Origin of the sequence: Aquitalea palustris (assembly GCF_003693445.1) — a bacterium.
Taxonomy (GTDB): domain Bacteria; phylum Pseudomonadota; class Gammaproteobacteria; order Burkholderiales; family Chromobacteriaceae; genus Aquitalea; species Aquitalea palustris.
The window spans coordinates 1-44,355 of the sequence record NZ_RFAR01000068.1 but is presented as its reverse complement, the minus strand read 5'-3'; the positions used below and the strand labels follow the sequence as shown (position 1 = coordinate 44,355).

General features: G+C 61.5%; 37 protein-coding genes and 2 tRNA genes. 24 read left to right on the top strand and 15 right to left on the bottom strand.

Going from position 1 to position 44,355, the window contains the following annotated elements; genetic code table 11:
- Both EAY64_RS15650 and EAY64_RS15645 read left to right on the top strand, forming a co-directional pair.
- On the top strand, positions 1 to 401 hold a 401-nt coding region (locus EAY64_RS15650), incomplete at its 5' end, for a methyl-accepting chemotaxis protein (protein WP_233566498.1).
- A 75-nt stretch (positions 402 to 476) separates the two neighbouring features.
- A complete protein-coding gene (locus EAY64_RS15645; RefSeq protein ID WP_103525674.1) occupies positions 477 to 2,123 on the top strand; it encodes a tetratricopeptide repeat protein in 1,647 nt (548 codons plus the stop codon).
- Here EAY64_RS15645 and EAY64_RS15640 read toward each other — a convergent pair.
- From EAY64_RS15640 to EAY64_RS15610, 7 genes are all read right to left on the bottom strand, one after another.
- On the bottom strand, positions 2,120 to 3,517 hold the full coding sequence (locus tag EAY64_RS15640) for an FAD-binding oxidoreductase (RefSeq protein ID WP_103525673.1): 1,398 nt from the start codon (positions 3,515 to 3,517) through the stop codon (positions 2,120 to 2,122). The genes EAY64_RS15645 and EAY64_RS15640 overlap by 4 nt on opposite strands.
- Position 3,518: 1 nt before the next feature.
- Complete coding sequence (locus EAY64_RS15635; protein ID WP_103525672.1) at positions 3,519 to 4,031, bottom strand: cupin domain-containing protein; 513 nt, start codon at positions 4,029 to 4,031, stop codon at positions 3,519 to 3,521.
- A 20-nt stretch (positions 4,032 to 4,051) separates the two neighbouring features.
- Positions 4,052 to 4,675 carry a glutathione S-transferase family protein gene (locus tag EAY64_RS15630; protein WP_103525671.1) on the bottom strand — a complete coding sequence of 208 codons (624 nt, stop codon included), beginning with the start codon at positions 4,673 to 4,675 and terminating at the stop codon, positions 4,052 to 4,054.
- Complete coding sequence (locus EAY64_RS15625) at positions 4,672 to 6,264, bottom strand: sodium:solute symporter family transporter (protein ID WP_103525670.1); 1,593 nt, start codon at positions 6,262 to 6,264, stop codon at positions 4,672 to 4,674. Before EAY64_RS15625 ends, EAY64_RS15630 begins: the two co-directional genes overlap by 4 nt.
- On the bottom strand, positions 6,261 to 6,476 hold the full coding sequence (locus tag EAY64_RS15620; RefSeq protein ID WP_103525669.1) for a DUF485 domain-containing protein: 216 nt from the start codon (positions 6,474 to 6,476) through the stop codon (positions 6,261 to 6,263). The genes EAY64_RS15625 and EAY64_RS15620 overlap by 4 nt, the downstream gene beginning before the upstream one ends.
- A gap of 75 nt (positions 6,477 to 6,551) precedes the next feature.
- Complete coding sequence (locus EAY64_RS15615) at positions 6,552 to 7,907, bottom strand: aldehyde dehydrogenase family protein (RefSeq protein ID WP_103525668.1); 1,356 nt, start codon at positions 7,905 to 7,907, stop codon at positions 6,552 to 6,554.
- Positions 7,908 to 8,247: 340 nt separating this feature from the next.
- Entirely contained in the window at positions 8,248 to 9,039 is a 792-nt protein-coding gene (locus EAY64_RS15610; protein ID WP_103525667.1) for a LuxR C-terminal-related transcriptional regulator, read from the bottom strand.
- A 1,017-nt stretch (positions 9,040 to 10,056) separates the two neighbouring features.
- Here EAY64_RS15610 and EAY64_RS15605 point away from each other — a divergent pair.
- Positions 10,057 to 11,022 (top strand): LysR family transcriptional regulator, encoded by a 966-nt coding sequence (locus EAY64_RS15605; protein ID WP_103525666.1) that lies wholly within the window; start codon positions 10,057 to 10,059, stop codon positions 11,020 to 11,022.
- A 70-nt stretch (positions 11,023 to 11,092) separates the two neighbouring features.
- Here EAY64_RS15605 and ubiT read toward each other — a convergent pair whose 3' ends face one another.
- The 4 genes from ubiT to EAY64_RS15585 all read right to left on the bottom strand — a co-directional run bounded on the left by ubiT (position 11,093) and on the right by EAY64_RS15585 (position 14,026).
- Positions 11,093 to 11,527 (bottom strand): ubiquinone anaerobic biosynthesis accessory factor UbiT, encoded by a 435-nt coding sequence (ubiT, locus tag EAY64_RS15600; RefSeq protein WP_103525665.1) that lies wholly within the window; start codon positions 11,525 to 11,527, stop codon positions 11,093 to 11,095.
- Complete coding sequence (locus EAY64_RS15595; protein WP_103525664.1) at positions 11,514 to 12,443, bottom strand: U32 family peptidase; 930 nt, start codon at positions 12,441 to 12,443, stop codon at positions 11,514 to 11,516. Before EAY64_RS15595 ends, ubiT begins: the two co-directional genes overlap by 14 nt.
- 55 nt (positions 12,444 to 12,498) lie before the next feature.
- Positions 12,499 to 13,515, bottom strand: coding sequence for a ubiquinone anaerobic biosynthesis protein UbiU (gene ubiU, locus EAY64_RS15590; RefSeq protein ID WP_103525663.1), 1,017 nt, complete (start codon positions 13,513 to 13,515; stop codon positions 12,499 to 12,501).
- A gap of 127 nt (positions 13,516 to 13,642) precedes the next feature.
- On the bottom strand, positions 13,643 to 14,026 hold the full coding sequence (locus EAY64_RS15585) for a SirB2 family protein (RefSeq protein ID WP_103525662.1): 384 nt from the start codon (positions 14,024 to 14,026) through the stop codon (positions 13,643 to 13,645).
- Between the two features lie 93 nt (positions 14,027 to 14,119).
- Here EAY64_RS15585 and recC point away from each other — a divergent pair, with 93 nt between their 5' ends.
- From recC to EAY64_RS15530, 11 genes are all read left to right on the top strand, one after another.
- Entirely contained in the window at positions 14,120 to 17,314 is a 3,195-nt protein-coding gene (recC, locus tag EAY64_RS15580; protein ID WP_103525661.1) for an exodeoxyribonuclease V subunit gamma, read from the top strand.
- Complete coding sequence (gene recB, locus EAY64_RS15575) at positions 17,311 to 20,874, top strand: exodeoxyribonuclease V subunit beta (protein ID WP_103525660.1); 3,564 nt, start codon at positions 17,311 to 17,313, stop codon at positions 20,872 to 20,874. The genes recC and recB overlap by 4 nt, the downstream gene beginning before the upstream one ends.
- 215 nt (positions 20,875 to 21,089) lie before the next feature.
- Positions 21,090 to 22,574, top strand: coding sequence for a polyphosphate:AMP phosphotransferase (gene pap / locus EAY64_RS15570; protein ID WP_103525659.1), 1,485 nt, complete (start codon positions 21,090 to 21,092; stop codon positions 22,572 to 22,574).
- The gene (locus EAY64_RS15565) at positions 22,567 to 23,295 is read left to right on the top strand and encodes a substrate-binding periplasmic protein (protein ID WP_158604708.1); all 729 of its coding nucleotides are present in this window, start codon (positions 22,567 to 22,569) and stop codon (positions 23,293 to 23,295) included. Before pap ends, EAY64_RS15565 begins: the two co-directional genes overlap by 8 nt.
- Positions 23,292 to 25,016, top strand: coding sequence for an exodeoxyribonuclease V subunit alpha (recD, locus tag EAY64_RS15560; protein WP_103525657.1), 1,725 nt, complete (start codon positions 23,292 to 23,294; stop codon positions 25,014 to 25,016). The genes EAY64_RS15565 and recD overlap by 4 nt, the downstream gene beginning before the upstream one ends.
- A 125-nt stretch (positions 25,017 to 25,141) precedes the next feature.
- Positions 25,142 to 26,023 carry an NUDIX hydrolase gene (locus EAY64_RS15555; RefSeq protein WP_103525656.1) on the top strand — a complete coding sequence of 294 codons (882 nt, stop codon included), beginning with the start codon at positions 25,142 to 25,144 and terminating at the stop codon, positions 26,021 to 26,023.
- Between the two features lie 111 nt (positions 26,024 to 26,134).
- Positions 26,135 to 26,326, top strand: coding sequence for a hypothetical protein (locus tag EAY64_RS15550; protein WP_103525655.1), 192 nt, complete (start codon positions 26,135 to 26,137; stop codon positions 26,324 to 26,326).
- A gap of 347 nt (positions 26,327 to 26,673) precedes the next feature.
- Complete coding sequence (locus EAY64_RS15545; RefSeq protein WP_103525654.1) at positions 26,674 to 30,312, top strand: ATP-binding protein; 3,639 nt, start codon at positions 26,674 to 26,676, stop codon at positions 30,310 to 30,312.
- A 202-nt stretch (positions 30,313 to 30,514) separates the two neighbouring features.
- Entirely contained in the window at positions 30,515 to 30,985 is a 471-nt protein-coding gene (gene bfr, locus EAY64_RS15540; RefSeq protein ID WP_103525653.1) for a bacterioferritin, read from the top strand.
- A gap of 9 nt (positions 30,986 to 30,994) precedes the next feature.
- Complete coding sequence (bfr, locus tag EAY64_RS15535; protein ID WP_103525652.1) at positions 30,995 to 31,468, top strand: bacterioferritin; 474 nt, start codon at positions 30,995 to 30,997, stop codon at positions 31,466 to 31,468.
- A gap of 302 nt (positions 31,469 to 31,770) precedes the next feature.
- Positions 31,771 to 32,523: a DnaJ domain-containing protein gene (locus EAY64_RS15530; protein WP_103525651.1), complete on the top strand. Its 753-nt coding sequence runs from the start codon at positions 31,771 to 31,773 to the stop codon at positions 32,521 to 32,523.
- Between the two features lie 234 nt (positions 32,524 to 32,757).
- Here the strand turns inward: EAY64_RS15530 and EAY64_RS15525 are convergent.
- Positions 32,758 to 32,834, bottom strand: a tRNA-Arg gene (locus EAY64_RS15525).
- 157 nt (positions 32,835 to 32,991) lie between these two features.
- On the opposite strand from EAY64_RS15525, the gene EAY64_RS15520 reads away from it, so the two are divergent.
- Positions 32,992 to 33,708, top strand: a complete 717-nt coding sequence (locus EAY64_RS15520) for a c-type cytochrome (RefSeq protein WP_233179010.1) — start codon at positions 32,992 to 32,994, stop codon at positions 33,706 to 33,708.
- Positions 33,709 to 33,780: 72 nt separating this feature from the next.
- On the opposite strand, the gene EAY64_RS15515 is transcribed toward EAY64_RS15520, so the two are convergent.
- A complete protein-coding gene (locus EAY64_RS15515) occupies positions 33,781 to 35,796 on the bottom strand; it encodes a UvrD-helicase domain-containing protein (protein WP_103525649.1) in 2,016 nt (671 codons plus the stop codon).
- A gap of 157 nt (positions 35,797 to 35,953) precedes the next feature.
- On the opposite strand from EAY64_RS15515, the gene EAY64_RS15510 reads away from it, so the two are divergent.
- A complete protein-coding gene (locus EAY64_RS15510; protein ID WP_103525648.1) occupies positions 35,954 to 36,775 on the top strand; it encodes a symmetrical bis(5'-nucleosyl)-tetraphosphatase in 822 nt (273 codons plus the stop codon).
- Here EAY64_RS15510 and EAY64_RS15505 read toward each other — a convergent pair.
- Both EAY64_RS15505 and mutM read right to left on the bottom strand, forming a co-directional pair.
- A complete protein-coding gene (locus EAY64_RS15505; RefSeq protein ID WP_103525647.1) occupies positions 36,702 to 37,532 on the bottom strand; it encodes a lysophospholipid acyltransferase family protein in 831 nt (276 codons plus the stop codon). The two genes, EAY64_RS15510 and EAY64_RS15505, sit on opposite strands and share 74 nt — an antisense overlap.
- A 42-nt stretch (positions 37,533 to 37,574) precedes the next feature.
- On the bottom strand, positions 37,575 to 38,390 hold the full coding sequence (gene mutM, locus EAY64_RS15500; RefSeq protein ID WP_103525646.1) for a bifunctional DNA-formamidopyrimidine glycosylase/DNA-(apurinic or apyrimidinic site) lyase: 816 nt from the start codon (positions 38,388 to 38,390) through the stop codon (positions 37,575 to 37,577).
- Between the two features lie 87 nt (positions 38,391 to 38,477).
- Between mutM and EAY64_RS15495 the strand changes: the two genes are divergently transcribed.
- The 8 genes from EAY64_RS15495 to EAY64_RS15460 all read left to right on the top strand — a co-directional run.
- Complete coding sequence (locus EAY64_RS15495; protein ID WP_226034181.1) at positions 38,478 to 40,232, top strand: tetratricopeptide repeat protein; 1,755 nt, start codon at positions 38,478 to 38,480, stop codon at positions 40,230 to 40,232.
- Complete coding sequence (lolB, locus tag EAY64_RS15490; protein ID WP_103525644.1) at positions 40,229 to 40,780, top strand: lipoprotein insertase outer membrane protein LolB; 552 nt, start codon at positions 40,229 to 40,231, stop codon at positions 40,778 to 40,780. Before EAY64_RS15495 ends, lolB begins: the two co-directional genes overlap by 4 nt.
- A gap of 43 nt (positions 40,781 to 40,823) precedes the next feature.
- Positions 40,824 to 41,675 carry a 4-(cytidine 5'-diphospho)-2-C-methyl-D-erythritol kinase gene (ispE, locus tag EAY64_RS15485; protein WP_103525643.1) on the top strand — a complete coding sequence of 284 codons (852 nt, stop codon included), beginning with the start codon at positions 40,824 to 40,826 and terminating at the stop codon, positions 41,673 to 41,675.
- Positions 41,676 to 41,683: 8 nt separating this feature from the next.
- Positions 41,684 to 41,758: transfer RNA gene (locus EAY64_RS15480), tRNA-Gln, on the top strand.
- Between the two features lie 88 nt (positions 41,759 to 41,846).
- Complete coding sequence (locus EAY64_RS15475) at positions 41,847 to 42,830, top strand: ribose-phosphate pyrophosphokinase (protein WP_045846690.1); 984 nt, start codon at positions 41,847 to 41,849, stop codon at positions 42,828 to 42,830.
- A gap of 60 nt (positions 42,831 to 42,890) precedes the next feature.
- Complete coding sequence (locus tag EAY64_RS15470) at positions 42,891 to 43,451, top strand: 50S ribosomal protein L25/general stress protein Ctc (protein WP_103525642.1); 561 nt, start codon at positions 42,891 to 42,893, stop codon at positions 43,449 to 43,451.
- Positions 43,452 to 43,525: 74 nt separating this feature from the next.
- On the top strand, positions 43,526 to 44,110 hold the full coding sequence (pth, locus tag EAY64_RS15465; RefSeq protein ID WP_199105804.1) for an aminoacyl-tRNA hydrolase: 585 nt from the start codon (positions 43,526 to 43,528) through the stop codon (positions 44,108 to 44,110).
- A gap of 59 nt (positions 44,111 to 44,169) precedes the next feature.
- A partial coding sequence (locus EAY64_RS15460; protein ID WP_199734468.1) for a GTPase occupies positions 44,170 to 44,355 on the top strand: 186 nt, incomplete at its 3' end.

The following is a 44,355-nucleotide window of genomic DNA, read 5'->3' as shown; positions in this document are numbered from 1 at the left end:
TGGCCGACGAAGTGCGCAAGCTGGCCGAGCGCACGGCCCAGGCTACGGTGCAGATTGCCGGCATGGTGACCGCCATTCGCAGCGAAACCGGCAAGGCGGTGGGCGATGTGCAGCAGACGGTGACCGTGGTGAACGATGGTGTGCTGCTCACCCAGCAGGCGGTGGCCACCATCCAGTCCATCCGCCATTCCATGCTGGAAGTGGTGAGCAAGATGTCGGAGATTTCCCACTCCACCCAGGAACAGCACAATGCCAGCACGCTGATTGCCCAAAGCTCGGAGCAGATCAACAGCCGGGTGCTGGAAAACGACAGCCTGCTGCAGCAGGCCAGCGATACCTTGCAGGGCCTTGCCGGCAAGGCTGGGCAGATGAATGGCGAGTTTGCCAAGTTCCGGCTGTAAGCCGCTAAAATGCACTAGCGCAGCCGCCTACGGGCGGCTTTTTACCATCTGTTCCCATGCACGGAGGGCTGTTTGATGATGCTGTCGCCACTGGCCCTGCGTGCTGCAACCCTGCTGGCCGAGCAGAATCTGCCCGCAGCCTTGCTGGCCGCACAGGATTGCCTGCAGGCCGAGCCGGATAATGCGCCGATGTGGAATCTGCTGGGCGTCTGTGCGGCCAGGCTGGGGCAGGGCGAGCTGGCCCGCCAATGCTGGCAGCAGGCGCTGCAACTGGATGCGGCAGTGGCCGACGCCCATTACAACCTGGGTTGCCTGAATGAGGACGGCGGCGACACGGCCCAGGCCGTGCTGCATTACCAGGCGGAATTGGCGCGCAACCCGCGACACCAGGACAGCCTGTACCGCCTGGCGCGGCGTTATCAGCAAGATGGCCGCACGCAGCAGGAGGAAGCCTGTTGGCGTCGTTTGTTGCGCTTGCGGCCCGATCATGTGGTGGCGCTGCACGATCTGCTGCTGCTGTACCAGCGACAGCGGCGATGGCTGGCGGCTGCGGAGCTGTTGCAGCGGGCATTGCATTTGCCCCTGTTGACGAGAGCAGAGGCGGTGGCACTGGCGGCGGCTTGTCTGCAACAAGGCATGGCCAGGGAGGCCATGCGTTTGCTGCAGCAATATGTGCCGCTTGCCCAGGCGGATGCCTACCAGGCATCCATCTGGGGACTGGCCTGCAGCGAGCTGCGGCAGGCCGAGCGTGCCGAAGCCGCCTGGCAGCAGGCGGTAGCGCTCCAGCCGCAACAGCCACGCTATATGCAGAATCTGGGCTATTTGCTGCTGGCGCAGGGGCGCTGGCATGAAGGCTGGCAGGCACAGGAAGCCCGCCTGCTGCGCCCGCCGGTTGAGTTGGGCGTGCCATGTCTTGCTTCGCCGCGCTGGCAGGGCGAGTCCTTGGCCGGGCGGCATCTGCTGGTATGGCTGGAACAGGGGCTGGGCGATGCCCTGCAGTTTTGCCGCTATCTGCCCTTGTTGCAGGCTGCGCGTCTGACCGTGGTGTGCCGGCCGGAGCTGATGCGTCTGTTGCACAGCATGGCGCTGAGCTGTCCGGTGCAATTCCTGCCGCTCACCAGTCTGGACATGGCCTTGCCGGCCCATGATTGCCATGTGTTTTCCATGAGTTTGCCGCTGCTGTTGCAGCCTGATCCGGCGCGCACGCCGCCAGCACGATTTGTCCTGCCACCACCGCCCAGGCTGCCGGCCCCACAGCGCAAGCTGCGGCTGGGCCTGGTATGGCGTGGCCACGCCCGGCATCCCTTTGATCATCTCCGTTCGCTGCCGGATGTCCGCTTGCTGGATGCGCTCTTGCAACTGCCGCATATCGAGTGGCTCAGCCTGCAACTGCCGGTGCAGGCCGGTGAGCAGACATGGCTGGGCCAATGGCCGCAGTGGCGGGCCGGCGAGGATGGGCTGGCGGATCTGGCAGATACGGCGGGGCTACTGGCGCAACTGGATGGGCTGGTGACGGTGGATACTGCGCTGGCCCATCTGGCGGGTTGCCTGGGGTTGCCGTGCTGGCTGTTGTTGTCGGCCAGCCATACCGACTGGCGCTGGGGCTGGGAGGGAGAGCATACGTCGTGGTATCCGGCGCTGCGCTTGTATCGTCAGCAGCAGGCGGGCGACTGGCCGGGCCTGCTGGCCCGGCTGGCCGCCGATCTGGCGGCACTGGATTAGTCGCCGCTGCCGGACAACCACTTGCCGGGGTTCATCAGCCCGTGCGGATCCAGCAGCTGTTTGATGCTGCGCATCAGCTGCAGGGCAACCGGGTCCTTGTAGCGTTGCAGCCAGTGGCCCTTGAGCTGGCCCACGCCATGTTCTGCCGCCAGCGTGCCCTGATGGCGATACACCTGGTCGTAGACGATGGCGTTGACACTGTCCTCATCCTCAAACAAATGCGCATTGTCCGGCCGGGTGTAGCTGATGTTGTAATGCAGATTGCCATCGCCGGCATGACCGAAGGCGATGATGCGCACGCCGGGAAAGGCTGCGGTCAGCGCAGTCTCGCATTCTGCCAGGAAGGCCGGAATGGCCGAGCTGGGAACGCCGATATCGTGCTTGATGCTGGCGCCATCGCGCTTCTGGGTTTCCGACATGGCCTCGCGCAGCTGCCATAGCTGCTGCCTGTCGGCCTCGCTATGCGCCAGCACACCGTCGGCAATGTCCTGGGTCGCCAGCCAGTCCACCAGTTTTTGTTGCAGCGCATGGCTGTCGCCGCTGTCGGACAGCTCGGCCAGCACCGCCCACGGCTGGATGAAGGGCAACTGGCCCGGATGGTATTTCTCCAGCAGTTGCTGGCAGGCTTGCGACATGATTTCAAAGGTAGTCAGCCGGTCGCCAAAAGCCTGGCGCAAGGCCGACAGCAGGTCGATGGCCGCCTGGCTGCTGGTCACCCCCAGCAGCGCAGTGGCGTGGGCCGTGGGCAGCGGGAACAACTTGAGCGTGGCGGCAGTAATCAGCCCCAGCTGGCCTTCAGCCCCGATAAACAGCTGCTTTACGTCCAGGCCGCTGGTGTCCTTGCGCAGGGCAGATAGCTGATGCAGCACCTGGCCATCAGGCAGCACCACTTCCAGCCCCAGCGTCAGTTCGCGCATGGTGCCGTAGCGCAGCACGGCCAGCCCGCCGGCATTGGTCGACAGGTTGCCGCCGATCTGGCAGCTGCCTTCGCTGGCCAGCGATAGCGGAAACAGCCGGCCGGCGTCCGCCGCCAGCTGCTGTACCTGGGCCAGCGTCATGCCGGCTTCCACCGTGATGCTGTTGTTGGCGGTATCGAGGGCGCGCAGACGGTTAAGCCGGCCAAGGCCGATTACCAGCTGGCGGCCGGAAGTGTCCGGCGTGGCGGCACCGCAGGTAGAAGTGTTGCCACCCTGTGGCACCACGGCCACCCGCTGCAGCTGGCACAGCTGCAGCAGTGCGGCTACCTCTGCCTTGCTGCCGGGCAGGGCTACCGCCAGTGGCCGGCCCTGATAGCGGCGACGGTAGTCCAGCGTGTAGGGTGCGGTATCCTGCGGCTGGGTCAGCAGATGTGCGGACCCGATGATGGCAGCCACGGCGTCAAGAAACTGGTGCATGTCAGTCATGCTCCTGTTGTGCACGCAGGGCATCCGGCAGGCCATCGTGTCCGCCCTGCAACTGGCCGGGGCAATCATCCCAGTGGCGGGGGCCAAGCGCGCGATTGCGCGCCGGGTGTAGCGGGTAGTGCAGCTGGTTGTCGTCGCGGTCGCGGTCGCCCACGCACAGCAGCCGTACATCGTGTGCGGTGTTGTTGAGGAAACTGTGGGCGATGCCGCTGCCAGCGGGAAAACCCACCGTGTCACCGGGCTGCAGGCGGTGCAGCACACCATCCAGCCAGACATCCGGTTCGCCTTCCAGCACGTAGACGAATTCGTCTTCGGTCTTTTCGGCATGGGGCCAGGAGGTGCGACGGCCCGGCGGCAGCAGTTCGTGATGAATGCCGATGCGCTGCAGGCCAAAAAAGCGGCCCAGCGGCGCGCCGATGGACAGCAACTCGCTGCTGTCCGGATAACTGGCCTTGTCCGGCTGTTGCAGCTCGCGCCAGTGTTTGATGCAGGATGGCCGTTCCATCACGCTTCCCCGTGTTTGCTTCAGTCCGGAATGTCCGCCGCCATCAATTCGTCCGGATGCTGCCAGCCGGGCAGCTGGCTGATGCGCTGCAGCCAGGCCGCCACATGCGGCCAGCCGGCGATGTCCAGCCCGGCATCGCCCAGCCACCACAGATAGGCACTGGCCGACAGATCGGCGATGGTCGGCGTGGCACCGATCAGATAATTGTGCGCGCTCAGGGTGCTGTCCAGCACGGCCAGATCATCGCGCACCCGTTGCTCCAGCCAGGCAGTGACCTCAACCGGCTGCGGGAAAAACTTGCGTGCCAGGCGCAGATTCGGTAGGGATAAACCAATGCGGTTGCTCTCCCAGCACAGCCACTCGCGTACCAGCTGGCCCTCGCCCGGCGCGCCGTCCAGCCGGCCGTAGCTGTCGGCCAGCCATTGCAGGATGGCATTGGACTGGCACAGCGCCGTGCCATCAGCCACCAAGACCGGCACTTCGCCAAAGCGGCTGACAGCGCGGAAGTCTTCGGCGCGTTCGGCACGCGGCAGCGCCAGGTCGACATGAACGTAATCATGGGATACATCGGCCAGCATCAGTGCCAGGCGCACCTTGTAGCTATGGCCGGAGAAACAGTTGCCGTACAGAGTCAGTGTGGTCATGTGGTTTTTCTATTGCGGTGTTGTGCCGGCGGCCAGTCGGTTTGCTGCATGGCTGGCCCGGATGAGACTGGAGCTTGGTTGGCAGTGTCGGCGCGTGGCTGCGCCGCGTCAATGCTGCGTCCCGGCGTCTTGTCGAGGACCGAGGCCAGCCAGGCAGCGGCAAAGGCCAGCGGTATGGAAAACAGCGCCGGGTTGGCATAGGGAAACAGCGGCCGGGCATGGCCGAGCATGCCCACCCACACGGTAGGGCCGGAGATGATCAGCCCCAGCGCCGCCAGCATGCCGCAGCAGCCGCCAGCCAGCGCCCCGCGCGCAGTGAGGCCGCGCCAGTGCAGGGTCAGCAGCAGGACCGGGAAATTGCTGGAGGCGGCGATGGCAAAGGCCAGGCCCACCAGAAAGGCGATATTCAGATTCTGGAACAGGGTGGACAACAGCACGGCAGCCACGCCCAGCAGCAGGGTGGCCAGCCGCGACAGCTGCCATTCCCGCTGCGGATCGGCCTGACCACGGCATAGCCACAAGGCATACAGATCGTGGCTGATGGCACTGGCACCCGCCATGGCCAGCCCGGCCAGCACCGCCAGGATGGTGGCAAAGGCCACGCCGGCAATCAGTGCCTGCAGCCATGGCCCACCCAGTAGCGCGGCCAGATGCAGCGCCGCCATATTGCCGCCACCCAGCAGCTTGCCGGCGGCGTCATGGAATGGGGCAGCAGGCCCTACCAGTACCAGTGCGCCATAGCCGATAAAGATATTCAGCAGGAAAAACAGGCCGACGATGCCGGTAGCCCAGCCCACCGAGTGGCGGGCGGCTCGGCCATCCGCCACAGTGAAAAACCGTAGCAGGATATGCGGCAGCCCCAGCAGGCCCAGGCTGAGCCCCAGGCCCAGTGACAGCGCATCCAGTGGGTCGGAGAGAGACTTGCCTGGCAGCAGCGCCTGACCATGGCTGAGCCGGTCTACCTGGGCAAACAGGGCCGGCGCGCTGTAGCCAAAGCGTTGCAGCACACCGCCGGCCAGCAGCAGCGCGCACAGCAGCATCAGCGCGGCCTTGGTCATCTGCAGCCAGCTGGTGGCCAGCATGCCGCCCAGCCCCACTTGCAGTACCATCAGCAGCACCACCAGCCCGACTGCGGCCAGATAGGGCAGGCCGAACAGCAGCTGCAACAGCTTGCCAGCGCCTACCAGTTGCACGATCAGATAAAACAGCGTGATGGTGAGCGAGCTGATGATGCTCATCAGACGTACCGAGCGCGCGTCAAAACGGCTGGCAACTACCTCGGCCACACTGTAGCGCCCCAGTGCCCGCAGTTTGTCCGCCAGTAGCAGCATCAACAGCGGCCAGCCGGCCAGCGTGCCTACCGCATACACCAGGGAATCGTAGCCCTGCCCCAGATACATGCCGATGGAGCCGAGAAAGGCGGCAGCCGACAGAAAATCTCCCGCCAGTGCCAAGCCATTTTGCCAGGCCGGTAATTGTCCGCCGGCGGTATAGAAGTCATCGGCAGAACGGGTGAGGCGTGCTGCCCGGCGAGTCAGCAGCAGGCTGGCGGCAATGAATAACAGGAAGAAAACCGTGGCCGGACTCATCTGGCGGACTTTCGGTCTTGCGCCCGGATATGCCAGAGAGTGACCGCGAAAAACAGCAGGAACAGCAGCAAGGCCAGCAGGATGGAACGCGGCCAGCCAGCGACACTATCCTGTAGCAAGGGTGGGGCGGTGGCAATCAGACCGAAATAGCCCAGGCAGGCCAGCAAGACCAGCCCGGCGAGAATGGCGGTGGATGACAGAGTAAACTTCATGACAAACGGTGCAGGGCGGCCAGGAGCGGAACAGCCGGCCAGTGTAGCGCATCGCCGCCCTGGCCGCCGTGCTGCTTATTTCTGCCAATAGGTTTTGACGTTGACGAATTCATACAGGCCGAACTCCGACAGCTCGCGCCCATAGCCAGAGGCTTTCACGCCGCCAAAGGGCAGGCGCAAATCCGAGCTGGTGTGGCGGTTGAGAAAGACGCTGCCCACTTCCAGCTGCCGCGCCAGTTCCCAGCCATGGGTGGTGTCTGCGGTATAGATGGAGGCGCCCAGGCCAAACGGCGTGTCATTGGCCAGGCGGATGGCATCGGCCTCGTCACGGGCACGCAGGATGCTGGCCACCGGGCCGAAGACTTCTTCGTGATAGACACGACAGCCGGCATGCACATGATCCAGCACCGTGGCCGGATAGAAGAAGCCGGGTGCCGGAGGCAACTGGCCACCCAGCAGCAGGCTGGCGCCCTGATGACAGGCATCCAGCACCTGTGCATGCAGTGCCTCGCGCAGATCGGCCCGGGTCAGTGGCGACAGCGTGGTGGCCGGGTCGCGCGGGTCGCCCGGGCGCAGTGTGCTGGCAGCAGCAACAAAGGCGGCAACAAATTGCTCGGCGATTTCCGGCACCACGATCATGCGCTTGGCCGCATTACAGCTTTGGCCTGCATCGCGGAAGCGCGAATTGACCGCATCCTGCGCGGCGGCTTCGACATCGGCATCGGCCAGCACGATAAAGGGATTGCTGCCGCCCAGTTCCAGTACGGTCTTCTTCAGATGCTTGCCAGCCAGGCTGGCGATGATGCGCCCGGTATGGGTGGAACCGGTAAAGGCCACGGCGTCGCTGCGGCGGATGGCTTCTTCCACCAGCTCGTGATCGATCCAGGCGATGTCCAGGCAATCCAGCCCGGCGCCGTGCACCAGCTCCAGCAGCAACTGGGTGCATTGCGGTACCGAGGGCGCGGGTTTCACCAGACAGGTATTACCTGCCATCAGCGCCGGTACGGCAAAACGCAGCAGTTGCCAGATCGGGTAGTTCCACGGCATCACCGCCAGTACGCAGCCCAGCGCCTCGAAGGCAACACCGCTCTGGCTGGCCTGGGTGGGAATGGATTGGGGAGCCAGCAGGGTGGGGGCCAACTCGGCGTAATAGCGTATCAGCTGCGCCGACTTGTCGATTTCAGCCAGGCACTCAGCGGTGCGTTTGCCCACCTCCAGTGTCACCAGCGCCGCCAGTTGTTCGCGGTGGGTTTCCAGTTGCACGGCCAATTGCAGCATGCGCTCGGCGCGTTGGGACACGCTCAGGGCCGCCCAGCTGGTCTGGGCACGCTTCAGTCGCTGCAGGGCATCATCAAGCTGGGCCTGGCTCCAGCCAGGACGGGTAAACACCACCTCGGCGGTGGCTGGGTTGCAACTGGTAAAGGCATTCATGGCCGGTAGGCAAAGGAATCAGCAGGAGCAGCGACTGTAACAAATCGCCCCGCCTTGTGACAGGGTTTTGGCTGGAAGAGTCGGGTGATGGCGCACGGAATAGCGGTAGCACGGACGGTGACCGCCCATGCCGCACAGCCAAAAAAAGGCCCCGTGAAGCCGGGGCCGAATGTTTCAGGTGAGTGCATGGGTCAATCAAGAAGAGACTTGCAGATTGAAACTCCGCTGGCAGCGCCGCGCCGCACGGATACGGCGCTGTTGCCATTGGAGCGACGATTGTAGCGGCAAGCTGTTTGTGCCGTTACTGGCTGTAGTGCCTGCTCTGCTATCTTGCCGCCGGCTACATCGTGCCGGCGACCGTGGTCAGCCCCAGTTGCAGGCCGATGACGATGGCGTGGGTGCGGTTGTTGGCATTCAGCTTGCGAATGATGTTGGCAACGTGGAATTTCACCGTCCGTTCACTGATACCCAGAATGGTGGCAATTTCCCAGTTGGTCTTGCCATGGCTCATCCAGTGGAAAATATCGAATTCGCGCTGCGACAGCGGCATGGCGGCGGGGGCGGCGGGTGCCAGATTGGCCACCCGGCCAGCGGCCTGACGCAGGTGCAGCAGCAGGCTGTTGAGCATTTCGGTGAGCTGGCTGTCCTTGCCGATTTCACTGCCGGAAACCGACAGCACGCAGACCAGGTTCTGCCGTTCGGACAGGGCACTGAAGCTGATACCGTTACCCATGCCGATGGAGGTCAGTTCCTGGATGAACTGTTTTTCCTGTTGGCCTTTGGCTCGGGAAAATTTGTCGGCCCAATGAATGGGGCCCTGCCCCATGACCGAGCGCAGCACCGGGTCACAGCTGATGTAATTGTGGCTCATGTAGTGCTCTACCCATTCTTCCGGAAAGCTGACATTCACCACTTTTTCCACCCGGTGCAGCTGTTGGTGCTGGTTGATGCGTCCCAGGGTGATCACCATGTGCTTGGTCGGCAATTGCGATTGCAGGTGGTCCAGATAGAGCTTGAGTTCGTTTTCGGTCTCGATCTGGCCGACGGTATGAATCCAGTCCAGCAGTGTCTTCTGACTGGCCGGGGACAAATTACCCGGTACGGGATGAGCAAAGGGAAGCTTGCTGTGCATGATGACGTGACCTTCATTGTCGGGTGGCCAAGACGGTGGTCCGCTTGCAATGTTCCAGCGTTCATCATGAAGGCGTGGCTGTTTGAGCGCCGGACTCCACTAGCGATGCTTGCTGGCTGGTCTGGAGTTTATTAAGCAGCCAGCAGGCGAAACCAGTAGGTAAAGGTCCAAGTAGAGCGATCGCTATGCTGAATAAGTAATTTCTCTATGTTCAGTAAGATTGTGCGGAATTTTCCGTGGAGGGTGGATGCTTTTTCCTGAGAACACCATCCAGGCGGTGGCAAATGCGGTGGCTGGCTTGTTGGCAGTTTGCGGCTGAGGGTAAGGTGTGTAGCTGTACGCCGGGACAGGAGGGGCAGTGCGCCAAATAGAGCAAAAAAGCCGGGTATGCGGTGCGGGCAGGGATGTTGCTGGCGCGGATCCAGATCATGGCCATGCACTTGGCGCACGCGGTGCCTTGGACATGCCGCTGTGGTGATGCTGTTTGATATTGCACAGGATTGGCCTGCCAGCTGTACGGCAGAATGATGTCGCTCTTCTCCCGGGGGCATCAAATGCAGTACTGCGGTGGATCAGCTTTGTTTAAGCTAGAACTATCTTTTGTTGCAGTCTTGAACAATATTGATTGGTGAGCGCATGCCATCCGCCTGATCTTGGCCTAGGGCATGGCTGACGGTGAGAGGCCATCTGGCGGGCGTGTGGCTGTGCTGATGGTGGAGCATGGTTTGTCGTGATTGATATTAAATGCCAATGGCAAGTTGTTGGCGGTATTTTAAAATCAGTGCGAATTTGGCTTATCTGTGCCAAAAGACTCCAGAAAATTGTGAATTTTGAAACAGATTACTGGCATTTAAGGCCGGAAACGTAAGTCAAACTTCATTATTCACTGGATATGGTGTACGCTTTTTAAAGAAGAACTACTTAATAATGAAGTTGGCAAATCATGCAGCCGGGGCGGGGAATGCCGTGCAGCAGTCGGTCGCATGAGTTCAATGCCGCTCAGGGAACGTTTCAGCTATGGATACTTTAAAAGCCTTGATGGTCTTCATGACCACCGCCGAGAATGGCAGTTTCTCGGATGCTGCAAGAAAACTGGGGGTATCGCCAGCGGCTATCAGTCAAAGCATTGCGCGACTGGAGCAGGAGCTGGAGGTTCGCCTGTTTAACCGGACTACCCGCCAGCTGACCCTGACTGAGGATGGACGCCGTTTCTATGCGCAATGTCGCGGACCGGTGAACAATCTCGATTCGGCCATCAACCAGCTGAAGGCCAGCCGGGATGAACCGGCCGGCCATCTGCGCGTCAGCATGCCCAACTCTTTTGGTCGCCGCTTCATTTTGCCCATCATGGGCGAATTCTGCGAACGCTACCCCAAGATCCGGGTGTTCTTTGGCCTGGACGACCATTTCAGCGACCTGATCGAAGACGGCTACGATGTGGGAGTGCGCATCGGCATGATGCCGGACAGCCGCATGGTGGCGCGTAATCTGGCACAGATTCCGCAATACGTGGTGGCTTCTCCCGAATACTGGGACAAGCATGGCCGCCCGGCGACCACTGAAGAATTGAGCAATCACGACTGCATCAACTTCCAGTTCCCCACCTCGGGCCGCCTGTACAAGTGGGAGTTCGATCGCAAGGGCGAGCGTATTCCGCTGGAAGTGACCGGCACCTATACCCTGAACGAGATGGAAGCGGTATGCGAGCTGGCGCGTCTGGGTATGGGCGTAGCACAGCTGCCAGGGCATGAAGTGGTGCACCTGATCCGCAATGGCGAGCTGGAAGCGGTACTGACCGATGTGGTATCGCTGGAGCGTTCCATTTACATCTGCTTCCCGCATCGCGACCATATCGCACCGCGCACCCGCGTGTTTGTCGATTTCGTGGTTGAGAAGCTGGCCGATCACCCGGATGTAATGGCTGATTTGCCTGGCCTGGATTTGTCGGCCAAGCGCAAGGCGGCGGCGCAGCTGGTTTCCTGAATTCCGCTTTGCAGTACAGTCAAAAGCCCGGCCTATGCCGGGCTTTTTGCGTGGTAGCTTGCTGCCGCTTTCATACGGCCATGAAACGCTGCAGCGGGGTGCTGCTCCAGTCCACGCTGTCCAGCAGGTTTTTCACGATCAGGCCCAGCTCGGTATCGCCTTCGATGATCAGCTTGCGATTGAAAAACAGGGTGTCCGGATCTTCCTCGCGCAGCATCATGCGGGCAAAGTCCGCCAGATTGGCCGACAGCCGCAGGTCTGGCGTATCGCCGACGCTGGCCACCTTGAAGTTTTTTTCGTCGGCAGAAAAGCCCAGTCGCAGGCCGGCATCCTGTACGTGTACTTCAAAGCTGTGGCCGGCCAGCAAGCTCATGTCGGCCGGCAGGATGTCGCGCTTTTTCAGTTGATTCAGCGTGGTCACCAAGGCCCAGCAGGGCGGGGTGGCCGGCAGCCGGCCCAGCAGGCTGGCCATGCTGGCAGGCAGGGTGAGTTCAGGAATGCGCATGATGGGCTTCTCCAATGGCGGCAATGCCGGCTTCGCCACGCCAGTAGCCATCCACCAGGCGGCTGTCGGCGTAGGGTGCCAGATCGATGTCGGTGTGCAGCGGGCTGTTCAGCGCCTGGATGGCTTGCTGGTAGCCCGCCACCACGCGCTCGGTGTGCTGCCACTGCGGGCTGATGCGCACGGCCCGCACGCCCATGGCGGCAATGTCGGCCAGGTGCGGCAGCAAGGAGTGGCAGCCGTCCGACATGGTCTGGATGCCGTTGATGGTGAGGAAGGCCTGTTGTTCGCGGGTATTCAGCCGCAGCCCGTCCGGATGCTCCAGGCAGCGGAACTGGCAATCGTCCTTGGACAGATTGTAGTGGCGTGCAGTAAAGCAGCGGGCGGACAGCGCCAGTGGCAGGCGGCCCCAGGCGAACAGCTCGGTTTCGATATCCAGCCCTTTGTTGCTGACTTGCTGCAGCACGGCGGCCAGCGTGTCGCGGTCCATTTCCACCGGCGGAATCCAGCGCCGTGCCCCCAGCGACTGCAGCAGGGCCAGGGTATCGGCATTGTAGATATTCAGGTGATGACCGGCGACAAAGGGTCGTCCTTGCTGCTGTGCCAGCCGCGCTGCGCCCAGGTCGTTGGCTTCCAGTTGCAGCTCGCCGTTTTCCACCAGCTTGCGCAGGCGGCGCAGGTCGGACTCGCTCTCGATCAGTGCCAGGCTGGACAACACCACCTGGCGGCCGCTTTCGGCCAGTTCCTTGCCCAGGGCGATCCAGTCCTGGCCGCGCAGCTGCTGGCGGCGCGAGCAGACGGCTTCACCCAGATAGATGGTTTCCAGCGGCCAGTCGGCAGCTTCGCTGTAAAACCGCAGGATATCGTCGCGGGACCAGTAAAACAGTACCGGCCCCAGCGTCAGTTGCAATGTATTCATATCAGCCCTGCTTGTTGGGCCGGCATGGCGTGCGAGCCTGCCGGCACGCGTTCATTCATTTCCATGGCCGGTTATAGGCACCCAGGGTCTGCTGCTGGCCTTCCGCCAGCTTGGACAATGCCTGGGTCCAGCCCGGTTTCACCGAGAAGCGCTGCGGCTCGCGTCCGGCGGTATCCAGTGCTTCGCGCAGGGTGCGGGTGACTTGTGCCACATAGGCCGGGCTGCGCTGGCGGCCTTCCACCTTGATGGCGGCCACGCCGATATCGATGATTTGCGGCAGCATGGCCATTACGTTCAGGCTGGTGGGTTCTTCCAGTGCGTAATAGGTATCGCCTTCCACTTCGAAGCGCCCCTTGCACAACGTGGGGTAGCCGGCTGGCTCGCCTTGCTGGTATTCGTCGATCAGGATGCCATTGAGCCGGGCGCCCAGCGCCTGACTGCCGTGTTCCCAGCGTACGAATTTGGCCGGCGAACAGACTCCGTGGCTATTGGGTGATTCGCCGGTGGCATAGCTGGACAGCAGGCAGCGGCCCTCCACCATTACGCACAGGCTGCCGAAACCGAACACTTCGATTTCCACCCGGGTGTGGTCGATGACCTGTTTTACCTGATCCAGCGTCAGCACCCGTGGCAGCACGGCGCGGCGGATATCGAACAGCTCTTGTGCCAGATTGATGGCTTCGTAATTGGTGGCCGAGCTTTGCACCGACATGTGCAGGCGTAGCTCGGGGTAGCGGCGGCGGGCATATTCCATCAGGCCGATATCGGCCAGGATGATGGCGTCCACGCCCAGATCCGCCCCTTCGTCGATGGCGCGATGCCAGCGGCTGATATCGCCGCCCTGGGCATAAGTGTTGATGGCCAGCAGGACCTTGCGCTCATGCTGATGGGCATAGCGTATGCCCTCGCGCGCGGTGCGGTCGTCAAAGTTCAGCCCGGCGAAATTACGGGCATTGGTGTCGTTTTTCAGGCCGAGGTAGACGGTGTCGGCACCGTTGTCCACGGCGGCCTTGAGGGCGGGCAGACTGCCCGCCGGGCAAACCAGCTCCGGCAGAGGTCGTGTGGCAGGCATGATGGCTTGGTGTCAGCGATTGAAACCGCCAGACAGTAGCAGAGCGATGTGGCGCGGGACTTGTTCTGGGTCAAGCCGGGTGGGGAGCGGGGAAGCGCGCCGACGGGCAGCGGCGCGCTGTGCATGATCAGAAGGGCAGCGCCAGCTTGGTTTTGGCCACCAGCACGATATAGCCCACCACCAGCAGGGCGGCCAGCAGGGCGATGCTGCGTATCTGCTTGGTACGGCCACGCTTGAGAGCGATGGTGCCCAGCAGCACATAAAGCAGCAAACCACCGATCTTGGCCAGTAGCCACGGGCTTTGCAGCACCGGCCAGCCGCCCATCACCACCAGGGTCACCCCCAGCGCCAGCAACAGGGTGTCGATCACATGCGGCAGGATGCGCAAGGGCTTGAGCGCCAGAATGCGCTGCTGCTCGGCCAGCATCAGCCCGCCGCGCACGGCAAACAGCAAAATGGTGAGGTAAGCCAGGCCCATGTGGGCATGTTTGATGATCAGATAGGGATACATGCGGATTCCTGAGTGTTATGCCTTGGGCATCGCGTGATGGCGGCCAGAGGCTGATGGTACACTGACATTCTTGCTTTTAGCCGTGTTCCCGCCATGCTTTTTCTCTATCAGTCCAATCGTCTGGAGCAATTGGGTCAGCTGTATGCCGCCATGTTGCAGGCACAGCCGCTGGCCAACCCGTTTGCTGCCGAAACGGTGATCGTGCAGAGCCGGGGCATGGGGCGCTGGATGACGCTGGATCTGGCGCAGCAGTGTGGCATAGCCGCCAATATCGATTTCGTATTGCCGGCAGCCTTTGCCTGGCGGCTGATGCAGCAAGTGATGCCGGAGCTGCCGCGCAAGTCCTCGTTTACGCCCGAGGTACTCAGCTGGCGCTTGCTGCAACTGCTGCCCACGCTGGAAGGCGAGGTGTTTGCGCCCTTGCAGCGTTATGCCGCTGGTGGCGAGACGGCTGCTTTCGAGCTGGCCGGCAAGGTGGCCGATATTTTCGACCAATACCTGGTATTCCGCCCGGACTGGATTCGCGCCTGGGAACGCGGCGAGCGGCTGGATCTGGGCGAGGATGAAGCCTGGCAGGCCGCACTCTGGCAGCAGCTGGCCGCGCAGGACCCCGGCCGCCACCGCGTGCGCATGCTGGACGAGTTCTTTGCCGAGCTGCGTCCGGAGCATCTGCCGGAGCGCATTACCCTGTTTGGCATTGCCAGCCTGGCCCCGATGTATCTGGCGCTGATCAAGCGGCTGGCCGAGCTGACTGATGTCTGCCTGTTCACCCTCAATCCCTGCGAAGCCTACTGGGGCGATATCGTCGATACCCGCCGCAAGCTCAAACTGCGGGAAAAGGGCGACCTGTTCGCTACCGAAGGCCACCCGCTGCTGGCCTCGCTGGGCAAGCAGGGACGCGACTTTTTCGAGCTGATCGCCGCCGATGCCGAGCTGGATGCCCGCCCGCTGTTTGCCGAGGCCACCGACGACAGCCTGCTGGCCCGCCTGCAGCGCGATATCCTGCAGCTGGACATGCCCGGCCATGATGGCCAGTGGCTGAGCCCGGACGATGCCTCGATCGAGCTGCATGCCACCCACGGTGCCATGCGCGAACTGGAAGTACTGAAAGACCGGCTGCTGGCCATGCTGGCGGACGACCCCACACTCAGCGCCGCCGATATTGCGGTACTGACGCCGGACATCAACAGCTACGCACCCTATATCGATGCGGTATTCGGCCAGCGCGACGATGCGCCCAATCTGCCCTATGCCATTGCCGACCGCCGCGTGGAGCGCGAAGAGCCGCTGCTGGCCGCCATCGGCAATCTGCTGCACTTGCTGGATTCACGCTTTACCGCCGACCAGGTACTGGCCTTGCTCGACAGCCCGGCATTGTTGCAGCGCTTTGGCCTGACTGCGGAAGACCTGCCCTTCATCCAGGACTGGGTACGGGCCAGTGGTATTCGCTGGGGGCGCGATGCCGCGCACAAGGCGGCACTGGGCCTGCCGGCCGATCCGCTGTTTACCTGGCGCTGGGGGCTGGACCGCCTGCTGCTGGGCAGCATCCTGCCACCAGCCATGGCCGGCGATGACAGCGGACTGTTCGCTGGGCTGTTGCCGCAAGCCGGTGCCAGCGGCCAGCTGAGCGAGGCCCTGGCGCGCTTTGCCAGCTGCTATGCGCTGCTGGATGAGCTGGCCCGCGACTGGGCCACGCCAGCGACTGCGGCCGGCTGGGCCGAGCGGCTGCTGCTGGCCACCGACCGCCTGTTTGCGGTGGACGAAGATGGCGAACTGGCGCTGGAAGTATTACGCGATGCCCTGCAGGAGCTGGTAGACGATGCCGCCATGGCCGACTTTGCCCAGCCCTTCAGCCTGGCCGTGCTGCGCGACTGGCTGCAGCGCAAGCTCACCGTGGCCTCGCCGCTGGGCTTTCTGTCCGGCGGCATCACCTTCTGCGCCATGGTGCCGATGCGCTCGATTCCCTTTCGGGTGTTGTGCCTGATCGGCATGAACGACGGTGCCTATCCGCGTGATGAGCGCCCGGTCAGCTTTGATCTGGTGGCGCGCCATCCGCGCCGTGGTGACCGCTCGCGCCGCTTTGACGACCGCTACCTGTTTCTGGAAGCCATTCTGTCGGCCCGCCAGCGGCTGTATCTGTCTTATGTCGGCTTGTCGGCACGCAATAACGAATCGCTGCCGCCATCGCCGCTGATTGCCGAATTGCAGGACTGCTTCAAGGCCATGTGCGGTGATGTGGCCACCGCGCAGCTGCTGTTACGCCATCCCTTGCAGCCGTTTTCGCCACGCTGCTATGACGGGGTCGAAGCACGACTGGCCAGTTTCGAGCCCAGCTTTGCCCAGGCACTGGCAGCCCCGCCCAGCCAGCCCCGGCCTTTTGCTACTGAGCTGCCGCCCTTGCCGGGCAGCAGCGTGGTGCATGTCAATGACTTCATCCGCTTCTGGAAAAACCCGCCGCGTGCCTGGCTGGCCGAGCGTCTGGCCATTCGCCTGCAAGGCCAGCAGGATGCGCTGCCGGTGCGTGAGCCATTCAGCGTGGATCGCGACGCCAGTCGCACCCTGCGCAGCCAGCTGGTGGAACGCATGCTGGCCGGCAAGCCGGTGGCTCCGGTCAAGCAGCGGCTTGCCGGTGCAGGCCTGCTGCCACCAGCTGCACTTGGCCAGGCCTGGCTTGGCAGTGAAAGTGCCAGTGCGGCGCGGCTGGCATACCGGCTGCCCGCAGTACTGAGCGAAGCGACGCTGCCGCCGCAGCCGGTGAATATCCAGCTGCATGGCCTGACCCTGGCCGGGGAGCTGGGCGGGTTGCGGGCCGAAGGGCAGATCCGGCTGGTGATCGGCAAGATGAATGCTGCCGAGCGGCTGGAGTGGTGGCTGACTCATCTCTTGTTATGTGCCATGCGTCCGGCCGGCATTGCCTGCCAGTCAGTGCTGTATGACGACAGCGGCCACCTGCGGCTGGACGACGAGCCGGACGCCCTGGCCTTGCTCTCGCCCTGGGTGGTGCGTTGGCAGCAGGGCCAGCAGCAGCCGCTGCCGTTTTTTGGCCGCACCAGTTGGGCCTATGCCGAGCAGCTGTACAAGCTGGACAGCGCACCGCAATTGGCGCTGGCCAAGGCGCTGGATAAATGGGACCCCAGCTTTGTCGGCGATTTTGCCACTGCGCAATGCGAGGAACCGGTGAACCGGCTGGTGTTCCGCCATCTCGACCCGCTGGCCGACCCGCTGTTTGCCCAATTGGCCGAAACACTGTTATTGCCGCTGCTGGCGCGGCTGGAGGGCCAGGCATGAGCCTGCAGGTACTGAATGCACTGGAATGCCCGCTGGCCGGGGTCAACCTGATCGAAGCCTCGGCCGGCACCGGCAAGACCTGGACCATTGCTGCGCTGTATTTGCGGCTATTGCTGGAGGAAGTCAACGGCGAAGCCCCGCCCGGCATCGACAGCCTGCTGGTGGTGACCTACACCAAGGCCGCCACCGCCGAATTGCGCGAGCGTCTGCGCCAGCAACTCAGCGATTTTCTCGAGGTGCTGCAGGGCAAGCAGGCGGGCAATGATTTCCTGCAGGCCCTGGCACGGCGGTTTGCCCCCGGCGCCGCCCGTGATCTGGCCGAGCAGCGCCTGCTGGCGGCCATTACCGGTTTTGATGGCGCGGCCATTTATACCATTCATGGTTTCTGCCAGCGCGTGCTGACCGATGCCGCTTTTGAAAGTGGCCAGACCTTTGCCGCCGAGCTGGTCAGCGACGACGACCGCCTGCTGGTGGAGGTGGTGGACGACTTCTGGCGGCGGCGGGTGGTGACCAGCCCCTTGCTGTCGCAGGTATTGGCCGAGGCGGGGGAAACCCCGGATGGCTGGCTCACGGAAATCCGCCCCTGGCTGGCCAAGCCCTATCTGCAGATGGTGATGCCGGCGCAGCGCGATCTGCAGCAGGCCTTGCAGCAGCTGGAGCAGTGCTGGCAGCAACTGGCGGCGGATGCGCTGGTGATACAGAGCGGTTTTGATCTGCTGCTGGCCACCGAGGGTTTTCATGGCAGCAAGCTAAGTCCCGCCCAACTTGCACGTTGCATGGCTGAACTGCAGCAATGGCTGGCCGAGCCGGACAGCCTACCGGTTCCCGACAACAGTGCTCTCAAGCTGCTGCGCAAACTGACTCCGGAAGAGTTGGCCAAGGCCATGAAAAAGGGCTTTGTCGCGCCGGAACATCAGTTGTTCCAGCGTATCGGCGACTGGCTTACCGCCTGGGATGGCTATCTGGCCCAGCTGCAGCTGTCACTGGCCGGGCTCAAGCTGGAACTGATTGCCTGGGTGAACGAGGAGCTGGCCCGCCGCCGCAGTCAGGAACGGGTGCGCAGCTTTGACGACTTGCTGACCGAACTGGGCGCGGCGCTGGCAGCAGCCGAGGGCGGCGCGCAACTGGCAGCCGCCGTGGCGCGCAGTTTCCGCGTGGCGCTGATCGACGAATTCCAGGATACCGACCCCATCCAGTACGACATCTTCCGCAGCTGTTTTGCCTTGCAGGGCCGGCCCTTGTTTCTGGTAGGCGACCCCAAGCAGGCGATTTACAGCTTTCGTGGTGCCGATATCTTTGCCTATCTGGATGCGCGGCAGGATGCGCCCGCCACCCAGCAATATTCGCTGGATACCAACCGCCGCTCGGATGCGCCGCTGGTGGATGTGGTCAACCAGCTGTTTGGCCGTGCCCGGCCATTCTTGCTGGATGCCATCAGCTATCAGCCGGTGCATGCCGCGCCCAGCTCCGGTGCCGTGCTGGAAGTGGCGGATGAGGACGCAGCCTTTACCGTGCTGTGGCAGCCGCCGGAGGGCGACAAGCCGCAGAACAAGGACAGCGCCGCCCGCGCCAGCGCACAGGGCTGCGCCCATGAAATCGCCCGCCTGCTGACGCTGGGCGGACAAGACCGGGCCGCCATCATCAAGGGCGAGCAGCGCCGGCCCTTGCGTGGTGGTGACATTGCCGTGCTGGTGTCCACCCATCGCCAGGGCGAACAGATGCGCCAGGCCCTGGCCGAGCGCGGCGTGGCCAGCGTGGCGCTCACCCAGGAAAGCGTGTTTGCCAGCCAGGAGGCGGCCGAGCTGCTGGCCCTGCTGCGCGCCTGGGCCGAACCAGCCAGCGAAAGCCGGCTGCGCGCTGCACTGGTTACCGAGCTGTACGGGCTGGATGCCGCCCGCCTGCTGGCCGAGGTGGAAGACGAAACACAGTGGGAGGCGCGGCTGCTGGCCAATGCCGCCGACCACCAGCGCTGGCTGGAGCAGGGCTTCATGAGCGCCTGGCGGCATTTCCTGGCGCGCGAGCAACTGCCACTGCGCCTGTTGCCCTTGCCCGATGGCGAGCGGCGGCTGACCAATCTGTCGCATCTGGCCGAGCTGTTGCAAAGCGAAAGCGACAGTCGCCACGGCATGGCGCCCTTGCTGGCCTGGCTGGAGGGCAGGGTGGCCAGCCCGTCTGGTGGCGAGGAAGCCATGCTGCGGCTGGAAAGCGATGCCGCACTGGTGAAAATCGTCACCATCCATACCTCCAAGGGGCTGCAATACCCCATCGTGTTCTGCCCCTATCTGTGGGATGGCGCACTGGAGCGGCGCAATACCAGCTTCTGGCGCTACCGCGAAGCCGGGCAGGCCATGCTCAGCCCGGATGTGCTGGCCGATGCCACCGTGCGCCAGCAGGCCGGCAGCGAAATGCTGGCCGAAAAGCTGCGCCTGCTCTACGTGGCGCTGACCCGCGCCCAGCATCGCCAGTACCTGGCTTGGGGCTGGGTCAAGGACATGCAGACGGCGGCGCTGTCCTGGCTGCTGCACGCTGCAGATTGCCCGGATCTGGCCAGCCTGCGCGAGCTGGAATTCAGCCCTGCCATGCTGGAACAGCAACTGGCCGCGCTGGCCAGCCGCTTGCCAGCGGCCTTGCACCTGCGCCCGCTCGAGTGCGCGCAGAACCCCTTGCCTCTGGCGCAGGACGCGCGGCAGGACTATAGTGCGCGCCTGTTCCAGCGGCCGGTTTACAGCCCGTGGCGGGTGGCCAGCTTTACCTCGCTCACTCATGGCCGCAGCAGCAAGGCCAATGAGCGGCCAGACCATGACGGCGGCCTGCCGGTGCCACCGGCAGAGGGCGGCGAGCTGCTGGCAGTCGATAGCCCGTTTGCTTTCCCCCGTGGTGCTCGAGCCGGTACCTGCCTGCATGCCATGTTTGAAAACATTGATTTCGGTATGAGCGATGCCCAGCTGCAGCCGGTGGTGGCCCAGCAGCTGCGTCGCCATGGTTTTGCCGATAGCTGGCAGCCGGCAGCCCTGCAGCTGCTGCGCCAGACGCTGGATGCCGAGCTGGCCCCCGGTGTAAGGCTGGCCGGGGTGCCTGCCGGGCGCAAGCTGGTGGAAATGGAATTCACCCTGCCGGTACGGCAGCTGGATGTGGCCGCCTTGCGCCGCGTGCTGAGCGATCCGGCCAACGGTCTGGCCCAGCCTTTGCGCATGGCCGCCGCCGGGCTGGATTTCCGCACGGTGCGTGGTTATCTCAAGGGCTTTGTCGATCTGGTGTTCGAGGCGGACGGGCTGGTGTATCTGGTGGACTACAAATCCAACCACCTAGGCGAGCAGGCTACGGACTATGCCCCCGAGTGCTTGGTGCAGTCGGTGGCGCGCGAGCACTACTATCTGCAATACCTGATTTATTGCGTGGCGCTGCAGCGCTATTTCAGCGCACGCGGGCGTGATTTCGCCAGCTGCTTTGGTGGCGTGCGCTATCTCTACCTGCGCGGCATGGGCATGGCCGGCATGGGCATCTGGCATGACCAGCCGGCACAGGGTTTACTTGCCGAGCTGGATGGCTTGTTGCGCTGACTGCAACTATCATTGCCTTGCCAATGGCATGGAGTAGACTGAGGTTTGGCTAGCAGCAGGCTAGGGCTGCCTTGCCTGACGGCAGGCCAGACATGCCCGCTTGCTATGTATTTCTTCCATTTAAATGGCCCTGTTGCGTAAAAAATGCGTCACACAGGTCCTGTGGCCTGCCACGGCCAATACACACAACAGGCAGTTCATGACGGGAGACGGGAATGTTTGAATCGGCAGAAATCGGCCACAGCATCAGCAAAGAGAACTATCGCGAGCAAGTGCCGCTATTGCGCGAAGCCTTGCTGGACGTGCAGTACGACCTGAAGGAAAAGGCCGATTTCCCGGTGCTGATCCTGATTCACGGCTTTGATGGTGCCGGCCGTGGCGAAACCATGAACCTCATCAACGAATGGCTGGACCCGCGGCTGATCGACACCGTGGCGTTTGCCTCGGCCAATGACGAAGAACGCGCCCGGCCCTGGATGTGGCGCTACTGGCAAAAGCTGCCGGCCAAGGGCCGCATCGGCATGTTTTTTGGCTCCTATTATTCCGATGCGCTGTTCGATCGTGTTTACGATGAGATCGACCACGACGCCTTCGACCGCGAAATCTTCGACATCATGCGGCTGGAACGCATGATCAGCCAGGATGGTGCGCTGATCCTCAAGTTCTGGTTTCACCTGACCAAGGACAAGCAGCGCAAGCGGCTGAAAGAGCTGGAAAAGGATCCGGCCACCCGCTGGCGCGTGACGGAGGATGACAAGGCCAATATGGAGCGCTACGACACCATCCGCAAATACGGCGAACACATGATCCGCCTGACCAATACCGCTTACGCGCCGTGGATCGTGGTGGATGGCGAAGACGCCAATTTCCGCAGCCTGACGGTGGGTCAGACCATTCTCAAGGCCATCCGCAACCGCATCAACCAGCACGGTACTGCGGTGGATGTGTCGGAAGCACCGCCGCTGCTGGCACCCATCGACGACAAGGTCATTCTGGACACCCTGCAACTGGACCAGAACATGGACAAGGCCGAGTACAAGACCCGGCTGGCCGAGCTGCAGGGCCGCCTGAGCAAGCTGACCCGCGACGAGCGTTTCAAGAACCATTCGCTGGTACTGGCCTTCGAAGGCAATGACGCCGCCGGCAAGGGCGGTACCATCCGCCGCATTACCCAGGCGCTGGATGCGCGCAGCTACCGTGTGGTACCGGTGGCTGCCCCCACCGAGGAAGAACGCGTCAAACCCTGGCTGTGGCGTTTCTGGCGCCAGGTGCCGGGCAAGGGCGGCATCACCATCTTCGACCGCACCTGGTATGGCCGCGTGCTGGTGGAGCGGGTGGAAGGCTTCGCCCAGGAACGTGACTGGATGCGTGCCTATTATGAAATCAACGACTTCGAGCACCAGCTGAGTGAAAACGGCGCCGTGGTGCTGAAATTCTGGCTGGCCATCAGCAACGAGGAACAGATGGCGCGTTTCAAGCTGCGTGAGGAAACCGGCTTCAAACGCTTCAAGATTACCGAAGAAGACTGGCGCAACCGTGAAAAGTGGAATGCCTACAAGCTGGCGGTCAGCGATATGGTCGATCGCACCAGCACCAGCAAGGTGCCGTGGACGCTGGTGGAAGCCAATAACAAATACTATGCGCGCATCAAGGTGCTCAGCACCATTTGCGCGGCGCTGGAGGCAAGGTTGGGTGCGTAGTTTTCTGTTGCTGTGCTGCTGTCTGTGGCTGTTGCCGGCGCAGGCAGCCGACATCACCCTGCGTGCCGGCGTGGTGGTGGATAATGCCGGCCCCTACAATTTCACCCCGGACAGCCCGATGGCCGGCATCTATCGCGAGGCGCTGGAGCAGATTGGCAAGCTCAGCGGGGTGCGTTTCGATATCGAGTACTATCCGGCACTGCGTATCCAGCAGCTGTTCGAAGTGGCCCGGCTGGATGTGGAAGTCGGCGTCAATCCGGCCTGGCGCAGCCTGTCGCCGGTTGGCGGTTTTTATACCCTGCCCATCGGTACGCTGGATTACCAGCTGTGTGGCCGCATCAATGGCCGCAGCGGGCGCTCGCTGGACGAGCTGCACGGCCAGACCATCGGCCTGCTGCAGGGACAGCCGCTGAGCGCCTTTGAATCCGAGCTGGCCCGCCACGGGGTGCACTACGAGATGTCGCAGAGCGAAAACGAAGTCCTCAGCAAATTGCGCCTTGGCCGGTTGCAGGCCGTGGTGCTGGAGCGCCGCCAGATCGAACGGCTGACACAGGCCCCGGAGGAGCTGCGCTGCGAGCCGGGCGGCATGATCAGCTCACAGCCGGTCATGTTGCGTTTGCACCCGCAATTCCGCCAATGGCTGCCGGCCCTCAATCGCGCCATCAGCCAGTTGCAGGCCAATGGCAAACTCAAGGCCATTTTCCAGAAATCCCGCGCATGAGTGATTCCCCCCAGACGCTAACAGCCCCCCTGTTGCCGCAGCAGCTATCCCGGCTGCTGTTGCGGCTGGACCCGGGGCTGGATGACAGCACGCTGGCGCTGGTCTGCGAACTGGCCGCCGCCAATCAGGCCGGCCATGTCTGTCTGCCCATTGCCCACCGGGCGGAGCGTCGCCTGCTGCAGGCTTCTCCGGTGCTGGGCGCGCCAGGCAGTTATGCCCCGCTGATTCTGGATGCGGCCGGGCGGCTGTATTTCGCCCGCCACTGGTTTGACGAACAGAGCCTGGCACACAAGCTGGCACAGCTGGCGGCCGACCACCGGCCGCTGCCGGCCAGCACGCTGGAGCCGGTGCTGCACCAGCTGTTTCCTGCGCTGCCGGCCGGGCAGCCGGATAGGCAAAAGCTGGCCGCTGCCTTGGCCGCACGCCAGCGTCTGCTGGTGGTGTCAGGTGGCCCGGGTACTGGCAAAACCACTACGGTGGTGCGTTTGCTGGCGATGCTGGCCATGCTGGCGGAGCGGCCGCAGGTGATGGCCATGGCGGCACCAACCGGCAAGGCCGCCGCCCGCCTGAGTGAATCGGTACGCAATGCCCGCGATAGCCTGCCGGTTGCGGACAGCGTGCGTGCCCAGCTGCCGCAACAGGCACAAACCCTGCACCGCTTGCTGGGTTTGCGGCCGGGCGCCGCCCAGCCACGCTATCACGCCGGCCAGCCGCTACCGCTCGATGTACTGGTGGTGGATGAAGCCTCGATGATCGATCTGGCGCTGATGGCACGGCTGGTGGAAGCCCTGCCGGCGCAAGCCCGGCTGATCCTGCTGGGCGACCGCGACCAGCTGGCATCAGTGGATGCCGGCGCAGTATTGGGCGACTTGTGCGGACAGGTGGCGTATCTGCCAGCCACCCGCGACTGGCTGGCACAGGCCGGTGCCGGCCCGCTGCCGGCGGACGAGGGCAGGGCGGGGGCGCTGGCCGACAGCGTGGTGCTGTTGACTCATAGTCATCGCTTCCGCGCGGATTCCGGTATCGGGGAGCTGGCGCGGCTGGTCAATCTGGGCGATGCCACTGCCGCCTTGCAGCTATTGCAGGCTGGCCAGCATGACGATATCCGTCAGGCCGCTCTGTTGGACGATGCCGGGTTGCTGGCACGCCGTCAGCCCTATCTGGACGCCATCCAGCAACAGCTGCCACTGGCGCAGGTGCAGGCGGCATTCGCGCAGTTCATGTTACTGGCGGCCGAGCGCCGCCAGGTCGAACAGGCCAACCAGCGCATGGAAGCCTTGCTGGAACAGCGTGCTTGCAAACAGGCTGGACGCGACTGGTATGCCGGCCGGCCGGTGATGATCAGTGCCAACGACTATGGTGTCGGCTTGTTCAATGGCGATATCGGTTTCACCGTGGAGCGGCCGCAAGGGCTGCGGGTGGCCTTCCCGGCCGCAGACGGCAGCTGGCGCGAGTTTGCCCCGGGGCGCCTGCCGCAGCACGAAACCGTATTTGCCATGACCGTGCACAAAAGCCAGGGCTCGGAATTCGACGAAGTCTGGCTGCAATTACCGGCCACGCCGGGGCCGGTGCTCAACCGTGCGCTGATCTACACCGCCATCACCCGTGCCCGCCAGCGCTTTGCGGTGGCTGGTAGCGACGAAGTGTGGCAGCAGGCGGTGCGGCTGGCCCCGGCACGCTACTCCGGGCTGGCAGATTTGCTGCGTCAGCCGCGCGTGTGAATTCTGCAACACTTCCACATGGAATATTTGCTTTTCGCCCGCAAGACGCTGAAAAAATTGGGCAAAATCCTGCTTGCATCCTATGATGGCGCCTTCCCGCAATAGGCAATCTGTTCGGAGTCATCATGCAAGTGGATGGAGTTCTGGGGTATCTGGCCAAGATCACCCGTTTCGATCGCAGTGCATTCACCCCGCTCTTCATCGGTCCGCACCCGCTGGGCTGTGTCAACCAGGTTTGGCTGGAGCGTCTGCTGCTGAGTGAGGCAGCGCTGTTCCGCAGCCAGCCGGCTGGATTGGTCTGTATGGTGGAGGGCGATTACGCTGCCATCAGCAGCCAGTTGCAGGCCGCGGCGCGGCGCTGGCACGAGGCCGGCTGGCTCAATGGCTGGCGCAACGAAAACTTCACCGCCTTTCTCTCCGATGGCACGCCGCTGTTCGAACTGGAGCGTGCCGCCTTCCGTCCGTTGGGGCTGACCAGCCGTGCCGTGCATCTGAATGGCCTGACCCGCAGCCCGCAGGGCGAAGTACGCATGTGGGTGGGGCGGCGCAGCCCGGACAAGGCGGTGGACCCCAATCGCATGGACAATCTGATGGGTGGCGGCATTGCTGCCGGCGAATCCATCGAGCTGGCGCTGGAGCGCGAAGGCTGGGAAGAGGCCGGCATTCCGGCGGACCGACTGGAGCTGTTGCCGCAAACCGGCCTGCTGCTGGCCGAGCGCCCCGTCCAGCGTGGCCTGCATCGCGAATGGCTGCATGTCTACGATTTATGGCTGCAGCCCAAGGAGCTGCCCTGTAATCAGGATGGCGAAGTCGCCGAGCATGTCTGCCTGTCGCTGCGTGAAGTGGAAGAGCTGCTGGTGGCCGAACGTTTCATGATCGATGCCGCGCTAGTGGCGATCGACTGCTTGCTGCGCCTGGGCTACTGGCAGCAGCACAGTGCTGACATTGCCGCGGCCATGGCCGGGGTCTGTCACCCGCTGGATTTTGCCATTCATGCTGGCGTTTGACTGAGGCCCGGCGGCATTTCCGGATAATCTCTTTTTGAAGCGGGGCAGTTTCTGGCATCATGGTGCGAAAACCTATAAATATAGTGTCCAGCATCATGAGGAGAGAGGGAAATGTACCGCTTGCGCCTGATTTCGCGCGATTTCGGTGTCGATGACAGTGGCCCATGGCATTCGACACACGAGCAGGCGCGCAAGGCTGCCAAGCTGATGTATCTGCTTTACAAGGGCGAAGTCCGCGTAGAGATACATCGGGTGGTGGATTTGCGCAGCCGCAAAATGGAAAAAGTGGAAGAGCTGCAATAAGCAGCCATTGCAAGTTTTTTGCACTCCTCCCCCGATTGTCCCCGTCCTCCCCCGCTATTTTCCTGCACAGCCTGCTGTTATACGTGTCGGCAGACCATTGGGCGTGAAAAAAATTTTCAAAATTCAACTGCCTGAAAGGGCGACTTTTCCTATTTGGGAATCTTCACTAATACTGTTAAGACAATACTTGCTAGAAAAATACGGATTTCCACGTATCTTCGCGGGAAGGTCTAGCTAGTGACATGACGTGTTCAATCCTGCTTGTTGCCTGCCTGCCACATCATGGCAGTACCGGTGACAGACAGCAGATTGCATAGTCGTCTTCAATCCTTGGCAGTGGAAAAGTCATGCGCTCATTTTGGCTGTTGTTGATTGGGCTGTGCCTGCTGGCCAGTCCCATCGCCCCTGCGGCTGGGCTGCCTGCCGGTGGAGCGGTGGCCTTGCAGCTGCGGGCGCAAAACGTGTACAGCACGCAGACACTGGAACTGCCTGTTCGCGAGGCCGAATGGCTGCAGCACAAGAAACGCTTGCGGCTGGGCGTGGCCGATGACTTCCCCCCCCTTGATATCAGCAATGCCGGTGGCAGCTTCCAGGGGCTGAACGCCGATGTCTTCGGCTTTGTCGCAAGCCGGCTGGGTCTGCAAGCCGAGGTTTACCGTTACCCCAGCCCACAGCAGGCGCAGCAGGCGCTGCAGCGCGGTGATATCGACCTGCTCAGCAGCAGTGTGCCGCTCAGCCCTCAAGCGGCAGATCTGAGCTTGAGCCAGCCCTATCTGGAAAACCTGCCCATCCTGGTTGGCTATGGCGAACCCAATCCGCACAAGCTGCGTATTGGCATGCAGTCTCTTTACCATTCCCCCGCCTTGCTGCGCGAGCGCTACCCGGAAGCCGACGTGAGCAACTATCCCTCGGTGGCGGAGGGCTTGGCGGCGCTGGAGGCGCATCAAATCGATCTGTTCTTCGGCGATGCCACGGCCATCAATTATGTGGCTAACCAGAACCTCGTCGACGACCTGAAAGTCATCCAGCGTTTTGGCAAGGGCAATAGCCGCGCCTTTGCCATGCAGGCCAGCCAGCCGCTATTGCGCCAGGCGCTGGACCAGGCGCTGGGGCTGATCGGCGAACCGCAGCATCAGCAATTGATCCAGCGCTGGAGCGGTGGGGCGCTGCTGCTGCAGCCGCATGTTTTCCCCATCGATTTCACTGCCGAGGAAAAACAGTGGCTCAAGCAGCATCCGGTGCTCAAGGTGGCGGCCGGCCATAGCTTTGCCCCCGTTTCCTTTTTCGATGACCAGGGCGTGTGGCGGGGAGCCAGTGCCGAGCTGCTGGAGCTGATTGCACAGCGTATCGGGGTCAGGCTGGAAATCCGCAAGGCACATTCGCTGGAGAACATTCTCGAGATCATGCGCCGTGGCGAGGCCGATCTGACCACGCTGCCCATCCGCAATGTCGGCAGCGCCGATAATCTGCTGTTTTCCGAGCCGCTGACCCCGCTCTCCTACAATCTGGTGGTGCGGATGAATACCGATCCGCCACAGGGCGTGGCAGACATGCGCAACAAGGTGGTGGTGGTGAATCGCGGGCTGGTCAAGGCCATGCAATGGGAAAAAGTCTTCCCCGGTGCCATTTTCAAAGAGGTCAACAATCCGGTTTCTGCCTTCGATATGGTGGAAAACGGCAAGGCTGACATGGCGCTGGTAGCCACCATGAACAGTCGCTACTACCTGCCCTTGCTGTTCAATGGCAAATTGCGTGAGGCAAACATTACCGGTCTGCCCGGCAATGTGCTGTCGCTGGCGGTACCGAGCGATCATCGCATCCTGCTGTCGATTCTCAACAAGGCGCTGTTCAGTATTGGCCCGGAGAACCTCGACAATCTGTTCAATGAACGCTGGCGCACCAATGTAGGTGCCAGCAACCAGAGCTGGTATGACTACAGTCTGGGCCTGATCTATCTGGTGATCGCCGTGGCCAGCCTGCTGCTGCTGGTATCGCTGGCCTGGAACAGCCGCCTGCGCAAGCAGATTGCCAAGCGCCAGAGCGCAGAAAAGGCGCTGAGCGACCAGCTCAACTTCATGACTACGCTGATCGATGTCACGCCTTATCCGGTTTATGTGCTGGATCGCAAAGGCCAGCTGCTCAGTTGCAACGAACACTATCTGCAGGCGCTGACCCTGACCCGCGAAGAGGCCATGAGCCATCGCGACAATATCGGCGGCATCATCGACATCGATGACAAATCCCGCTCCACCCTGGCGCAGGATTACCAGCTGGCCATCGAATACGGCGTGCCCATCCAGCGCGACCGCGAAGTGATGCTCAATCGCCAGCATATTTCAGCCTTTCACTGGATACAGCCCTTCCGCGATACCGAGGGCGTGATTCGTGGCGTCATCTGTGGTTGGATAGACATCAGCGAACGCCGCCGGCTGATTGAGGAGTTACAGGCGGCCAAGGAGCAGGCGGACAAGGCCAGTCAGGCCAAAACCACCTTCCTCGCCACCATGAGCCATGAAATCCGCACACCGATGAGCGCGGTCATCGGCATGCTGGAACTGGCCTTGCGCCAGGCCGACCATGGCGTGGTGGATCAGCCCTCGCTGCAAGTGGCCTATGACTCGGCACAAGGGCTGCTGGGCCTGATCGGCGATATTCTCGACATCGTGCGTATCGAATCCGGCCATCTCAGCCTGAACCCGGAACCCTGTAATCTGCTGGAGCAGACGCGTTCAGTCATGCGCATTTTCGACGGACTGGCCAGGCAGAAGCAGCTGGGGCTGTTTCTGGATGTCGATCCAGCCACGCCGGCCCCCTGGCAAGTCATGCTTGATCCGCTGCGGTTCAAGCAGATTCTGTCCAATCTGCTGAGCAATGCCATCAAGTTCACCCTGCAGGGCAGCGTCACCGTACGCGTACGCCAGAGCGTGCTGCCCGACCAGCAGTTGCTGGTGCAGATACGGGTCACCGATACCGGCATCGGCATCTCGGCGGAAGACCAGCAGCGGCTGTTCCTGCCGTTCGGGCAGGCGGTGGCCTCGCAGCGCAATGTCCAGAGCGGCACCGGGCTGGGGCTGGTCATCAGCCGCACCCTGTGCGAAATGATGCAAGGCTCGCTCACCCTCAGTAGCCGTCCGCATGATGGCACCCGGCTGGATATCGAATTGCGCCTGCCCCTGTCCGGACAAGCCTATGTCGACGTGGAGCCTGCCGCGTCGGCCAGCCTGCAGGCCGGGCAATCGGACAAGCTCAGGCTGCGCATTCTGGTGGTGGACGACAATGTGGCAAACCGCCTGCTGCTATCGCAGCAACTGCGCTATCTGGGGCATCAGACCGATGTCGCCGCCCATGGCCGCGAAGGCCTCGTCATGTGGCAGCAGAAACGATTCGATGTGGTCTTTACCGACTGCAACATGCCGGAAATGAATGGCTACCAGCTGGCCCAGGCCATCCGCCAGCAAGAGGAGCAGGAACAGCTGGCCCCCGTCCTGCTGCTAGGCTTTACCGCTAACGCACTGCCGGACGAACGCGAGCGCTGCCGTGCCGCCGGCATGGATGACTGCCTGTTCAAACCCATCAGTCTGGCCGGATTGCGCAGCTGTCTGCAGCAGCACATGCACGGCCGCCTCAGTGAAGCCGATAACAGGCAGGACCCCGGCTACAGCCTGGACGAACTCTCCTTCATGGAGGCCGAACAATTGCTGCAATTGCTGGGGCATCTGCAACAGGGCCTGCAAGACGACATGGACTCGCTACGCGCCCTGGTCTTGCTGGGCAATGCCGCAGGCGTGGGACGGATAGCCCACCAGATCAAGGGTGCCGCCCGCATCATCAATGCCAGCCAGGTCATCGCCTGCTGCCAGGCGCTGGAGGAGTATTGCCGCCAGCATGAAGAAATCAGCGAGCAGCAAGAAGAAGTACAGGCACTGTATGCTGCCGTCCCCGATTTGCTGGCGGTGCTCAGCCAGGAAAAGGCGCAGCTGGCCTGAGCGGCCGAACAACATGGTGCATGTAGCGCAACAGCCGGCGGCTGCGCCTACGGCTGTTATTGGTAGTATTGATAAATATTGTCATTTAAACTGCAGGCAAGTCCCGTTTTCCCCGCTGCCGGCATCCCTGCTCATGGCTGGATGCCGGCACTGCCATGGCCCGTGCGGCCTGCCCGTTCAACTGCTGGAAGGACCTTTCCCCATGCAAGGCAAACAAAACATCATCGATCTGCTCAACACACTGCTGGCGGGAGAACTCACCGCCGTCGACCAATACCTGCTGCATGGCGAAATGTATGCCGACATGGGCCTGCACAAGCTGGCAGAAAAAGCCCTGCACGAATCGGCCCATGAGCGCGAACACGCCCAGGCCATCATCCAGCGCATCCTGTTTCTGGAAGGCAAGCCCGACCTGAGCAAGCGCGAAGCACTGCAAATTGGCAGCACCGTGCCGGAGATGCTCAAGTCCGACCTGGCCGTGGAATACAAGGTCACGCGCGAACTGAAAAAGGCGATTGCCCTGTGCGAGCAGGAAGCCGACTATGTCAGCCGTGAAATGCTGGTGGTGCAGCTGGACGACACGGAAATGGACCACGCCTACTTCCTGGAAAAGCAGCTGCGTCTGATCGAGCTGACCGGCCTGGCCAACTACCTGCAAAGCCAGATGGCATAAGGACACATCATGAAAGCCGACAAAACCGTTATCAAATTGCTCAACCAGCTGTTGCGCAACGAACTGACCGCCATCAACCAGTATTTCCTGCATGCCCGCATGTTCCGCAACTGGGGTCTGCAACGCCTCAACGACTACCAGTACAAGCAATCCATCCGGGTGATGAAGGAAGCCGACACCCTGATCGAGCGCATCCTGTTTCTGGAAGGCCTGCCCAATCTGCAAGATCTGGGCAAGCTGCACATTGGCGAAACGGTGGAAGAGTGCCTGCGCAGCGACCTGCGCTATGAAACCGAAGTACAGCGCCCGCAACTGGTAGCCGGCATTGCCCATTGCGAGCAGAAGCAGGATTTTGTCAGCCGCGAACTGCTGCAGGAACTGCTGGAACATTGCGAAGAAACCATAGACTGGCTGGAAACCCAGCTCAGCCTGATTCAGGATGTCAGCCTGGCCAATTATCTGCAAAGCCAGATCGGCAGCTAATCTCCCGGCGGCGGGGGCAAGCCCGCCGTGCAAGCACAGGCACCCGGCACTATGCGGGTGCTTTTTTTTGTCCGGACTTCCCCGTCGGGCATGTTTTTGCGACGGCACCCCGCTCCTCGGTCATTGCCTGCAGGCCGTTGTCAAAATGCTGGACGACAGCGAGATCAAGGCACTGGCAGCCTAAATGCCCGCCAGTCGCCACTGGTGTGCCGCGACGGGTCCAGCTGCTGATCCGCGTAGCCGCTTGCGATGCGGTTACAGCCAGGCAAACTGATGATATGCTTTTGAGATATCTCATTTGCATGAAAGATGCTTTCATGGAGCCAAAGCGCGATCTGTACCAGATACTTCATGTCAGCAAAGATGCTGACGTGGCCATGATTACCGCCGCTTACAAAATCAGGCAGGAACAACTGGAAAGCAAGCCGGATATCGAGTCCGTCAATGAGCTAAAGCTGGTCAACTGGGCTTATGTGACGCTGCGCGATTCTGTCACCCGGGCGCAGTACGACATGAAAATCCAGACCACCGCCACACAAGCCAGCCCGGCCATTACCTATTATCGGGACGCGTCTGAGCTTGCGCATTCAGGAGAGGGCAAGGGTAAATACACCCTGTTACTGCTGCTTGTCCTTGGCTTGGCGGCGGCCTACCTTTATTCAAATCACAGCAATACGGCAAAGCATTTGGTCAATGAAGACGCTGCCGTCAACGGCCTGGTCAACAACCAGAGCAAGGAAATTGACATTGCCAAGCAGGCCGAAGAAGAACAAGCGCGGGCCAATGCCGCTCGTGAGCAGGCGCTAAGACAAAATCAGGATACCCAGAAGCTGGCCGCACAACAGCGAGAGTTTGAAGCACAGAGCCGTCGCGATGCCATGGTGGAAATCATCCGCCAGAGTCAGCAGGCGCAGCAGGAGCAAATGAAAAAGGCGCAGGACAGGGTGATACAGTTCCAGGAGCAGCAGCAAGCCAATCGCAGCATTGCCTACTTTGCTTGTTATAACGCCGCACGCAATGCAGCACAGGAGGCGGCCTGCGCCAGAATGAGATAAGCACTATCGTTGGCAAAGGACCAGGCTGCCCGTACTGAGCGCTTGATACAACAGGGTTTGCAGCTTGCTGGAACAGTAGAGCGAGTGGAAATGCTGAAACCGATGAAAAATTTTCGCCAGAGTCAGGGTACTTCTTGGGAATAGGTACATGTTTAGGTACACAAACAGGTACACAAAGTGTGCTGGAAAAGCGAAACCCAGATTTGCATGCTGCATCTAAGTCACTGATATTATTGGCGCACCCGACAGGGATCGAACCTGTGACCTTCAGCTTCGGAAACTGACACTCTATCCAACTGAGCTACGGGTGCGCTGTGATCTTGCTATAAAGCAGGGCGGATCATAGCGCAAAGGGCATGTCCGAGTCCAGTGTATGGTTTTTGCCTTGCTTCGCGGCTTACCGTATAATCCCTTCCATCTTAATTGTCATTTTTTTCAGGCGAGGCTCGAATGAGTAATGAGAACGGAATGGCTCCCGGTCAGATCATCAAGGTCCTGATTGGCGTCGTTGTGGGTCTGGTAGTGGCGATCTGGTTGCTGGCGAAGCTGGCGACGGGTGGTTACAACGTTGATGCCGAGGTCATGACCAAGGAGGCTGTTGCCGCTCGCCTGAAGCCGGTTGGCGAATCGAAAGCCAGCGACGCCCCTCCGGGCATGCGTAATGGTGAGCAGGTATTCAAGGCGATCTGTATTTCCTGTCACGGCCAAGGGCTGGCCGGTTCGCCCAAGTTTGGTGATGCTGCTGCCTGGGGCCCGCGTATTGCCAAGGGCTGGGATACGCTCACCCAACATGCGCTGCAAGGCTTTAATGCCATGCCGGCCAAGGGTGGCGCTGCTGACCTGACCGACGACGAAGTGAAGCGCGCCGTTGCCTATATGGGCAATGCTGGTGGTGCCAAGTTTACCGAACCGCCGGTTGGTGGTGCAGGTGCTCCGGCCGATCCGGCCGTGGTGGGCAAGAAGATTTATGAAACCGTCTGCACCAACTGTCACGCTGCTGGCGTGGCTGGTGCACCGAAGTTTGGCGACAAGGCTGCCTGGGCTGAACGCACCAAGGTGGGTCTGGATGAAGTGCAGAAGATTGCTACCAAGGGCCTGAACGCCATGCCGCCCAAGGGTGGTTTTGCTGGCAGCGATGCGGAATTCCGCGCCGCCATCGAATACATGGTGAATAACGCCAAGTAAGCAGAAGTCTCTGCCAATGAAAAACGCGCTGCTTGCAGCGCGTTTTTTTATGCCTGGCTAGCTGGCTGACGATCAGCTTTCAGCCGGCTTGGTTTTTTCGGCCAGCATGGCCGTCAGGCTGGCCAGCTTGGACTTGCCTTCGCTCTTGCTGACGATAGGTTCGGCGCCGGGGCGGCCAAAGTGACGCAGATCGCCGCCATCGATCTCGGCAATAAAGCGCGATGGCTCGACAAACTGCCATTCGCCGGCGCGGCGGCGCTTCACGCAATAGGTGAGGGTGAGCATGCGCTGGGCACGGGTAATGCCCACATACATCAGCCGCCGTTCTTCCTCCACCATGCCGTTATCCACCGATTCGCTGTGCGGCAGAATGCCTTCCTCGGTGCCCACCAGGAAAACATAGGGGTATTCCAGGCCCTTGGAGGCATGCAGGGTGGACATCTTGATGGCGTCGACCTCGCCCTCGTCGCGGCCTTCCAGCATGGTGATGAGGGCAATGGTCTGCGATAGCTCGATCAGGTTCTTGCCGTCGGCCTCTCCCTTGCGTGCCAGCCAGGCGACCAGTTCCAGCACGTTTTTCCACTTGGTTTCGGCAATACGCGGGCTGTCTTCGCTGTCGTACAGCCAGGCTTCGTAGTTGATGGCCTTGACCAGTTCCATGGCCAGTTCGCCAGCCGGCTCGCGGGTAGCACGGTATTGCAGGCGATTGATGAAGTCGCAGAACTGGCTGAGCGGCTCCAGCTGCGCGGTTTGTACCTGTACGCGAAAGCCGGGCTCGAAGGCGCTGGCAAACAGGCTCTTGCTGCACTGGCCGGCCCAGCCGCCCAGTTTCTCCAGCGTGCCGGTGCCTACGCCGCGCTTGGGGGTGGTGACGGCGCGGATAAAGGCCGGGTCGTCGTCCGGATTGGTGATCAGGCGCAGGTAGGACAGCACATCCTTGATTTCCGGCTTGTCGAAAAAGCTCTGACCACCGGCCATCTGGTAGGGGATGCGCTGGTTGCGCAGGGCTTGTTCGAAAATGCGCGCCTGATAATTGCCCCGGTACAGGATGGCGTAGTCCTTGAATTCGGTGCGGTATTCAAATTTATGTGCCAGCAGCCGTTGCACCACGATTTCCGCTTCGTGCTCTTCGTCCTTGCATTGCACCACATGAATCGGTTCGCCCAGGCCCAATTCGCTCCACAGCTGCTTTTCAAACAGCTTGGGATTGTTGGAAATGACTGAGTTGGCGGCGCGCAGAATCCGGGCAGTGGAGCGGTAATTCTGTTCCAGCTTGATGATTTTCAGTTGCGGGAAATCCTGCTGCAGCAGGCGCAGATTTTCCATATTGGCGCCGCGCCAGGCGTAGATGGACTGGTCGTCGTCCCCCACCGCGGTGAACTGCCCGCGCACCCCGGCCAGCAGTTTTACCATCAGGTACTGGCAGGTATTGGTGTCCTGGTATTCGTCGATCAGCAGATAGCGCAATTTGCCCTGCCATTTGAGCAGGACGTCCGGGTGAGTCTTGAACAGCTGCACCGGCAGGCGGATGAGGTCGTCAAAATCCACGGCCTGGTAGGCGGTCAGCGTGTCCTGGTAGGCCAGATAGGTACGGGCGCAGATGCTTTCCCATTCGCCCTGGGCTTCCAGCAGCATCTGGTCCGGCCCCTTCAGATCGTTTTTCCATAGCGAAATCTGGCTTTGCACCTTGCGCACTTCGTCCTTGTGCGTGGTTTTCAGGATGTCGGCGATGATCTTGCCGGCATCGAAGGCATCCAGAATGGAAAACTGCGGTTTGTAGCCGAGATGCGGCGCTTCCTGACGCAGGATCTGCATGCCCAGCGAGTGGAAGGTGGACACGGTAATGCCGCGGATTTCCTGCGCAGAGAGCAGCTTGCCCACCCGTTCCAGCATTTCGCGGGCCGCCTTGTTGGTAAAGGTGATGGCGGCGATATGCCGTGCCGGGATATTCCCGTGGCGGATCAGGTGGGTGATCTTGTAGGTAATGACGCGGGTTTTGCCGGAGCCGGCTCCGGCCAGCACCAGCAAGGGGCCGTCAAGGTGATGAATGGCTTCGCGCTGCGGCGGATTGAGCTGAGGTGCGGACATGGGTGGAGTTCCGGCGGTGAGGCTGGCCGGGCGAAAGCCAGGGCGGCTGTCGGGCGGCGTAGCATCGTGGTAACCAAGGCCGTGCATTGTAGCATGGGGTATCATGAGACTATCCGCGGTCGGCCCGGTGCGACCTGCCGCATTGTCAGAGGTGAAGATGGCGACATACGCAATTGGCGATATCCAGGGCTGTTTCGGCCCCTTTCAGCAACTGCTGCGACAAATCGAATTCAATCCCGGCAAGGATACGCTGTGGCTGACCGGTGACCTGGTCAACCGTGGCCCGGAGTCCTTGCAGGTGCTGCGCTGGGTATTCCAGCAGCAAGACCGGGTGCAGATCGTGCTGGGTAATCACGACCTGCATTTGCTGGCGGTGTCCGAAGGCTTTGGCAAGCTGCACCGCAGTGATACGGTGGATGACATCCTGAATGCAGCGGACGGCAAGGTCTTGCTGGACTGGCTGCGCTGCCAGCCACTGATGATTGCCGAGCAAGGCTATGCCATGGTGCATGCCGGCCTGCTGCCGGAGTGGAGCATAGACAAGGCATTGCGGCTGGCTGAAGAGGTGGAGGACGGCTTGTCCGGCCCTTACTATCGCGACTTCCTGTCACGGCTGTATGGCAACAAGCCCACGCGCTGGGCTGACGACCTGAAAGGTGCCGAGCGCCTGCGCGTCATCGTCAATGCCATGACACGCATGCGTTTCATCACCCGGGAAGGGGAAATTGATCTGGCTTACAAGGGCGAGCTGGACGGGGCCCCGGCTAACCTGATCCCCTGGTTCGAGGCCAAGGGCCGGCGCAGCAGCCACACGCCCATCATTTGTGGCCACTGGTCGGCACTGGGCCTGCACGTGACCGAAGACATCCTGTCCATCGACAGCGGTTGTCTGTGGGGCGGCAGCCTTACTGCACTTCGGCTTGAGGATCGACAGACGTTTTCGCTGCAGTGTCCGGCTTATCGGGAAGTGGCAGCTTGAGGCCCAGGCTGACTTCACGGAACGCCCGCTCCGACAGGGCGAAACGGGTGGTCAGCTCACCTTCGCCCGCCTTCAGTGGCTGGCCGTAAGTCAGCGCGACTTCCATGGCCGGCTGCGCCAGTATCCGCTTGATGCTTTGCCAGAAGGTGGTGTCACCGGCGTAGGCCGGCGCAGTGGTCAGGCTGCCATCGGGCAGCTGGTAGCGCATGGAAACCGGCTGCACGGTACTGCGCGAGGGCAGGGCGGCTTCGAACAGCGAGGCCTTGAACGGCAGGATGCCGGTACCTTCCGAGGTGGTGGCTTCCGGAAACACCGCCATGCAACTGCCCTTGCCCAGCGCATCGGCCAGCAGCTGGTTGACGCGGCTGGCGTCGCGGCGATTGCTGCGGTCGATAAACAGCGTACCGCCAGCATTCACCACCCAGCCGATCAACGGCCAGGAGCGGATTTCGCGCTTGGCCACAAAGCGCGACACCGTGCAGCTACTCAGAACGAAAATATCCAGCCAGGACACATGGTTGGCCACCAGCAGGGTGTTGGGCGGATAAAAGCCCGGATTCACACCCTCCACCCGCACCGAGATGCCGAGAATCTTCAGCAGATGACCCGACCAGCGACGCGTGACTACGGCGCGCTCTGCCTGGGCCAGGCGCGGATAGCGGGTGGCGACGATGAAAATGCCCAGGGCAATGTGACAGACCAGGCGCAGCAAACGGCTGGCGCGGGTGAGGTAAGACGTAGTAGCGGTAGACTTCAAGGTGCGCGGCGCTTCATGTGCGGGGTTGAATGATCAGCCACTCTAGCATGGCTGACACAGCGGGCAATAGTAGGAACTCCTTTGGCCTTGCCGTATCTGACGAATCGGGCTGCTGCAGATGCGACAGGCTTGTTCCTGCCGGTCGTAGACATAGTAGTCCTGCTGGAAGTAGCCGGACTTGCCCTCGGTGTTGACGAAATCGCGCAGTGTGCTGCCGCCGGCCTCGATCGCCAGCGCCAGTACCCGCTTGATTTCCGTCGCCAGTGCCTGGCATTCCGCCCGGCTCAGCGTGCTGGCCGCGCGGGTGGGGTTGATGCCGGCATGGAATAGCGATTCGTTGGCGTAGATATTGCCCACGCCAACCACTACATGGTTATCCATGATGACCAGCTTGATGGCGGCGCTGCGTTTGCTGATGGCCGCATGCAGCACATCGCCGTTGAAGTCGTCGGTCAGCGGTTCCGGCCCCAGTGCCTGTAGCAGTGGATGAAACTCCAGCGGCCCCACATGCCACAGCATGGCGCCAAAGCGGCGCGGATCGCGGTAGCGCAGCACATGGCTGCCCAGCTTCAGGTCGATATGATCATGTTTCTGCGCCGGGGTGGTGGCCGGAACATAGCGCAGGCTGCCGGACATGCCCAGATGGATCAGCAGGGAACCGCTATCGAAATGGATGATCAGGTACTTGGCACGACGCGTGACTGCGCGTACTGTCAGACCGGAAAGAATGGCATCCAGTTGTGGCGGCACCGGCCAGCGCAGGCGGCCATCACGCACGATGGCACCTTGCAGCGTGGCACCGTCCAGATAGGGTGCCACACCACGACGGGTCGTTTCGACTTCAGGCAATTCAGGCATGCTGCTTTTGCTTTCAGGACAAGATTGACTAGATCAAATAACCGAGCGTGCTATTCTACGCGTTCAACCGGCACAGACTCCATGCGAATGAAACCGCTGAATCGACCTATTTCCTTGTTGCTGGTGCTGCTGTTGTCAGCCTGCACCACCTTGAAATCCCCCTTGCACTCCAGTGCGCCGGCCCAAAGCAATGCGGAAGCGGCTGACGACGACGCCACCACCAGCGCCGAGGACAATGCCAATTTGCCCAGGCAGGAACTGACACCGCAAATCGTCTATGGCGTACTGGCTAGCGAAATCGCCGCCCAGCGCGGTGCGGCCGGCTCGTCAGCGGTGACCTATCTTGATCTGGCACGCCAGACCAAAGACCCGCGGCTGGCCCAGCGCGCTGCCGAGTTCGCCCTGTTTTCCGGGCAATTGAAAGAAGCATCCGACTCGCTCGCCTTATGGATGGAGCTGGACCCCAGTTCGCAAATCCCGCGCGAGCAGCTATTCATCACCATGTTGCGTTCCGGCAAGCTGGCCGAAAGCGAGCCGCTGGTAGAAGACCTGCTCAAGCGCGAGCCGCAGCGCGCTCCCGACATCTTCGTGCAGCTGGCGCGGTTGACGGCTCGTCAGTCCGACAAGCAGGCGGCATCGGCCATGGTGAATCGTCTGGCCAGTCGCTATCCGGACCTGCCGGAAGCCCGCTTCGCTGTCATCGCCGTGGCGGCCGAGATCAATGACGATGCCACTATCCAGCGCGAATTCGACCGGCTGGCGCAGATCGCCCCAAAATGGGACCTGCCCGTGGCCTGGCAGACTGACAGGCTGCGCCGCATCAAGCTGGAACAGGCCATCGACTTCTTGCAGCACGAGTTGCAGCGCCGGCCTGATGCCGGGCTGGAATTGCGCACGGCCTATCCGCGCCTGCTGGTGGGCGCCAAGCGCTTTGCCGAAGCACGCAGCGCATTTGAAGCCCTGCTCAAGCAAAACCCGGACAATCCCGAGCTGCTCTACGCCACCGGCCTGCTGGCCTATCAATTGCGCGATCTTGACGCAGCCGACCAGCGCCTGACTGCCGCCCTGCAGCAGAAGCACCCGGAAACCGACTTCATCCGCTTCACCCTGGGTCAGGTTGCCGAAGACCGCCAGGACAAGAGCGCGGCCTATCGCTGGTATCAAAGCGTGGGCCAGGGGCCGCAATACCTGCCAGCACAAGGCCGACTGGCCGCACTGGATGCCGCCGATGGCAAGCTGGACCAGGCGCTGCAGCGACTGGCACCGCTGGGTGAGGGCGAGCAGGAAAAAGTGCAGGTCGCCATGCAGCAAGCCGAAATGGCGCGCAATGCCAAGCGCTACGATCTGTCCTACCGCATTCTGACTCAGGCCTTGGAAAGCTGGCCACGCTCGCCCGAGCTGCTATACGACCGGGCACTGGTCGCCGACCAGCTGGGCAATTTGGGCGATGCCGAACGCGATCTCAAAGCCCTGCTCAAGGAAAAGCCGGACGATCCACAGGCGCTCAACGCCCTGGGCTATACCCTGGCCAACCGCAGCAACCGCCACCAGGAAGCTCTCGCTTATATCGAGAAGGCACTCAAGGCCGACCCGGACAATCCAATGATCCTGGACAGCATGGGTTGGGTGCTGTTCAAGCTGGGGCGCAGCGAAGCCGCACTGAAATATCTGGAACGCTCCTACGCCGCCATGCAGGACAGCGAAGTCGCCGCCCACATGGGCGAGGTGATGTGGAAGCTGGGGCGCAAGCAGGAAGCGCTGGGCGTGTGGAACCGTGCGTTGGCGCGCGATCCGGGCAATGAAGCGCTGCAGGACGTTCTCAAGCGTTTCCGTCTGCCATGAAATGCCCGCTCATCGTGGTCGTGCTGGCTGGCAGCTTGCTGCTGGCCGGCTGTGCCACGGAAACAGTATTCCGTCCGGCCGGCACTGTCAGTCCCGCCGCGCAGGACCGGCCCTTTACGGTAAGTGGCCGCATTTCCATCAATATGGATGGCAAAGGTTCGGTCGGCCAGTTTGACTGGGCGCACCAGCCGCAAGCCGACCTGCTATCGGTCAACAGCCCGCTGGGCAGCACGGTGGCGCAATTGCGGCGCGATGCCACAGGCGTCACCTTGCTGGCCGATGGCAAAAGCTGGCAGGCCGCCAATGTCGAAGACCTGACCCACGACGTGCTGGGCTGGACGCTGCCGCTGGGCAATCTGGTGTGGTGGATACGTGGCCTGCCGGCACCGGATGCGCCCTATCAGTTTGCCAGCGATGGCAGCCTCGACCAGCAGGGCTGGACCATACGCTTCGTCAGTGATGCCGACGCCCCCGGCCTCTATCCCAAACGGGTGGAAATGCAGCGCGACAAACTCACCTTGCGTTTGTTGCCGCAAAACTGGCGCTAAGCGCTTATTGTCTTTTCCGCTTAATTCCCGGATGAATTCCCGCATGTCCCCACAATTTCACAGTTACCCCGCTCCGGCCAAACTCAACCTGCTGCTGCACATCGTCGGCAAACGCGCCGATGGCTATCATCTGCTGGAAACGGTATTCCGCTTCATCGACTACAGCGACACGGTGGAGCTGGCTGTGCGCGACGACGGCCAGATTGTCTTGCTCAACCCGATTGATGGCGTGCCCCCGGAGCAGGACCTGACGGTACGGGCAGCCCGTTTATTGCAGCAGGCCAGCGGCTGCAGCCTGGGCGCCACCATCCGTTTGACCAAGCGCATCCCCATGGGCGGTGGTTTGGGTGGCGGCAGTTCTGATGCCGCCACGGTTTTATTGGCGCTGAACCGGCTGTGGCAAACAAATTTTTCACGTGAAAAATTAATGGAGCTGGGTTTGTCGCTGGGAGCGGACCTTCCGGTGTTCATTTTTGGCAAAAATGCGCTGGCAACCGGAATTGGCGAAAAACTGAATGAAATCAAGCTGAAACCCGCGTGGTACGTGGTCATTCACCCCGGTGTTCATGTGCCGACCGCAAAAATCTTTCAGAATTTTGCTGGAAGGGTGTTGACAGAGGAAGGCACCATCAGCATAATGCGAATCCTCGAAACAACGCAGCAACGACGAAACGAGCTGCAGCAAGTTGTTTCAGAGATGTACCCAGCGGTGAATGAAGTACTGAGCGAGTTGAAAAAATATGGTTCGCCGCTGATGACTGGTTCAGGAGCATGTGTGTTTCTGGAGTGCCAGTCAGAGGAAGAAGCCGATAAAGTTTATCAGGCAATGTCCGTAAAATATAAGGGATTTGTTGCAAAAGGGCTGAATAGCCACCCCTTGCTGGACATTGAATGAAAGTTTATTGGGGAGTCGCCAAGTGGTAAGGCACCGGATTTTGATTCCGGCATTCGTAGGTTCGATCCCTACCTCCCCAGCCAAGACTTTCTCTCAATAGAGAGAGCATGAAAAAAGCGTGTAAGAATCCCTTACACGCTTTTTCTTTATCCTGCTAAGGCAAATGGAATCATGGCGTCATACGACAGTTTGATGGTATTTACCGGGACCGCTAACCCGGAACTCGCTCAAAACGTGGTCAAGCATCTGGATATCTCCCTCGGCCGCGCCGATGTCGGCAAGTTCAGCGATGGCGAAGTCGCCGTTGAACTGCTGGAGAATGTCCGTGGTCGCGACGTGTTTATCCTGCAGTCCACCTGTGCTCCCACCAATGACAATCTGATGGAAATCCTGACCATGGCCGATGCGCTCAAGCGTGCTTCTGCCGGCCGGATTACCGCAGCCATTCCTTATTTTGGCTACGCCCGTCAGGACCGTCGCCCGCGCTCGGCGCGTGTACCGATCTCCGCCAAGCTGGTCGCCAACATGCTGACCAGCGCCGGTATCGACCGTGTACTCACCGTCGATCTGCATGCGGACCAGATCCAGGGTTTCTTTGATATTCCGGTGGACAACGTTTACGCCACGCCGGTATTGCTCAAGGACATCCGTTCCCAGCGCATTGACGATCTGATCGTGGTCAGCCCGGACGTGGGTGGTGTGGTACGTGCCCGTGCCATGGCCAAGGCCCTGAACACCGACCTCGCCATCATCGACAAGCGTCGTCCCAAGGCCAATGTGGCCGAGGTGATGAACATCATCGGTGATGTATCCGGCCGTACCTGTCTGATCGTGGATGACATGATCGACACCGCCAACACCCTGTGCAAGGCCGCTTCTGCTCTGAAAGAGCGCGGTGCCCAGCGCGTGCTGGCTTACGCTACCCATGCGATTTTCTCCGGCCAGGCCGTGGATCGCATCAAGAATTCCGACATCGACATGGTCGTTGTCACCGACACCATTCCGTTGACTGCACAGGCCCTGGCCTGCCCGAACATCCGGGTTGCCAGCATCGCCGGCCTGCTGGCCGAGACGCTGCGTCGCATCAACAACGAGGAATCGGTGTCCTACCTCTTCAATGAGGAACTGGTTTCGTCGGGCGCTTGCCTGCCGTAACATCAGGCCCGCTGGTCGCGGCGGGGCTGGTGCCTTTAACTTGAAATACTGGAGCTTTACATGGCTTATGAATTGATCGCCGCCAAGCGCGAAGAGATGGGTACTGGTGCGAGCCGCCGCCTGCGTCACGCTGGCAAACTGCCGGCCGTGGTATACGGCAATGGTGCTGCTGAGTCCATCGTTCTGGACCACAACACCGTATTCTACGCACTGAAGGAAGAAGCATTCCACTCTGCGATTCTGGATCTGGTTATCGACGGCCAGAAGCAAGCTGTCATCCTGCGTGACTTCCAGAACCACCCGTACAAACAGCAAGTGATGCACATTGATTTCCAACGTGTTGACCTGAGCCAAAAAGTACACGTAAAGATTCAACTGCACTTCGTTAACGCCGACCAGTCGGAAGCCGTTAAGCTGCAAGGCGCCAAGATCAGCCACATCATCAATGAAGTGGAAGTTCGCGCACTGCCGGGCGACCTGCCGAAGTTCATCGAAGTTGACCTGTCTGCCATCAAGGTAGGCGAAGCTGTACACCTGTCCGACCTGAAACTGCCGGCCGGTGTTGAAATCGCCGCCCTGGTTCGTGGCGAAGACGCAGCCATTGCTCTGGCCAACGCCTAAGCATTAGTGCTTGTTTGACAAGGGCTCGTTGTGAGGCTACCCGCCCGCAGCGAGCCTTTTTATTGGAATTCTCGATCATGTCTGCCATTCGCATGATTGTCGGTCTGGGCAATCCCGGCCCGGATTACGAAAAGACCCGCCACAACGCCGGCTTCTGGCTGCTGGACGAGCTGTGCTGGAAATACAAGGGCAACTGGCGTACCGAGGGCAAGTTCCACGGTGATATTGCCCGCGTCCAGATCGAAGGCCAGGATATCTGGCTGCTCAAGCCGCTGACCTTCATGAATCTGTCCGGTCAGGCCGTGCTGGCGCTGGCGCATTTTTACAAGATTCTGCCCGATGAAATCCTGGTCGTGCATGACGAACTGGATCTGCCACCGGGCACGGCACGCCTCAAGCAGGGCGGCGGCCATGGCGGCCATAATGGCTTGAAAGACATCGCCGCGCGGCTGAGTTCGCCGGCGTTCTGGCGCTTGCGTCTGGGCATCGGCCATCCGGGCGACCGTAATGAAGTGGCCAATTTCGTGCTGAAAAAGCCGCGTGCCGAAGAGCAGGGCGCCATTGATGACGCTGTGCTCAAGTCATTGAATTATCTGCCGCTGGCCATTGCCGGCAATATGGCGATGGCCATGAAAGAGCTGCATACTGCAGCCAAGTAATGAACCGGGCCGGCGCAAACGGCCCGCCTGATTGTGAATCGATTGCAAGGAATGCTGACATGAGTCTGAAGTGCGGTATTGTTGGCCTGCCCAATGTTGGCAAGTCCACCCTGTTTAATGCGCTGACCAAGGCCGGCATCGAAGCCGCCAACTATCCCTTCTGCACCATCGAGCCGAACGTTGGCATCGTGGAAGTGCCGGACCCGCGTCTGGCCGAACTGGCCAAGATCATCAACCCGCAAAAA

Excerpts from the sequence above, each read along its gene's own strand:
- recD (WP_103525657.1), top strand. The coding sequence starts at position 23,292 with ATGAGTGATTCCCCCCAGACGCTAACAGCCCCCCTGTTGCCGCAGCAG.
- ubiU (WP_103525663.1), bottom strand. The coding sequence starts at position 13,515 with ATGCCTGCCACACGACCTCTGCCGGAGCTGGTTTGCCCGGCGGGCAGT.
- EAY64_RS15630 (WP_103525671.1), bottom strand. The coding sequence starts at position 4,675 with ATGACCACACTGACTCTGTACGGCAACTGTTTCTCCGGCCATAGCTAC.
- EAY64_RS15555 (WP_103525656.1), top strand. The coding sequence starts at position 25,142 with ATGCAAGTGGATGGAGTTCTGGGGTATCTGGCCAAGATCACCCGTTTC.
- EAY64_RS15475 (WP_045846690.1), top strand. The coding sequence starts at position 41,847 with ATGGCGTCATACGACAGTTTGATGGTATTTACCGGGACCGCTAACCCG.
- recC (WP_103525661.1), top strand. The coding sequence starts at position 14,120 with ATGCTTTTTCTCTATCAGTCCAATCGTCTGGAGCAATTGGGTCAGCTG.
- pap (WP_103525659.1), top strand. The coding sequence starts at position 21,090 with ATGTTTGAATCGGCAGAAATCGGCCACAGCATCAGCAAAGAGAACTAT.
- EAY64_RS15645 (WP_103525674.1), top strand. The coding sequence starts at position 477 with ATGATGCTGTCGCCACTGGCCCTGCGTGCTGCAACCCTGCTGGCCGAG.
- EAY64_RS15550 (WP_103525655.1), top strand. The coding sequence starts at position 26,135 with ATGTACCGCTTGCGCCTGATTTCGCGCGATTTCGGTGTCGATGACAGT.
- EAY64_RS15495 (WP_226034181.1), top strand. The coding sequence starts at position 38,478 with ATGAAACCGCTGAATCGACCTATTTCCTTGTTGCTGGTGCTGCTGTTG.
- EAY64_RS15470 (WP_103525642.1), top strand. The coding sequence starts at position 42,891 with ATGGCTTATGAATTGATCGCCGCCAAGCGCGAAGAGATGGGTACTGGT.
- EAY64_RS15625 (WP_103525670.1), bottom strand. The coding sequence starts at position 6,264 with ATGAGTCCGGCCACGGTTTTCTTCCTGTTATTCATTGCCGCCAGCCTG.
- EAY64_RS15545 (WP_103525654.1), top strand. The coding sequence starts at position 26,674 with ATGCGCTCATTTTGGCTGTTGTTGATTGGGCTGTGCCTGCTGGCCAGT.
- ispE (WP_103525643.1), top strand. The coding sequence starts at position 40,824 with ATGTCCCCACAATTTCACAGTTACCCCGCTCCGGCCAAACTCAACCTG.
- EAY64_RS15585 (WP_103525662.1), bottom strand. The coding sequence starts at position 14,026 with ATGTATCCCTATCTGATCATCAAACATGCCCACATGGGCCTGGCTTAC.
- bfr (WP_103525653.1), top strand. The coding sequence starts at position 30,515 with ATGCAAGGCAAACAAAACATCATCGATCTGCTCAACACACTGCTGGCG.
- EAY64_RS15620 (WP_103525669.1), bottom strand. The coding sequence starts at position 6,476 with ATGAAGTTTACTCTGTCATCCACCGCCATTCTCGCCGGGCTGGTCTTG.
- EAY64_RS15605 (WP_103525666.1), top strand. The coding sequence starts at position 10,057 with ATGGATACTTTAAAAGCCTTGATGGTCTTCATGACCACCGCCGAGAAT.
- EAY64_RS15635 (WP_103525672.1), bottom strand. The coding sequence starts at position 4,031 with ATGGAACGGCCATCCTGCATCAAACACTGGCGCGAGCTGCAACAGCCG.
- mutM (WP_103525646.1), bottom strand. The coding sequence starts at position 38,390 with ATGCCTGAATTGCCTGAAGTCGAAACGACCCGTCGTGGTGTGGCACCC.
- EAY64_RS15520 (WP_233179010.1), top strand. The coding sequence starts at position 32,992 with ATGGCTCCCGGTCAGATCATCAAGGTCCTGATTGGCGTCGTTGTGGGT.
- lolB (WP_103525644.1), top strand. The coding sequence starts at position 40,229 with ATGAAATGCCCGCTCATCGTGGTCGTGCTGGCTGGCAGCTTGCTGCTG.
- EAY64_RS15610 (WP_103525667.1), bottom strand. The coding sequence starts at position 9,039 with ATGCACAGCAAGCTTCCCTTTGCTCATCCCGTACCGGGTAATTTGTCC.
- bfr (WP_103525652.1), top strand. The coding sequence starts at position 30,995 with ATGAAAGCCGACAAAACCGTTATCAAATTGCTCAACCAGCTGTTGCGC.
- ubiT (WP_103525665.1), bottom strand. The coding sequence starts at position 11,527 with ATGCGCATTCCTGAACTCACCCTGCCTGCCAGCATGGCCAGCCTGCTG.
- EAY64_RS15640 (WP_103525673.1), bottom strand. The coding sequence starts at position 3,517 with ATGCACCAGTTTCTTGACGCCGTGGCTGCCATCATCGGGTCCGCACAT.
- EAY64_RS15515 (WP_103525649.1), bottom strand. The coding sequence starts at position 35,796 with ATGTCCGCACCTCAGCTCAATCCGCCGCAGCGCGAAGCCATTCATCAC.
- EAY64_RS15510 (WP_103525648.1), top strand. The coding sequence starts at position 35,954 with ATGGCGACATACGCAATTGGCGATATCCAGGGCTGTTTCGGCCCCTTT.
- EAY64_RS15530 (WP_103525651.1), top strand. The coding sequence starts at position 31,771 with ATGAAAGATGCTTTCATGGAGCCAAAGCGCGATCTGTACCAGATACTT.
- EAY64_RS15615 (WP_103525668.1), bottom strand. The coding sequence starts at position 7,907 with ATGAATGCCTTTACCAGTTGCAACCCAGCCACCGCCGAGGTGGTGTTT.
- recB (WP_103525660.1), top strand. The coding sequence starts at position 17,311 with ATGAGCCTGCAGGTACTGAATGCACTGGAATGCCCGCTGGCCGGGGTC.
- EAY64_RS15595 (WP_103525664.1), bottom strand. The coding sequence starts at position 12,443 with ATGAATACATTGCAACTGACGCTGGGGCCGGTACTGTTTTACTGGTCC.